The sequence below is a fragment of the Candidatus Clostridium helianthi genome (assembly GCF_045310795.1).
GTDB classification, from domain to species: Bacteria; Bacillota; Clostridia; order Clostridiales; family Clostridiaceae; genus Clostridium; species Clostridium helianthi.
The window spans coordinates 1-40421 of record NZ_JBJIAB010000048.1 but is presented as its reverse complement, the minus strand read 5'-3'; the positions used below and the strand labels follow the sequence as shown (position 1 = coordinate 40421).

Here is a 40421-nt window from a genome sequence, read left to right as displayed (position 1 = left end):
TCTATAAATATGGTTCCTACTCAGACAATAGACAGGCTATGCGTCCGAATGTAGAAACCAATTTGCAACATATATATATAAATTGATTAAGAAATACTAAAATCAAAGGAAGAATGGTGGTTATATTGAAAAAAATTATATTATTGTTATCTTTAACGTTATGTACAAGTTTTTTTGGTTGCTCAGCTCAACAATCTTCAAGTCAAAGTAACCAAAGTCAAAGTGGAAATACTACAAAGCAGATTACTGTAAATAATAGTTCTACTGTGGGAGGCAACACTGATTCTAGTTTAGATAATGAGGCTTTTAAGAAAGGGTATGCACCTTTTTCTTTAAAGGATTCAGCTATTTATACATCTTTATTTCAAATAAATGACAAGACATTAGTTTTTCCTAACTGGGATGACAATAATAATCTTTCTGTGGTTAAAGAACCATATCCTAAAAATATTATAAATACTTCGAATGTAAGTGATTTTTATAATTATCCTATTAATTCTTTAGTGGTCATGAATAATGTAGCATATTTTTCTGATGCCGATAATAACAGTAAATTATCAAAAGTAGATTTATCAAATAGGTCATATACACCTAATTTAGTCTCAGGAAAAGTTTCAAATATGATAGGTGTAAATAATGTTGTATATTTTATTGATCCTGATAATGGAAATAAACTTCATGCTTTTGATACAAGTAACAATACGGACACAATTATATCTTCTGATAACGTTGGAAATTATTTGGTGGATGAAGATACTATACTTTATGAAAATAAAAGTGATAAATCTACTTTATACTCAATGAAAGTAGATGGTACACAAAAACAAAAACTTTCTAATTTTTCAGTAAATAGCTTTGTACCTTATTCAGGACAAATATTGGCTTTTAATTCTTCAGATAATAATAATCTTTATTCAATTAATTTAAAAGACCTATCAACAAAAAGATTAGGGGTAATGAATGGAGAGGATATGAAGATTTTTAATGGAGCCATATATTTTATAAATGTAACTAATAATAGACATCTTTCAAAGATGACAGTAGATTTAGCAACTCCAAAGGTAAGTTTCAATGATTTTTCTGATTATGAGGTAAATGAATATTATCCAACTAGTAAAGGGATATTTGCACGAAAGGGTGTTAATGTTAATAATGGTTATATATTCATACCTGCATAAAAAAGTATATTTTTACCCCTATGCAAGAATTATAGAAAAAGCAATTCTTTAAAGTAATGAGCGAGATTAATATGAAATAATTATAAGAATTGGGGGTAGCTTAATGTTTTCGAAATTAAATGGATATAAATTAGGATCTAATGTGGTGTGGATTAATTAATATTCTAATGTTATTCTAATTATATTTTAATCTAATTTTAATGTTTTGATGTAATAATATTATTGTAAAGAGATTTACTATTCTAGCAATAAGGAAAAGTATTCTTTCATCATTAAATATTTTTTCCGGAATTTTGAAATTTCTGAAGGTCGTCGTCAGAAATTCATATGAAATCTTTTTTAAATTTTACTCATATTCATCAAGAGAGTTGTTTTTATAGCAACTCTTTTTATATTTAGATGAAATTATTATAAAACAATTCAGTTGGAGAAAATATTTAAGTATTTTTAGATAGTAAATTATTTAATACTTATAGAAGTAATAAGTATAGATGTATATAATATTTTTATTAAAGATAGTGAATTAATAAAAACTATGTAGTGTAAATTCTTTAACAAGGTAGAAGCAAAGCAGTAAATTAGGATATCAAAATATTAAAAAGTGTAAGTTTTGTTATTATATATAAATATTTTTCTATGCGATGCTGCAACTAGATTATGTAAGGAGGCTATAAAATTGAATGATTTTAGAATTCTTTTAGTGGAAGATGAAAAGCAAATGGCTATGTTTATTGAAATGGAACTTATTCATGAAGGATTTAAGGTTGATGTAGAGTACGATGGAAGAGAAGCTGTTAAAAAAGTAGAAAGTATAGAGTATAGTTTAATATTACTTGATATTATGATACCTAATTTAAATGGAATTGAGGTCTGCAAGAGAATTAGGAAATTCTCTAATGTGCCCATAATAATGCTGACAGCCAAGGGAGATGTATCAGATAAAGTTATAGGTCTTGATGCTGGAGCTAATGACTATTTAACTAAGCCATTTGCAATAGAGGAATTATTAGCAAGGATAAGAGTATATATGAGAGAAAAAGTGTCAAGAAATGAAACTGGTGTGATAAAGGTAAATAATATAACTATGGATGATAGAATACATCAAGTATGGAGAGAGGGAATAGAAATTGAACTTACTAAAAAAGAATATGATCTTTTAAGAATGTTATTAATAAATAAAAATATTGTGCTTACAAGAGATCAATTAATTGAGGAAGTATGGGGATATGAATATTCAGGAGATACTAATGTAGTAGATGTTTTTATAAGATACCTAAGAAGTAAAATTGATGATAATTTTGAGGAGAAAATCATAAGTACTGTAAGAGGGGTAGGATATGTTATTAAAGGAGAGTAAATATGTGAATTTTGGAATTCTTAGTAATGCAAGGATTTCAATAAAGCTAACTATAATTTACGCTTTTATGTTTTCATTAATTTTGATTTCGATAAATGCAGCAGTTTTATTTGGAATGGAACATTATTTATATCGTGAAGCAGATAATGATATAGAAGATACTAAGGGCATAATATCAAATATGCTTGACTCCTCAAATCAGCAGTTAGATTTATTGAACAAAGAAGTTTTAGCTAATATTTCTTCTACAGATAGTATATATGTAAGGATATTAAAAGAAGATGGGATATTAATAAATGCTTCAGAAGATTTCCCATTTGATGTTGATGAACTCAATAATAACATAAAATATTTAGGAGATAAAGTAAAACGTCTAGAAGATAAAGGTAGGCATTTAAGATATAAAACTGTTGAATATAACAGCCAAGAATATGGAATTATATATTTTCAAATAGTAAAAGACATGAAAAGTGAACATTATTTTATGAAAATGGTATTTGGACTTATGGCAATTGCAGATTCTATAGGTGTTATTGCCTCTATTATAGTTGGATACATAGTAAGTAAAAAAATGCTTAAACCAATTAATTACATAACTAAAACAGCTGAAAATATAAGTATTAATAATTTAAAAGAAAGAATAAATATAACAGGTCCAGACGATGAACTAAAAAGACTTGCATCTACCTTAAATAAAATGATAGATAGGCTTCAAGATTCTTTTAATAGACAAATACAATTTGTGTCAGACGCTTCTCATGAACTTAGAACCCCAATTGCGGTCATACAAGGATATGCTAATTTATTAGATAGATGGGGAAAAAATGATAAGGAAGCATTAGAAAAATCAATATACGCAATTAAGTTAGAAGCTAATAGCATGGCAAGTTTGGTTGAAAGCCTACTGTTTTTAGCAAAGGGTGATAGTGGAACACAAGTAATGGAGAAAAAGGAGATTTCGATTAATAAATTAATTAAAGAAGTAATTGATGAAAGTAATGTAATAGAAAAAGATCATGAGATATTAAGTGATAGGAATGATATTGGAGAAATTACTGCAGATTATGGAATGATAAAGCAGATGATCAGAATATTTGTTAGTAATAGTATTAAATTTACTCCAAAAGGTGGGAAAATAAAGATTGATTCAGAAGTACATAAAGAGTTTGTAAAAATAACTGTTAGCGATACTGGTATAGGAATACCTAAAGATGAAATTAACAATATTTTTGAGAGATTTTATATTGTAGATAAATCAAGGTCTAAAGAAAGTGCTGGCTCAGGGATAGGATTGTCCATAGCTAAACGGATTGTGGATATGCATAAAGGAACTATAAATGTAGAAAGTGAAGAGGGGACTGGTACAAGGGTAATTGTTACATTATATCGATAAAATTAATCTATATAGTAAATAAATAATAAGATGGAAGAAGTTTATTCTTTCATCTTATTATTTTTAAGAGGATTCTAAGAATTTTTTAATCTAATTTTAATCTCCTGGGTTCATAATGACAAAGCAATATAGTTAAGGGCATTTTCAAGATTATACTTATATGCACATTACCAAGCAGATGTATTAGTTGGTAATGATTTACGCTTAGTATGCAATAAAGAATCAATTGCTTTGTTAAAATATATTACAGGAAGGACAGATAAAAATGAATATGGAACTTTTTACAATGATAAACAATTTGGCAAATAAAAATACAATTTTAGATAAGATAATGATTTTCTTTTCAAAAGATGTCCCTTACATATTTATGGCAGTTGCTGCAATAGTATTTATCATAGGAATCATGAAAAAGAATTCTAATAGCAGAAAAGCTGTTTTTAGTGCTTTTGTTATTACAGTAATTAATTTAACTTTAAGTTTTATAATTGGGAATATATACTATGTGGACAGACCTTTTGTACACAATAAAGTAAATTTATTAGTACCACATGTTACAGATGCATCATTTCCTAGTGATCATGCTACAGGAACAATGAGTATAGCTTTGGGACTTGCAAAATATAATAAGATACTTAGTACAATTTTAACTATATTATCATTAATTGTTGGTTTTTCAAGAGTTTATGTTGGAAACCATTATCCTATGGATGTAGTAGGTGCGTATATAATTGTTTTTGCAGTAAATTATATTTATAACTTGAAATTAAGATGTAAGATTGACAATTTATATGAACTAGCTGAGAAGAAAATAACAGAAAGATTAGGAAAGTTACACGGTAAAATATTTCAACCTAAAAGTGCAAATTAAATCCTAATTTTAATAAAGGGAAGTATAAAATATTGACAGCATTTTAGCTGATGAAGATGAAATGTATCAATACTTTTTAGATAAAAAAGAATTAATAGAATTAGAATTATCTCAATTATCAATCTTCTTCGAAGGTCGTTTAGACGAAGTTTTGTTTTAAAAATACAGGAATTTAAATTACTCAATCTATACATATATAATGTAATAATATTGAATAAATATAAAATTAAGGTTGGAAGTTTCATTCTACCTCCAACCTTATAAAATAAACATATTACTTTTTGAAGTTTATACAAAAGTCTTGACAGACTCTAGCAATCGGAAAAACCTCCATTTTTATTAAAAGACTAAGCTACATCAAATTTAGTAACTTGTCTTTGAGTAACTTGAGCACCAGATTTCTTAACTAAATCACCAGAATTAGTCTTGAAAACATTCTTAGCAATTACAGTATCCATAAGTGCGTTGATCTCATCTTTTGTAAGAGTAGGTTTAACACCAGAAACACTTAAAGTACTTTTTTCACCGGCTACAGTTAAAAAAGTCATAGATAAAGAATATTCCATTTAATTTACCTCCAATCTTAAGTAGAGAACTCGAATCTATGATTTGATGGTGGCCGCTTACTATGTGAGCACTCAACGAATGAATGTGAATCGAGTTTTCTACAATATTTTTTTAGAATAAGATCCTAAGCATTTGCTAAGCTAGAAGATTCATTAATAAAGTAATCTCTAGTATTAGCTTCCATAACACCTTTGATTGCATCTGCAACTGCATAAACATTTTCAGGTGTAGCATCTGTTTTTATACCTGAAAAAGTCTTTTTTGTATAAATTGGATCGCCTGCTTTATCTAGAGCTTTTTGAACTTCAATACTGAGAGAAACAGAGTCAATAGTTTTAGTTACAGCCATAGTTTTAACCTCCTTTATTTTGTTTTCATAAAGGATATATGTATAAATTTTAGTCATTACATAAATAGATGAAAATTATTTGTTTTCTTATTTAAAAAAAGAACTAAAACAGGTTATAGGTATTGAAAGAATGAATATGAAAAGTGAATGTTTCAGTTTATAATTTTTCAACAATAATCAACCTTGCACTAGGTAGAGTAATAAATAAATTCTATTTTTGTTATTATTTTTGAAGGCTATAGCTTGAAATTATGGTTAATATATTTCTGTAAAGAAATATAGTCAAAAGGAGGAATAGTAATATGGCATCAAGTAGTAGTGGAAGAAATACAACTTTAGTACCAGAAGCAAAACAAGGATTACAAAGATTAAAAACTGAAGCAGCTTCAGAAATTGGATTAAGTGATTATGAAAACATTGATAAAGGGAACCTTTCTTCAAGAGACAATGGTAGAATTGGTGGAGAAATGGTGAAAAGAATGATAGAAAGCTACGAACAAGAGCTTTAAATAATAGTAAATGCACCAAATCTGTTTTTGGTGCATTTATAGCCTATGGCTAGATCTAGGTATATTTTATAGACTTTGTTTGTTAAATAATTCAAATAGATATACTAAATAAATATTAACATCATTATACATTTTAATTTTATCCTTTCTGAATAGAACTTAATATAACACCTATGATGACAATAACTCCTGCTAATATTTGTACGGTAGATACACTTTCATGTAAGATTAATATTGAAAATATCAAACCTAAGACAGGAACTAGATTCATAAGAGACACTGAAATACTAGCAGAGAGTTTTCTGAGTCCTAAATTATATAATAGAAATGCAACAATAGAGCAGCCTACACTTAGATAAATCAATGCGCTTGCTGAAGTCATGGTAGGCATTCTCCATGTTTTACCCTCGATAATGACAAATGGCAAAAAGAAGATGAAGCCTGCTAGCATTTGATAATATGTTAATGTCATTGCAGAATATTTATTTGTTAAATCTCTCGTAATAAAGTTGTAGAATGCCCATACAATTCCCGCTCCTATTAGAATTATATTTCCTAACATAGATTTAGAATTCCCATCTACATTAATTTGAGTTAGAACTGCAACACCGATGATAGCGAGTATAATTCCAAGTACCTTTTTTATATTTGGTTTTGAATGATAAATAAAAAATTCTAGTAGTGTTGTAACAGCAGGAAAAGAAGCTACTATCAAAGCTGAATTTGAAGAAGATGTCATACTAACCCCAATGTTTTCTATTGCAAAATAAAGTGTAATCCCCAAAAATCCACTTAATGCAATACGCATACGATCTTCCTTTTGTATTTGTTCATTATTTGCTGTGATTTTCCTCATGAACCAAAAGAGAATCACAGCAAAAAGAGTTCTAACTGCAGCGAGTTGAATAGGAGCAAAGGTTTCATAAGCTAATTTTGTTGCAATAAAAGATGCACTCCATAATACAACAGCCCCAGTACTAGCCAAGTAATAGTAAGATAAAGTTCCATTTTGTATATTTGTTTTTTGATTATCTAGCAATGATTTGGCCTTTAACATAGAAATATATATCCCCCTTTTAATTTAGTGACTACTATTGTAACTACTTGTGATTACAATATCAGTTTTAGTTGATTGTGTCAATAGATTTAGTTATAATATTAGTTACTAAAGTAGCGACTAATATTATTGGAGGATTTATGGAAGATAACATTTTAGAAGTATTAAAAAATTTAAATTTTACAGAATATGAAGCAAAAGCATACCTAACATTATTAGAAGAATCACCATTAACAGGCTATGCAGTAGCAAAAAATTCAGGTGTGCCACGTTCAAAAATATATGAGGTTTTAGATAGTCTTGCTATGCGTGGAGATATTTTAATTAGCCATGGAAATACACAACAGTATGTTCCAATTCCTGCAAAAGAACTTATTAAAAATCGTCGGATAAAAGCTGAAGAAAATTTTAAACTTGCAGAAACATCGTTAGAACAATATAATCAATCTTCGAAGAATCGTGAGAATATCTGGAATATAACTGGTCATGACGAAATACTTGATAAAGTAAAAGAATGCATCCTCTCAGCAAAACATAGAATTTTGCTTGAACTTTGGAAAGAGGAATTCAAGGAATTAGAATCTGAATTGAAAAAGGCAGCTGATAAAGGAGTTATGGTAACCATTATTGCTTATGGAGAAATAGTAACTGATTTTGCAAATGTTTACTTACATGATATGAGTACAGAAATTACCGATGAATACGGAGGGCGTTGGATTGTAGCTAGTGCCGATAATTCAGAAGTTGTAGCTGGTATTGTATCACTTGGTAAAGATAGCAGGGCAGCGTGGACAATGCATCAAGGATTGGTTATGCCTATAACAGAAGTCATGATTCATGATCTGTATATTATGGAAATCATGGAGAAGCATAGAGAATTATTAGAAGAAAGTTTTGGCAAAAATCTTATTGAACTTCGTAGGAAATTTTCTATATACCAAGATTTAAAAAAACACTATGTATAATTAATCTATGAAATTATAATAGTTTATTTTAAAAACTAGGTCGGAAAAATAGAAAAAACACTAACAATTTAAATACCTAAATGCTGGTGCTTTCTAAATTGATGACCCATAGGAGAATCGAACTCCTGAATGGTATTTTAATACTTTTGATACTATGCCAAGGGAGTTATATGGTGTTACAATGCTCTATGGGTGTGAAGCAAATATTCTTGATGAAAGCGGTAATATAGATTTGTCAATTGAAAAGCAAGAAAAGCTTGATATTATTATAGGAAGTCTACATGATCCAGTTGGAGAAATAGGAAAGAGTCTTGAAATTTATACAAAGATGTTTTTAAAAGCAATGGATAAGAATATATTAATAGAAATAATTAATAAATAATTTTCGGTAAAGAGAAAATGATGTGATGTGATTTGCAAAAAGATTGCATTGCTTTGCAAAGAATTAAGAAGAAAATGCTAATATAATTTTTTGACTATCTTGGTATTTTGTAAAAATTAATGATAGTAATGGAAAAAGTTTGGATTAGTAAAAATAAGTTTATGATATAATTAGGTAAATTTATAAAAAATCAAGATAATAGATGAAATATTTTAGCGAAAGTTATAAACTATAAATAAGCGTATAATTGTCGCTAATTTTTTGTTTAAATAAGTTATAAGGGGAATGATTTTAATGATAAAAGGGATAAAGCTAAAAGTATTGCTGCCATTAATATCAATAAGTTTGTTTTTTATAGTGTTTATGGCAATACAATTTAACTCTACAAGTAATAATTTAAAAAAGGTACGGGAAATGAATAATAAATATTTTTATACAAGCACTAAAGCCGATGAACTAAAATTAGATGTTGTACAAGTCCAGCAATTCCTTACAGATATTAGCGCGACAAGAGGCGCAAAAGGTTTTGATGATGGTTTTGATGAAGCAGAAAAATTTGCTAAGGATCTAGAAAGTGTTTTGAGTGATCTTAAAGAAAAAAATCCAGAAAGTGCAAGTGAATTAGATAATATACAAAAAAGTTTTGAACCTTATTATGAAACAGGAAAGAAAATGGCGCAAGCTTACATAGACGGTGGGCCTGAAAAAGGAAATTTATCTATGGAAGAATTTGATTCTACTTCAGAAAAGATTAATGAGGAAGTTGATAAATTTAACGAAGCAGCAGCAAAAAACATCGAAATATCTATAAGTAGTATAGAAAATGATATAAGAAATACAATAATTTTAATGGGAATATCTGTTCTAGCCTTAGTAATAATATTTGTTATAACTTGGAGATATATATCTAAAAATATTGTTACACCAATAACTACTATGCTTTCAAAACTCAATGAAATGTCTAATAATGGCGGAGATTTAACTCAAAGAATTGATTTTCATAGCAATGATGAGATTGGTGAAATGGCAAAAAGTTTTAATTTAATGCAGGAGTCTTTTAGGCAGATTATCAATGTCGTTATTAATGAATCAAGAAATGTTGAAAATAAAGTTGAAAAAACTAATGAAAATATAGGTAAGTTATCTGGATTAATCGAAAATGTTTATACTACAACAGAAGAATTATCAAGTGGTATGGAGGAGACAGCAGCGTCAACAGAAGAAATGGGGAATACTACATATTTAATTAACTCAGATATGATGGGAATTGCACAAAAGGCAAAAAGTGAAGCTGAGAATTCGAAGCTTATAAATGAGAGAGCTAATGAACTTAAAAATAAAGCTGTTAATTCTATGGAAAATGCTAAAAAGATTAATTTACAAACTCAAAGTAAATTATTAGAAGCTATTTTAGAAATTGCCTCTCAAACAAATTTATTAGCATTAAATGCATCAATAGAGGCTCAAAGAGCAGGTGAAGCAGGCAAAGGTTTTTCAGTAGTAGCAGAAGAAATTAGAAATCTTGCAGAAGATTCTAAAAAAACTGTATCAGAAATAAGTAATATTAGTAATATTGTTATGGGAATAGTAGACAACTTAGTTTCTACTTCTCAAGATATGATAAAATTTATTAATGTTGATGTGATAAATGATTATGAGATGATTGTTAAAACAGGAGAGCAGTACAGTAAGGATGCAGCTATGGTTTATGATATGACAACAGAATTTAGCAATAAATCTAACAGTATTATGGATTCTATGCTTAGAGTTGCGGATGCAGTAAAACAAATAAATGATTCAAATACTGAATTAGCTGATGGAACCAATAATATTGCAGAAAATATGAATACTATATCTGAAAGTTCAGGAAATGTTGTTGAATTAATTAAGGAAGTTAATGTAAGCACTAATAAGCTAGTTAATATGGTTAATAATTTTAAGGTATAGCTATGATTATTAAAAAGAAATAAGTGCATAAAGAAAAGATAAGCCTTCAAATAAGAATATTCTAAAAATTAAAGAACCTCGAAGAAAAATAAAAGTTTTAACTAATGAAGAAGCAAATGAATGAAAAATTGGATACTATTTTAGATAAACTAGAAGAAAACAATAAATGAATTTAGGCAGTTTTTAAAAATATTTCTTGGTAGTAAATTGTTGTGTCATAATTAAAGTTTTCAAGGATGAATATAAGAAGGAGGAAGAGCTATGTCAAATAACGTAAAACAGAGAAGAATAATTTTAGATTTAGCAACTACTTTAGATGGCTTTATTGAAGGGAAAAACGGAGAAGTTGATTGGTGCATTATGGACGCTGATATGGGATTCACTAATTTCTTAAATGAAATTGACACTGTTTTATATGGTAGAAAGAGTTACGATTTATGGGGACAATATATTCCACAAGATGAAGATTCAGATGATGAAAAAGAAGTTTGGAAATTAATTCATAGTAAAGAGAAATACGTGTTTTCCAGAACACAAATAGCTACTAATAATCAAGCAATATTTATAAATGAAAATATTCTTGAAGAAGTAAATAAATTGAAGAATAAGCCTGGTAAAGACATTTGGCTATATGGAGGAGCAAGTCTAATTACAACCTTTATAAATTTAGGGCTTGTTGATGAATTTAGATTATCTATTCACCCTGTTATTTTAGGAGAAGGAAAACCGTTGTTCAGTGATATAAAACAGAGATTGAATTTAAAAATGGTTAACGCCAGAACGTTTTCTTCTGGCGTTGTACAATTAATCTATCATCGGAATGGTAATTAATTTTTAACAGAACTCTCTGTATCAATAGCTACTTCAAGCTTAGCTGATATTATGGTATTTAATTTATTAATTGAACTTGATAAGCTAACAATTTGTTTCTCTAAACGAATTAGCAAATAGGCAGATACCGCTACTGGAAAGCCATTATTAACAATAAGGTTAATTAACTCATTTACTTCCATAAATCCATCACCTCCTATAAGGAATATATGATATAAAATGTATTATTTTACGTTAGAAAACAAATAGTACATAAAACTAAAATATATACATCGCATAAATAATTCTTCATGATAATTCTAAAAATATTGCAAGAATTTTAACTGTGATTGTGAAATTTGCATCGTGAACTGTACATTGTGAATTGAAGTATATATAGATAAAATAAATTATTGAGTGCTGCCTTCATTTACAATATAAGAATATTTATTCTTTATAACTTAAGAATATAAAAGGAAATACGACTCACATGTGTTCTCTGGATACTCACAGAGAAAGTTCTGCACCTATAAATTAAGCAGCTATGCTGCAATTAAGAATTTTTCACTTATAGCCAAATATAAAATGCTCATAGCGAAAGTTCTACTTAAGAATTTGCTTGTAAAATGCGGGTTAGGAGATTAGACATACAAATTCAATTATTATTTTAATGTTATGTTACAGCATAAAACATATATCCATAATAGCAGCTGCTAAATTTTAAGGCTGTAAATAAATTATTGGGGTGTGTTGTAAAAATGATTAGAGATGAAATTAAACTCAACTCAGAAGAAGGAAAGTGCTTTGATAAAAAGCAAATAGCTTTAGCAATTAGAAATTCTACTTTTAATGATGATTTAAAATGTTCTTTGCTTGAGGATGAGATATTAGATAAATGCCAGGGCTGCAGCCTAAAATGCATTTGCGATAGAATAGATCAAGTTATTGAAGATTATGTGGAGAAAACTACAGAGGTTGTAAATAATTTTAGTTTTGAATAAGGCATAATTTTAATCTCTAACACTAAGAAATTATAATAAATAAGAATCTGTAGACACGAGAATTTAAGATGTTTTAAGAAATTTAAATATAGTTCATAATTACAGTATAGACAATCTGTTAATTTGAATATGAGCGACAAAACAATAAGTTAAAAAATGATATTATAAAAGGAGGCTTTAATATATGCTATGGAATGAAGTAAGAAAGACTTATCCTAATAAATGGGTTGTGTTTGATGGCCTAAAACAATATGAGGAAGATAATAAATTAATTGTTGAAGATTTAGCAATAGTAGAAGTATTTTCAGATTTAAACACAGCTTATAAGTATTATTGCAATCTTCATAAACAGGATAAATCACGTAAATTAAATATTGGCGATACGCGTAAAGAAAATCTTGAATTTAAAATCGAAAGGATCGGATTAATGAGATGATAAATTTAAAGTATGCACAGATAAAAAAGCAGCTATGCTGCAAATAAGAACTTTTTATTAACCTTTTTAGTATGTTATGAATATCCGTGTGCATAAGTTATTATTTTGTTCCTTGGACTTGGATATTGATAAAAAGCCCTTGCATTTTGAAAATGTATTGATAGATACTGGTTCAGCTACTACCTTAATAAATAGTGATTATATTCATTTTGATGGTAATGAAGAGCTTATTAATGTACATGGAGTTGGTGGTTATGAATCAGTTTTAATGAAGCCTTTTAAAAATATAAGCATTAATAATGGCTATGCTTTACATGACGTTCTTTTATGTGTTGGTGAAATGGATTATGGGATTGACATTGATTTACTTATTGGACTAGATTTATTGAAAGCACTTAATGCTGATATTAGCATTAAAAATATGTGTCTAAAGTTTTCAAATTGTTAAATGTCAAAATAATATACAATTATTAAATAAATAGGATAAATGGAACAACATTTTTAATTAAATTGATTATATTAATATTAAAATTCTAACAGCTCTAAGGATTAACCTTAGAGCTGTTATCTTGATTAATAATATAATGAAATATTATTAAGGATTTTCATTAAAATGTTTTTCTTTTTTTGAATAGCAGTAGAGTAGCACATATTTTTAAAATAAGCATATTCCTTTACAGTGTAATTTTTATAGAATACAAAATCTATAAGTTCAACTTCATCTTTATTTAAATTCTTAAGGGCTAATTTTAAATCCTCATAGTCGCACATCTCACATAATGAAGTTTCAGTTGAGATTTCAAGTTCTGGAAAATCATTTTCTACATCATCATGTAAGCTTAATGCATAACTACCTTCAGTAGATCTTCTAGTTCTAGTTCGTTTTATTAGATCATTCATATTATTTTTAATAGCATTAGTAGCATAGGCAACGAATCTATGCTTTTCTAAATTATACTTGGAAACAGACTTGAAAAGTGAATGGTAACATTCCTGTATAATATCGTGGAAATTATACCTATCAATGAAAGTCCTTTTAGAAATATTATAAATCAAAGGCCTAAATTCATAAGCTAATTTTTCTTTTGCGTCTTCATCATTATTCTTACATCTGGTAACTAAAGTTTCAACATAATCAAAATCCATATAAACCTCCATCTTCAATATAAGAGTTATGAATAAAAGTAATTATTTTACACATGTTGTGTTTTATGTTAAATTTACCTCTATATATAGTATATATGGTTAAGTTACATATAACTTATATAAGAAAGTAATATTAAGAAAAAAATTTTTATAAGGAAACTTCGACTTATAATGATATATAACTTATGCTGAATTAGGGAGGCTATCATTATTTGCTTCTAGAATAGAGTAGAGTTATGAGAATATTAATAATCGTTATGACAGGTATTATAAATGTAAGAGTTATAGAATTTCATTAACCTAAATGATTTAAGTATTGATAGGAATTTGAAAGATAAGTGAAACTTCAATTATGTCTATAATGGGAAGTTGAAACGAATATGTAATGGTTCCATTTAAATACAGTTTTTAAACAAATCGTTGTATCACCAATAATTCATTAAGTGTAATTGAGCCAAAACTTTAATGTAATCGAGAACATATATTAATAAAAAAAGTTTTTTAATATTTAGAACAAATTTTGCTTACGAAAGCTAATGAAACATTGCTACAATTACGAAGCAAGTATTGCATTTGAAAAAATAAGTAATGTAAAAGGAGTGATTACAATTGATTCGTGAATTGAGATAAATAAGGAAAAATCCATGGCTGCGGTAATTTTTGCTATGACAGAAGGTCCTATTTTGATTAGTTAGGCTAAGAAAAATGAGGAATACCTAAGGCAAATTGGAGAACAAATTAAGCTAATATTAAATCAATAAGACTGAGTTGAATTTTACTACAATTAATATTATTAAATTTTTATGTAATCCATTATTTATTCGGTCTAATTTATGGAGGGAAACTATGAATAAAAAAAATAAGGTTGAAAATAATCAAGGAACAAATTTTATAAGTATTATTGCTATATTAGTAGCAAGTGCCTTTGTGGCAACTTTTAATGAAACTATACTTAATGTTGCATTATCTGCAATTATGAAAGACATGAATGTATCTGCTGGAACTGTTCAATGGCTTATTACAGCTTATATGACAGTAGCAGCAGTAATGGTACCTATCACTGCTTTTCTTATTCAATCATTTAAAACAAGAAAATTATTTTTGAGTGCAATAGCATTACTGCTTATTGGAACAATATGTGCGGCACTTTCAAATTCTTTTGCCATGTTATTAATTTCAAGAATGATACAATCAGCAGGTACAGGAATGATAATACCAATTATGATGAATACCATATTATTAGTAGCACCAAAAGAAAAACTAGGAATATCAATGGCAATTTGTGTACCAGCAATTTTATTAGGCCCTGCATTTGGTCCAACAGTATCAGGAATTGTATTACAATATTTTAGTTGGCATGCGTTATTTATAATGTTAATACCAATTGTATCTATAATTATGATTCTAGGTTCACTATTCGTAGTAAATGTAGGAGAATTAACTAAGCCTAAGATGGATTATTTATCTATTATTTTATCGACAATTGGAGTAGGTACAATAATATATGCTATAAGCAGTATAAGTGAAGGGAATATTAAGATAACCTTAATAAATTTTATAGTTGGGATTATTTGTTTGATAATATTTATAAAACGACAAAATACTTTAAAAGAACCAATGCTAAATTTATCTCCGTTTAAATATCCCAAATTTGTAATAGGAACAATTTTAGTAATGATAGCAATGATGGTTACTTTTACTATGAGTATAATGTTACCAATGTATATGGAAGGATCACTTGGAAAAACAAGTTCTGTAGCAGGGTTAGCATTATTACCAGCTGTAATTTGTGCTGGCTTAGCAGCACCTATAGGAGGGAAAATTTACGATAAATTTGGTGTGAAGTTTTTAATATCATTAGGAACAGGAATAGTAACTATATTTGTATTTCTAATATCTTTATCTAATTGCGATACATCTTTAGTGCATTTAATAATAATCTATATATGCATGAGCATAGGAGTTGGACTATTTATGTCTCCTTCTCAAACTCATGGGCTGAATCAATTGCCAAAAGAATATTATCCTCATGGAGTAGCAATAATGAATACATTCCAACAAATTTCTGCTGCTATAGGATCATCACTTTTTATTGGAATAATGTCAGCAGCTCAAATTAATGCATTAGAAGTGCACCATGCAACTAATGAAGTTGCAATAGCAACAGGATTTTCAACTGCAACATTGGTAGTTTGTGGATTTGCATTTGTTGCATTAATTTTATCTTTTTTCTTTGGGAAAAATAAATCAGAATTAGAAGCTAAAGAACAAGCAGGATGCACAACGAGATAAGCCTAAAAAACAGCTGCTAGTTGGTTTAATACTACATCAATACTATAATATGATAGTTGTTTATCCGTGCATATAGTAGTAAATAAAAAACCCAATATATGGTTATAGTATGTCATTTAAGTCACTTAGATGAAAGAAAGCGATATATGAATCGAAAAATGTATTGTCACTTGCTATTGACACGGACAATTATATCGTAAATAAAATATAATTTCTCATTATTAATATAATTTAGTATTAAGGGAGTGTCGCAAAATGATTAAAATTCAATCATTTTACGACACTCCCTTTTTTATGTATCTGATAGTTGAATTTTCTAATTATACATTATAGTGAAAATGTTTCAGTTTCACCGTTGAAAGAATAAATAGAAGCTGTTCCTTTAGTGAAGTATAAAACAGCAAAAATCCCGTCATCAAGACTGTACATGCGTTTTAAAGATGGATATGCTTCTAGTGCAAATTCTTTTACTTCGCGTCTATCATCATTTGCAACTTCTCCAGCAACACGAATCCATTGACCTTTTTTGTTCATAGTAGAGATTTCAACCTTTGGGTTTTGTAACATTTGCTTAAAACAATCTTTCTTGTTGTTAGTAACAATATATAATTTTTCTTCATATTCAAAAACAGCGCCAAATGGTCTTACTCTTGGTTGATCACCCTCAGTAGTAGCTAAGTAAAAAGTACCACTCTCTTTTAAAAATTCCAATGCTTTTTTCATAATGATTACTCCTCCTATATCTGTATGTTAAAATTCATTATGCAATAATGATAACATGTATAGTATAAATAACAAGTACGATTTTTATAGCGTGTAAGTATCAATTAGGATACTATGGAGAGATATGATGGAAGATACTAATGAGTTTTTTGGGAAATGTCCATATTTTACAGTTCAAAAAGTGTTTTCGGAGAAATGGTCAAAATTAATCATGCATCATTTGAATGATGAAACATTGCGTTATGGAGAATTAGAAAGAGGAATTGGGGAGATAAGTATATTGAGTATCTTAAAAGTAAATAGAACATAGTAAAGTTATAGCAATGTAGTGAGTGAATATAAAATAAATGTAAAAAAGGCAAGTACACTTTACTAAGATAAGTCGTTGTCCAGTAAATACCCAAGCTAAAATATTAAAGGTCATAAATTTTTATGATCTTTTTGTTTTTATAAAGATTTTAAAAGGGGAAGACTTTGATACCTATCTTAGAATTAATGGCATTTTGTGGAGAAGAGCATCATCCTGAAAATAGTTGAAATTATATAGAATACAATTATATTATTTATTTCGATGAGTTATACGCATAAGTCAAAGTTACAATTATGTTATCTATATGATAAATATATAAAAATAAAGGCTAATATACTAGCCTGTTATATAAAAATTCAGAACAAACTTCGGGTACAATCATTTATTTTGTATGGAAGTATTTTTCAGATTATAGATATAATAGTTACCTTTAGGTGCCTATGCCACTTTGAAGTGCTTACTTTACAGATTGTTTATATAACCGTATTATAAAAACATAGATAGATAATATCCAATTAATTACATCGAGGAGGCTTTCTCTATGAAAGAACTTACTATTAAAAATTTAAATGCCATTGAAGCAATTCAAAGAAAACAAAATGATAATGAATTCTACATTAAACCGGTAGTCGCTGGGGCTGATGCTAGCCAATGTACAGTATCATTTATTGAAGTAACACCTGGAAACCAAGCATTCGGTTACCATTATCACGAAAAAAATGAAGAGGTATTCTATATAATTAGTGGGGTTGGCTCAGTTAGAACACCTGACGGGATAAAATCAGTTAAGGCGGGCGATATTATAACTTTCCCAGCAGGTAAAGAAGGTGCACATGTAATTAGTAATGCTTCCGATACTGAAAATCTTGTTTATGTTGATTTTGACACACACAATGTACCTGAAGTTGTTAGCTTACCAGATAGTAACCAAGTAATGGTCTTTGGAAGTCATATACAAGGCACATTTAACATGGAAAAATAGGATTACTAGCTAAAATAGTACTAAGCTTTTGAAAGCTATGGTACTATTTTTATTGTATATTGAATTATAGATTAGCATTTATCCTCTCTTTATATTGCTTTCCCCATGCCAACATAGAATTTAGTACAGGCTTTAGGCTCATTCCATCTTCAGTAAGTGAATATTCGACTCTCGGCGGTACTTCAGCATATACAGTCCTTTCTACAAGCCCATCTTCTTCCATTTCTCTTAGCTGCTGTGTAAGCACCTTTTGACTTATAGAATTTATTGATTTCTTCAACTCTCCAAATCTTTTAGTTCCATTAATAAGGTCTCTTAATATTAATACTTTCCACTTCCCACCTATAAGTAATAATGTTGTTTCGACGGAACAAGAGGGTAATTCTTTTTTCATAAATTGCACATACTTTCCTTTTTATATTTTAAGATAAAGAGTAAATATTTGGTGATTTGCACTTTAGCGTCTATGTATTAAAATGCTAAAAAACTATTAGTTACTTTTTAAGTGTTATAATACTTTGGGGTACTTAATTATAATAGTATACTATTGAATTTATTATATAGCAACGCTCTTTGGAAATTTAATAATATTTATAATATAGCTATAATTAGAATGAAAGAGTTGTTAATTAGTACTTTATCTTTTGACATATCTTCGTTTTATCTTTAAGTTTATTATGTTGCAACATAAACCTAATTTTTTAAAATAGAACCACTTATAAACCTGTAACAAAGTGACCAGAAGAAGAGCCACCACTTATTAAAATGATGACTCGTCCTGTGACTTATTTATTTAGGTTGTTTTGGGCTGCATAGCAGTTGCTTTCCTTGAATGTGCCCGCTAAACTTCAATCTGTTGACAGAAGCTACATTCTCACTTTAGTGCTTACACAACTGTAAGCACGATCTTGCCTTGGATGTGCCCGCGTGCAGCCCTCTCGTGCGCCTTGAGAGCATCAGCAAGCGGGAACGTGCTGTCGATGGCAACGCGCACTGCCCCTGAATCAAGTAATAGTCCCAATTCCGCGAGTTGTGAACCGTTCGAGCGAACTTGGAGCATTGAGACTGTTACACTAAGCTTTGCAACCTCCTCGGCATCAGCGGAACCAAAGAAAATCGGAAACAAAGCGCCGCCCTGCTTGAGTGTGCGCAAGAAACGACCGGTTGTTGGACCACCAATGGTGTCTATAACGAGATCAGCGTCATGCACGACATCCTCAGGAAGGTTCTTGGTGTAGTCGATGAATTCGTCTGCACCAAGTTCGCGAAGGAATGTCTCATGCGCACCTGATGCCACCGCGATGACATGAGCCCCCTTCCATTTGGCCAGCTGTACGGTGAAATGTCCCACTCCGCCTCCAGCACCATTTATAAGCACAGTCTTGCCGCTAAGCGGCACTGGGCGATGCGGCGTCGGTTGAAGCGGGTTTGGTTCATTATGCCCAAGGTCAATCAAGTACTGCCACGCAGTGAGCCCTGACATCGGCGCCGCTGCTGCATGCACGTGATCGATGCCAGCAGGCTTGAGTGCTAGGTCCGATGCAGGAGCAGCAACATACTCTGCATAAGCATTACTCCCATGTTTAGGAAAACGAACCATGCCGAAAACGTCGTCGCCTATGGAAAAGTCCTTCACATCCGCAGCTACAGCCTCGACAACTCCGGATATATCTGTCCCAGGAATGTAAGGTAAGGGTATAGTCGGCCTCATCTCGGGAGGAAGGATCTTCATCCCTTCACGCACGTACCAGTCGGGTGGATTGATGCCGATTGCGTGAACGCGAACGAGCACCTCGCCTGGCTTCAGTTCAGGACGCGGCACCTCCTCGTAACGTAGCACATCAGGACCACCGAACTCATGAAACCGAATTGCCTTCATAGTGTTTGCCGAAATATCTTTCTCATTTTGAATTGTAGTAATCATCAAATTTCCTCCTATTTTCTTAATTTTTGAGTAATATATAATTTACATATAGTTTGCTTTTGATGTATAGTGATATTATAGTTTCATAGGTAACATAATAACAAGTACGCACAATTTTGTGCCTTAAAATCGGAGGTATTACTAATGACAGATCAACAAGGAAACAAGATAATTTATTACAAAGACGAATGTCACATTATTGACGCTCTTGAAATCATTGGAGGAAAGTGGAGACTGCCTATTTTGTTCGTTATATACCGTACAAAAAGCATTAGATATAATGAACTTAAGCGAAATCTACCTGGAATAACTAATATTATGCTAACCCGTTCCTTGCAGTCTTTGGAAGAACATGGTCTTGTGAAAAGAAAGGAATTTAATAAAATTCCTCCTCATGTGGAGTATTCTTTGACGGATATTTGTAAATATTTAGAGCCTGCTTATGAAGTTTTAAATGAGCTGGGTAAAAAATTATCAGAGCAACATCCTGATAAGATATAGATAATCGTTCAAGGGAAGGTTTTGGGGCATTCTAAAATCTGAAATATACTATCCAAAAAAATTTAATACATTTGATGATCTTAAAAAAGCTATTGATGAATATATAGAATTTTATAAGACAAGAAGGCTACAAAATAAGCTAAAAGGTATGGCTCTACTAGAATATCAAAATTATACCTTAGTAGCATAATTTTTATTATTTCCCTTGTATACTTGACAGGGATCAGTTCACTCACCCTGTACAATATTTATTTTATATGGAGCTTAAGTATTTGCTCCAAAAACAACAGAGGATTGTCCAATAATTTCGGTAATTCATTCTGTAATTTGTGCTACATTAAATAGAAATAAAATAAACCTGGAGAAGATCTCTTCAGGGTTATTTTATTTCGAGCTCAAGCTGTATTGGTCTTGTATCAAGGTAATGTTCATATTCTATTTTATAGTATATGATTAGTTTTCTTCTTCCTTCATATGGTAGTGTATTTACAAGTGAATCAAATTGAGCTTTTGATACAAAGCCTTTTTCTTTTATAAGCCATGTTGTAAATGTCATTAGATCTAATCCTTTCATATAGAGATTTTTAATGAGGGGTAGAGATGCGTATTTATCTAATCCCATTCAGTCTGTAGGTAATTTATAAAGTATTGATATTTTTCGTGATAATATAAATCAGTTCTTTTAGATTCTTCTTTTGATAAGATAGAAAGCCAATCTTTATAGTGTCCGTAAGAATTAAAAGCTTCTTTAGTAGTAAGCCATTTTGTAAATGTGAAATTTCTCATATTTTTTCAAATCCTCTCTTAACCTTATATTATAATTATTGCCAATTATGCGAACAAATATTCGCAGACGCGTGTACTTATTTGTATATATTTTTAGCCATTTAAGTATAAAGTATTTAATTGTTGGCTAGACTATTTTACAGAGAAGGAGTGGAATAATAATGGAAAATAGAAATAAAATAAAAAAAGTAAAACTACCAACAAAGCAACTTCATGTGGAATGTGAAATTAAGTTATATGAAGACTTTGAAGCATATTGTCACAGGAATGGAAAAGATGTTAGTAAGGCGATAAGAGGATATATGAAACTATGCGTTGGAGAATAAAATATAAATAATTAAAGTACCTAAAAGGTGCTTTTTTTGTACATAAATAATGTCTAAAAAGTTTTAAAGTAGGAATAATAAAAATAGGGGGTATGGTGTGGTAGAGAATAATATAAGGTGGTTTTAAAAGTGGATAAAAGAAAATATGAGACAAAGACATTAATAGCAGAATATCGTGACTTAAGCAAACTTAAAGAATGTAGGTTTTCAGAAAATGCATATGAATTAAAAGATGGCTCAAAAATTATTGAGTATGATGGAGCTGGATTAAGTATTTATGGTACATATATAGCCTTTGGCAAGAATATTGGAAGGAAAGGAGTTTATAGCATTACTAATAATGAATATAAAATCTGGAAAGCAATAAGAAAAGAAAATAAAGAAGGCTACTTTATAGATTGGGAAGAAGAAGCAAATGAGCAGTTAGAAAAATCATGGCAGAATCAATTCAATGAGTTAGTAAGAAAAGAGCATGAAAATATATTAGAGAGTATAACTTGTGATGAATTACCGTTTTGATACATATGGGGCTTTAAGCCCCAAAATACAATATATAAAAAAGCCTAACTAAAGAATAAAATAAATTATAAGATATAATCTATGGTTTCTGTACAATAAAAAACAGTGGCTTTATAAGGGGGCGTTATTGTACTTGCATGGCTTGTTTGCATAATGAGTTCTACAAAGCCAGATACGAGTGAGGAAAGTCTAATAAATTAAAATTATTATTTTAATTTATTAGACTTTATAAGTGAGTGAATCTGGCGTAGGACTCTTTTATGCAGACAGCGGCCTTGCTAGTACAATATGGAACTGCAATCTTGAGTGCAAGTCCAAGCCCCCCAAGCCACTAACCGGCTACACGTAGTGGGAAATATTGAATAAAATATAAATATATCTATTCCACAGTTGAAAGAAACATTTCTCTAAAGTTGTAGAGAAAAACATGCACCCCACCGGGAACCCAAATAATGGACTAGTCTAATGCATAGAGATTATTAGTGAATAAAAGGCTTGAGCTAGTCGAAAGACTTTTAGGCACATAGAAGCTCTAGCTAATGACCTGTTCATTTTTGGGTGGTGGATTAGGTGCCCAAATAATTTACTATAAAAGTACCTTGTCTATAGAATATACGTATATAGGCATAACTACTATAAATACATAAATTATAATTATCTTAGTGTAAGCATATATAAGGATAAAAATAAAATGAATTTGTAAAAACATAGATGGAAAGCAATAAAAGAGCAGCTGTGCTGCTATTATATAAGATAAGTGACTTGGACAAAAGATTGTCCAAGTTTTCCTTTGTTTGAGCGTAAGCGAGTTATAATTTTTGTAATAGGCAAGCTTAATGAGGAATATAGCTAGGCTTTAAAATACCTAGATAACATATATTAAATAAAATATAATTAAGTATAAATTCAGCTTGTCTATTACTTCCTTCTTAGGAACGAAGTGACGTTATTGAAGCACAAAAGATGGACTGAATAAAGTGAATATAAAGTTGTAAATTATAGAGTATACTATAAAAAGCTTTATTAAGTCCATCTTAACTCCGATAATATTAATATAGAATTAAATATAATAAATTATATTAGAATTAAAGGTATTGAGGAGGAAAAATAAATGACTTTAGATGAATATAAAAAGCATGCTGAAGAACAGGAAGATTGGGCACCAGGGTGGGATGCCATTGATGAAGTTTTTGACAAACTTTATCCTAATCAGAAACCTGCACATTATGGCACAGAATTGCATAAACGAGCTATTTTTGGTGGAGATCAATATTTGGATGGGTATAGTATTTATCAATCTAATAATGGTTATAAGCATTTGTTAACTTATGGGATGACGGAGCTTTACACAAATGAAGAAGCTTTTGGTGGTGAATGGAGTGGCTGGGGCTATGAAATGACTATAAAATTGAAAGAGGATTCAAATGAAGAGTGCATGTGGGCAATTGATATGCTATCTAACCTTGCTAGATATACATATACACAGAAGAGATTTTTTGAGCCATTACAATTTATAGCTGGAAAAGGAACTTCTCTCCATATAGGCGTTGAATCAGCAATTACAGCATTATTAATTATAAATGATACTGAAGCTAATGAAATTGATACTGTTCATGGAAAGGTTGATTTTATTCAATTGGTTGGAATAACTGAGAAAGAATTAGAAGTATTGAAAAAGGATCGTACACAAGCTGTTGTACTTGTTGAAAATATGAAGAAAGATAATCCCTTTTTGATTACTGATATGAAAAGAACAAAATCTTATTTATAAGAAAATATGAATAAATTAAAATGCTATAAACAATTTGAAATGTTTATAGCATTTTTATCAATCCACTTTATTAGAATCATCATTATCTATAACAACTCCAAGCTTAGTTGATATTATGGTATTTAATTTATTAATTGAACTAGATAAGTTATTAATTTGTTTTTCTAAGCGTATTAGCAAATATGCTGCAACAGCTATAGCAAATCCATTATTAACTATCAAGTTAATTAATTTATTAATTTCCATAATTTAATCACCTTCATAAAAGATATATGGATAGATGTTGGTTATTGTATGGAATTAGATAAATATAACACAGCAAGTAAATAGGTAAATAGTCATACCTTTTTAATTAAAAAATGTCAAAGAAAATATTATTTGAATTGTTAACGTGTATTTTTAATTTAATTTATTTTAACTAGGTTTTAAAATGCCAAGGTAACATACATTAAATAAAATATACAATAAAGCCTATAATTAGCTTGCCTATTATTCCATTTTTTATATTAACGACAAATTATATAAATAAAAGAGTTTAAAATATAAATTCTTGTATTTTTAAAGTAATAGATTGCAAGTAAAAGGCATAGATATAAATATAAATGTGGAGGAAAGGAGAGAATATCTATGAAATGTTTATTTAAAATAATAAAAAAGATCTTGCTCAAAACCATTACAGAAGAGAAGAAAATAGTTATCATCATAGTTATGCTATAAATTTATTAATGAGCTATTTTACAAGTAAAGATAAAACTTCAATGAAGAAAACATGAGAAAGGTGTTGTTGAGATATTTTCGTATGATTTATTTCTCAACAACACGATTACCAAATATATGGTAAACAAAATATAAAAATAAACATGTTTTTTGCTAGAGATTTTATCAGTAAAAATAAAATATAAAAAAATAGTGCGATAAAATCAAAAGGCTATAAACATTTTGGAATTCAATGTTTATAGCCTTTTTTCAAGCCACTTTATTAGAATCATCATTATCTATAACAACTCCAAGCTTAGTTGATATTATGGTATTTAATTTATTAATTGAACTAGATAAGTTATTAATTTGTTTTTCTAAGCGTATTAGCAAATATGCTGCAACAGCTATTGCAAATCCATTATTAACAATAAGATTCATTAATTCAGTTATATCCATAATTTCATCACCTCCATAAGGGATATATGAAATAAAATATATCAGTTCATGTTAGAGAACAAATAATTATTTGAAATTAAAATATATAAAATAAATTAAATTATTGAGTGCCAGCTTCATTTACAATATGGTTATGATAATAATTTATAGCAATATCAACTATGGTACTGACACATACATTAATATCTGGATGGATGCTCTTTAATTCATTTATTTTTCTTATGGTAGAATTTCTAAGGGTATAGCTCCTTTTAATATTTGGAGTCTCACCATCAATGGCAGGAGTAGCACCATTAGGTAGTGGAGTTCTCCTATTATCAAAAATATCTTTTGTAGAGTTTAAAGTATTTTTTATTTCTATGGAATTATTTATATTATCTTGAAAATTATTGTTACTGGTTGAAGTAGTAATATTATTTTTAGGTTCTTCTAGATCTGCAGTATTATTAGATTTACTATCAGAGCTAGTTTGAATAATATTAGTATCAGAATCATCAAAAGAGAAGGAAGATATGCAGTCACCAGTTATAGGAGTTTCGCTAGTAAATCCATATACTTCACCTTCATCATATTCAAAATCATTTTTAGGAACGTTTGATGTTTTTCTTCTAGCCATAAATTATATACCCTCCTTAGTAGCATTTTTATGTATTCTCTTAAAGGATATATGGCTGTTTATTAGAGATTCTAAAGTTTTAAAGAATTTAGGAATATATATTTTTTAGAATTAAAGAATTTAAGATTTTAAGAATATATATTCTTTAGAATTTAAGAACTTAAGAATTTGCTTGTAAAATGCGGGTTAGGAGATTATAACTACAAATTTAATCATGATTTTAATGTTATGTTACAGTATAAAACATATATCCATAATAGCAGCTGCTAAATTTTAAAGCTGCAAATAAATTATTGGAGTGTGTTGTAAAAATGATTAGAGATGAAATTAAAATTAATACAGAAGAAGGAGAAGTTTTTGATAAAAAGCAGATTGCTTTAGCAATTAGAAATTCTACTTTTAATGATGAACTTCAATGTTCTTTAATTACGGAAGGAATACTTAATAAATGTGAAGGATGTTCTCTTAAATATATTTGTGATAGCATTGATCAAGTAGCTCAAAACTATATTGATAAAACTACAGATGTTATTAATAATTTTAATTTTGAATAAGTGGATATAGATTGATATAATTATATAAAAATAAAAACTCCTAGGTTAGACTTGGAGTTTTTATGCTTTGATGTCTTCATAATAATGAGATATATTGTTTAGTATTTTCTTTAGAATAGTGTTCTTTTTTAGGATAGCAGTAGAGTAGCACATATTTTTAAAATAAGCATATTCTTTTACAGTGTAATTTTTATAGAATACAAAATCTATAAGTTCAAGCTCATCTTCATTTAAATTCTTAAGGGCTAATTTTAAATCTTCATAATCACACATTTCACATAATGAAGTTTCAGTTGAGATTTCAAAGTCAGGAAAACCATTTTCAACATCATCATGTAGACTTAATGCATCATAACCCTCAGTAGATCTTCTAGTTTTAATTCTTTTGATTAAATCACTCATATTATTTTTAATGGCATTAGTAGCATAGGCAACGAATCTATGCTTTTCTAAATTGTACATGTAAACAGATTTAAAAAGTGATTGGTAACATTCCTGCATAATATCATGTGCGTTATATCCATCAATGAAAGTTCTTTTAGAAATATTATATATTAAAGTCCTAAATTCTTCAGCTAATTTTTCTTTTGCTTCTTCATCATTATTTTTGCACTTGGTAACTAAAACTTCAATATAATTAAAATCCATATAAGCCTCCTTCTTCAACTAAGAGTTATGAATTAAATAATTTACATATATTGTGTTTAATGTTAAATTTGCATCTACATATAGTATATATGGTTAAAAACCATATAACGTATATAGAAATATAAAATTAGTTGAGCTTCTGTTGTTTTAGAATATTTTTTTAAGTTTCTAATTGCAGCATAGCTGCTCTTTTTATATGTGTATAACGTATAGGAGTAATTAAAAAAATTAAGAATTATAGGGAGAGATGTAAAATGAGCAATTTTATAATAGCAGTAGGTCATACTGCTGGTGGTAATATTGGATGTGGGGTTATTGATAGGCTTGATGAGAGCAATTGTACAAGAGAAATTGGAGCTTTAGTTGCAGAGTATTTGCCGCAGATAGGTTATGGAGTCAACTTACTTAGAATTGATAAGAGCAATAGCTATAACTGTGAAGATTGTTATGAAAGAGCAAATCAAGCGAATGAAATAGCAAAGACAAAATATATAAAACTTTATGTTGAGATTCATATTAATGCAGGAGGAGGTAGTGGACCTGAAGCATTAGTATTTGGAAAGTCAGAAGTAGCTAATCAATATGCTTCTAAAGTATGCAATGAATTATCAAGCACTCTGAATTTACCTAATAGAGGAGTAAAAACAAGAAACTTAATTGTTCTTAACAAAACTATTATGCCTGCAATTTTAGTTGAATGTTTATTTGCTGATAGTGATGATGCTGATGTTTACAATGCAGAAGTAATTGCTAGAGCTATAGTTAATGGATTGGTTGGAGCAGATGGTTCTAGTAATGGACAATGGAAACTTGGGTGGAATTGTAATGATGTTGGTTGGTGGTATTGCACGGATATAGATAATAAATACTATTATACATCGCAAAATGGCTGGCAGGAGATTGAGGGGGAGTGGTATATATTTGATGATAGGGGCTATGCTTTGCAGAATCGCTGGTACAATGATAAAAACAAGAATGTCTGGTATTACTTAGATGAAAACTGCAAAATGGTTATGGGAAGTAAAGAAAAGCCTTTGTGGAAGTGGATTAATGGGAATTGTTATGCTTTTGGAGAGGATGGGAAGATGTATTGTGATTGTGTTACACCTGATGGGTGGAAGGTTAATGCCGATAGTGCTTGGATAAATTAGAAATTTATATTTAGAAGCTGATAGACAGAGTAATTTTTATGTTTGTCAGCTATTTTTAGTTTAGTTTTGGTAGAATGTTAGCTTATTAAGCGATAAAAAAAGGTTAGTTTATTGTAATAATTATATGTAGTATCAAAGTATTATAATAATGAATTTGTTAAAAAGGAGCTAATAATGAGATTTAAAAAATTTAATTTTTAAAAGTAAGGCAGTTAAAGAGATAGAAAGAGGATCTAAAGACGTACCAAAATTATCTGCGAAAGATAACTTTGATAGTATCATTAATTTTGCAAAAGAAATATTAGAGTCTAACGTCAGTAAAGATGCAAAACAACATCCGATATTTGATGTAATAAGGATTTTGGGCAGAGGATTGCAAACTGATTATATGAAATACTTATTATATATAGATGGGGATGAGGATAATAGTGTTCCTAATTTAAGCTGGAGTAGTGTAGGTTTTGAGGAAAGGTCTTATATATCTAATAATCAGAGCAAATATCTTAAGATACATGATTTAAAAAAAGAGGTAAAATGCAAAAAGAAAATAAATCTAAGTACTGATTTAATATTACCATGGCCATGGCACAAGGATAGGCTAATTAGAGCACTTATAGATATAGGTGAAGGTCGAAAGAAAAAGAAATGGAAACAAGATTTTAATAATCACTTTGTTGAAGTATGGCTTCCAATGGGAATAGCTTGGGTTAATGGAGGAAATCACTCTATTACTATGGGGATAGTACAAGGTGGCGAATTGGAACCAAAATATTATTATGATATCAGTGAGGTATATAAATATGTATACTGTGATGGAGAAAATTTTATTAGGACTGAAGACAATAAAGTTATAGCCAAAGTTACTAATGTTGAGTTTGCTGCTATTTTTGAAATAGGAAGGCTGCTAGTAGAAAAAGGATTGTCTTTTATTGATTAGGATGTAACGACGATATGTCATTCTCTTACTTAGAAAGCTAAGGCTCAATGAAATGAATTATTTGCTATAATATGTGATTTGTTAATTTATAGAGATTAATAGAAAAACGCTGGATAAAAATAGGTAAAAATATAAATTTTTGTAGTATAATAAGTATAGATTATCTTTTTCTAAATTAGGTAATCTATACTTATTATTTTTTAAAGTAAAAAATAAATTATAGATTTGAGGCTCACATAATGTCTATAATGCGAACTTTAAATAAGGAAGGCTGTTAATTGAATACTATAGAAAATGTAAGATTAATTTGTAGAGGTGAGATATGTTGAATAATAGAAAGAAATTTGTAATTATTATTGAATGCACTTTTAAAGCAGCATTTAACTTGGATGATTTAAATTTTGAATTAGATAATATAGTTTTTAATTTCAAATTTGAGAGAGAGGAATTTCATTTATCCTTTCAAATTTATACTGATATTAATTCTTATGAAGAACTTTCAAAAGGAGATAGTTCTTGTATGAGTAATATAAGAGGATGGATAAATAGGGTGTTACCATATATTAATAATAAGGTGTATGAATTAAAATACCTAGATGGTCATATTCTTATAGATACATTTTCGATGCTAGATATCAGAAAAATAGAGATTAGAAGAAATAGAGCTGAAAAAGGAATTGTTATTGAAAAACCATTTTCAATTCCGAGTTTTCCACCAACAAAAGCATTAGCTAAAGAAAATGATAACATTTTCATAAGAGATTATATAGATTCTATGACATGTTATTATAAATATAATTTAGATGAATGTATTAGAAAAATTATTACTTCTCTTGAAAACTACTACTCTTTAAATAAAATAAAGGGTGAAAATAGTAAAATTAATAAAAAAGGTACTTTCTTAGCTAAGACTGAAGAGCTTTTGTCAAATAAGGATAACTTTATATTACCTGAAAATATACTAAAAATTGCATATAATAATATTTGGATTTTATATAAAATAAGAAATAAAATTGTGCATGATCATTATAGACTTGATTATGATGATAGATGGGTGTGTAGTAGAGGTATAAATACATTATATAACGTATTTAATAATAAGATTAACAAAGAGGAAATGTCAAGATATATCATGACTCTTAATATGCAATTTGGGTTACTTGATAGTGTATTAAGTAATAACGAGTTCCTAAATAATTATAGTATGGAATTTACAACTGATGAAATTAAAAAAATTTCGCTAAAATTTAAATTAAATGTTAGCGACTTAAACTTAAGGTAGGCAAAAAGTATAATACATTTTATAGTGATAAAATTGTAGGTTTATTACAGTTATGCATTGAAAGATTATAAATAGAGCTTCTATTTTTCATATTCTTATAAGGCTAATACTACGTAGCTGTGATTGGGGCAGTAAATAAAACTTGTTCTTTGAGAAGTGATAAGTATGGCATTTTGAAAATGTGTTGAATTGAAAGATAAATTATAATTTGTTTATATTAGAATTTAAAGGAGAAATGATTTGAATAAAGTACAGAAAACTGCTTATGAATTAATACAAGCAGACGCAAGGTTTTTATATACATTAACTGACATTTCACAAAATGCTCAAAATATTAATAGCAATTATATTTGTATGAGCCTACCTTATATCGGACTTTTTGCAGAAGGTACAGAGCAGTGGTGCAAAAAAGTTAGATTAAACGCCCCTCACTTTAATCCAACTGAGAAAGCATTTTATACTCAATTAAGACAGGGACACAAGCTTTTTAAAAAAAGTTATGAAGAGTATGCTACTCTACTTTTTGAAAAGTTTACAGAAAGCGAAAATTACTTTTATAGCATACGTAGTTTACGTGAAAAGATATTCGGGTATTACAATGTAGGTACTGATTTGTGCAATGGTAAGTTTTGTGGTAATACAATTTTATGTTCAATGTATTATACTCCTATAAACCCATTGGGGAACGAGGGCGTGGGAGAGTGGATAAGAGATATGAGCATAGTTGCTGGAAAGTTAGCAGCTTCTTTGGGGGGGAAGGAGTTTCCGATATATAGGTATAATGATAATATTATTGTTCAATACAAGGATTATCATTTTTATAAAAATTCACCACTGAAGATGAGTAACGATTTTGGCTTTCTACTTTTCTCTATACTTTGTAGTATTAATTATGCAATAGAATTTATTGAAAATTATTTTATAGATGAGATTCCTCAAAAATTTAAATTTGCATATTTACAGTATTACTATCTTTGTGATTTCCTTAAAGAGGTGAACGCTCAAAAGAATACTGATTTTTATATAGATGACTGTTTATGCGATAGGAATTTTCGTAACTGTCTCGCTCATTATGGTTTGGGGCAGTACATAAGTGAGACTGAAATCATTTCAGACGATATACTAAAAGGATTAACAAATAAAGCCTTTGGAAAAGACTATCTAACTACAAAAGTAGAATTATATGAAATTCTTGGAAGTTTAACTAAGCAAATAAGACAAATGATTTTGATGTAATCTGTAAGGATATCTGTTATTAATCCATAGTTTAAATGTTATAATCAAATAAACAAATTTCAATTTTTAGAATTATTATAGCTGCTGAAGCGGAGAACAAGCATTAATAGAATTGAAATTCCCATTATTCATATTAAGTTAGAAATTAATTTGCGCTTAGATTTTATTTAAATATTAGTTGATAATAAGTAGTACTATTAATTACTGAGATTATCAAGAGTGTATAAGGTTGAGTGATAGCAGAAAAGTTGAACTATTAGAGGTGAAATTTTATGGACGAAAAAGAACTTTTAATCAAATATATTGAAAGTGAGAATGAATGTGAATGGATCGATTTTAAAGAAAAATTCTATGTTATAAAACATAAGAAAGATGATTTTATAAAAGACATCGTTTCGTTTGCAAATAATCTCAAAGCAAAAGATAAATATATAATATTTGGTGTTGAAGACGAGAATCACGGTATTTGTGGAATTTCCACAGATACTATACCAGATATTTCAATATTGGAAAATTTGTTGGTTGAAAAGGTTGAACCTCAAATAACAATCTCTTTAGGGTCATTTTTTATATATAACAAATTAATTGCTTTTATAAAGATACCTTACAACAATGAAAATCGCCCATATATAATTAAGAATGAGTGTGGAGCTGTAAAGCAAGGTGATATATATATCAGAAAAGGGATCCATCAATGTCAAAGCAACTAGAAGGGATTTGGATGATATATATACTAGTCGACATCAGCAGTATATCGTCCCATATGATAATTCAATAATTATTGAACCAATTTATATAAAAGATTCATTTTTAGAAAATCCTACATATGGAAGGCTAGATATAGAAATAAAAAATACTTCTAACTTGCCTTTATTGATAAACAGTGGTTGTATTGAATTTGAAAATGTGTTTGGGAAAATTAAACGTAGTATTTATGATATTCTACCTAATAGAAACATTCAGGAGCATCCTTTTGAAGTAGCACCAACTTCTAATTCTGTGAAAACAGCATTATTTGGATTTACAAGTACTGATTGTATTACGTTGCATTTTGATGAGGATGGGCACCTTGTTGCAAAAACTTATGTTAAGACCTCTTTTCAAGACATTAGTGGTAAAGTTTTTGAAAGTGAGCCTAAAGAATTTTTTATAATAGCTAAAGGAGAAATTTTGCATAAAATTAAGCTTAAATACAAAGAGTTTCGTCAATATTTAAAAAAGAAAAGAAAAAATATTTTGAGGACAATAGAATTGAATCAAGATGCTGATCTTAAACAACTAATAAATGTGCCATTCATCGATTTCAGCTTAATATTACCTAATTATGTTTTAGATCATCCTGAGTTCCCTGAATATAATATTTGTGCTGATATGATTCAAACTTCAATTAATGTGAAAAATGAATATGCTATAAAACTAATGCAGGATCAAGGATTGTCGCAAGATTTTGTAGAATTCGCACGTGGACTTCAATAAGGCTCGTAAAATTCATGTTCTTTGGATTGAGATTTTATGTTTCAACAGTATACATATGTTGCTGCTTGGTCAATCTATACTAAAAGATGAACTTCAAAGTGTTAGGAAATTGAAGTAAGGAATATAAAGATAGCTAAAGTTAGTTAATTTGAAGCTATCATTGTCCAAATAAATGAATGTAATATAGTAATTAGAATTAGGCAAATAATACGAAGCGGGGATTGAAGACGGCAAATAAAACTTGTTCTTTGATAATTTAGCAGTATAGTATTTTGAAAATATGCTGTGATGATTAATTTGATATAAGGAGTTTTTTAAATTTTGACAAGAAACATTTGCAAAATCCAAGTTGTGAAAATGAAGAAAATTTCCAATTTAGTTTGATATAGCACCTCTAAATTTTAGCAGGCTATATTATTTTATTATTAAACTTTTCCCTTGCATTTTCTCTTAACGCTAAAATACTAATTATGCTTAAAGGCTGATTATATCTAGCATAAAGATAGAATAAAATATGGAAAAATACGTTAAAATATCGCCTGAATTCAAGTTATGATTAGGATTAGATAGGATTTCTTAGTATAGGAATAATTATGGTTGTATGGCGAAATGAAGTTAAAGGATTTACAGCAGCAACTAGACTTTGGACATGCATATTAATATAAAGAAATATATGAAGAAAATTTTAGGTACTCTTAAGACATAAAAGTATTTATTTTTAATTTTTTAAGAGAGTTTATAGGATTATTAGTTTCACACACAAATTTTATCAATACCTATATTATATTTACTGCTAAATTTATCATATAAATTATTAAAAATTCGGAGAATAGATAGCTAAATAAATATCAAAAACTATGGTGTAAAAATGGTGTAAAACAATAAAAACATCAAGATTTTAAATACTTAAAACCTTGATGTTTTCTAACTTGGTGACCCATAGGAGAATCGAACTCCTGAGTCTAGAAATTACCAATTACATATCATTATATTTAATTATAAATATCTGTAGAATAGCTTAAATACTAGGTTGTAGCAATATGGATAATTATAACATATCATATTAATTTAGAACTCAGTCGGGAAAAAGTCGGGAATAATCGGGAAAGTCTTATGGCGTAAATCGTTGATTATTGAAGGCGTCCTACATAATAACTTGAAAATTCTATTCTATTTTAAAATAGAATAGAGATGAAAGGAATATGAACAAATATGATTTTTAGCATATTAACATTAACAATTATATGTTTTATATATAAATAATCATGATTAATTTATTTTGAATTTCTAGAAAGGAGGAAATCCTCCTCTCCTAGATAAAAAATAAATTATGAAATAAAATATAGAATGTATAATCATATTCATGTTCTTATCAAAGATTTAGAATGAGGAGCTAATATAGTGTATTGTGCTCCTCATTTGATTTTTAACATGCCAATATATAGAGAGTTGGAAATTATTGAAAGAAACAATGATAACAATTTATTAAAGTGGCAATAATTAAATCTATATAATAGATATAGCTAAATAAGTATTATTAATTAGGCAGTATAAATTATATAAAGAAATAAAATATACAAAGAATTGTTTAATGTTAGAGATATGAGTGCTTTGCGTTTATATAATAAAGGATAGACTTTTGTATAAGTCATATGTCGATTATAATATTGATAGGAGATTGAATAAAAATATAGCATAGTGGTGTTATGATATTTAGAAATTTGCTTATATATGTTAAAATTAAATTAATAAATTTAAATTATATAAGTAAGGTTTTATTAGAGGAATAGATTATTATAAAAATATTTTTACATGAGGGGGTGCATTGGTGAAACAAATAAATTATGAAGATATGATAATGAAAAGAGCAATGGATATATTTGCAGAAGAAGGTTTGAAATTTTTTGGTATAGATAAAAAAGTAAAAGATACTGGATCTACTGAAATTGTTGTCCTTGAGATAAAGAATATGCTAATGGATTACACTTTCCTAATGGAAGATGATACTTATATTCATTTTGAATTTCAAACTACTAACAAGGGAATTGAAGATTTAAGAAGGTTTAGAACCTATGAATCTCTCCTTAATTTTCAAACTGGTAAAGATGTTGTGACATACGTTGTTTATTCAGGAGATATAAAAGATCCTATAAGTGAATACAATAGTGGAATAAATTCTTATAAAGTCAATGCAATATCAATGGCTAATAAGGATGGAGATGCAATCTTTAATGATATAATAAATAAAATAAATGATAAAGAAGAACTAAGCAAGCAGGATATTATATCTTTAACATTTACACCAATAATGGGTGGGAAGCTTAGTAAAAGTGATAAGATAATAAATGCAATTAGAGTAGTTAAAGATATAGATAAAGATTACAGATATGATGTAGAGTCAATCCTATATGCTTTTGCAAGTAAATTTTTAGAAGGTAAAGATTTAGAAAAAGTAAGGGAGGAGATAAAAATGACTGAATTAGGTAGAAGTTTGATAAAAGAGGGAAAATTGGAAGGAAAGCAAGAAAATTCAATAGAAATTGCAAAAAGAGCTATTAAGGAAGGAATAAGTGATGAACTTATTAGCAAACTCACAGAATTAACAATTGAACAAATTAAAATAATAAGAAAAACTATTGAAACTAATTAGTATTGCAAGGGAAAGTATATGACTGAATTAAGTACTATGTTAAGGGAAGATGGTTATAGACAAGGATTCGAGCAAGGTGAATTAAAAAAATCAATAGAGGTTGCTAAGAGAGCCATAAGTCAAGGTATGAGTGACGAATTGATTAGTGAATTGGTTGGGCTATCTATAAGAGAAATTCAGATAATAAGAATGGCTATTGAAACTAATAAAACAAAATAAATAGAATTATAAAAAGGAAGATATTAATATACTTTAAGCAATAGATAATGTACGAATATAGAAAATCTAAACCAAGTTTTCAAGATTCGCATACATTGTGTTCAGCTTAAAGTAATTAATATCTTTTTATTTTAACTGGGTAAGGCTCGGACAAATGGTAAAAAGTACAACAAGTGGAAAAACGTATTCTGATCTGATTTACTTTAGATGAACCAGAAGCAGCATTGTTACCTTAAAACTAATGGTTATGCTTAGCTATTATTAATGATGAGGTTATTTTCTATAAAGGAATAGCATAAATATTAAGAAAAAAGGAGGATTAGCAATGAAAAAAATCATTCAGATAATTATGAGTTTCATTACAAAAAATATTGGTGGAGGTAAAAAAGCAAATAAAGATATAGATATTCGTTTTATATTTCATTTAAGAATAAAATCTTAATGGAAAAAACAAAATTAGTATTGAAGAGGAATTTCGTATTAGAAATGGACTTTTCACTTACTTAGCAATATGATATAGATAAAATATATTGCAATAGATTTGTTTTTTGCTAAAGATTTTATTAGAAGAAAGATAAAATAAATTAATATCAATAGCATGAATAAAGAAAGACGATAAACACTTAAAAATCAAATGTTTATTGTCTTTCTTTATGATAGGCCTCATTAGATTGATTTGTATTTATAATAACTCTAAACTTAATTGATATTCTTGTAATTAATTTGTTAATTAAAAAAGATATACTATTAATTTGTTTCGCTAAGTTAATAAGCAAGTATAATGTCACCTGGCAACATACCCATTATTGATTATAAGGTTAATTAAATATGCCGCTTTCATAATAAATTAATATACTCATAATAGATATACGTTTATATAAATATTAAGATAAATATACTAAGTTTTCATAGAAAAGTATGACATAGATAATACATTGCCTATAGAGGATGCAATAGAAGAATATGGCCAATGCTCCAAGGAGTAATGCTGAGACCTAATTTGATAGTTAATAAAATAAATTATAAAGAACTAATCAGGTTTAAAGTTATACAAGCCTAATTAATATGCAGTAAGATAAAATATAACTAGGAATCCTGTATAAAATAAATATGATAGACAAGAAATAGGATTGGCTATAGTTCTAATTATATTGGATATTAGAGAAGATAAGTTGTAAATAAATTATAAATAATTAGAAAGAATAAATTATAAAACAAATTTGAATTTTACCTATAATCTATGAGTAGCGTAGAACAAATAAAAGAAAGTTTATTCAAGTAAAATAGCAGGAAGTCTAAAAATCATACCCAGATAAATTCGTTAAATTTCAAATTGTAGAATCCCATGAAGATAATAAGTTCAAATATCTTGATGAAGTTGGGATAACAACGGTAATAAAATATAGAAGAGAAGCTATGCTAGAATTTACAAAATATAAAAATGATCAGTAAGTTGAAGTAATGAAAATAAAAGTATGGAAATAGAAAAAGTCTAATATATTGGTATTAGCAGGAGGATGTAATTAAAAATAACTTGAAATTAAAATATAGATTGAAGCAAGAAATGAAAGTGCTGTATTATTCTAGAGTGAATTATACAGCATTATTAATTATACATGAAAATTAATAATTAAAAGCTTATATACCAGTGATAGAGCTATTTGTACAATTAATTAGAAGTGCTGTAATTTAATTTCGGTATTTAATTTTAATTTGTTTTTATTAAATAACTTCCCATTATAGACAAGAAATTAAAAGCTTTTATCCTGATTATTAAGTTGTGAACAACGATTAAATTCCATTTCTAATACTGTGTTTACCGTATGTTTACCTAGATTATCTAAAGAATTATATTTTTTTAATAAACATTCTAATTCTTCTGATAGTTGTAAAGATGTTTTTATTTTGTTTTCATCCCATCCCATTAAAATAGATGGAGTTGTTTCTAATATTGCTGCAAGTTTTTCGATTTTGTCAGAAGGTATATTAGAGATTACACCACTTTCATATCTTTGAAGTGTTGGCTTACTAATAGATAATCTTTTAGAAACATCTTCTAATGTGAGACTCAATTCTAATCGTCTATTTTTGATATTTTCTTTCAAACCCATTTTATGTTTCCTCCTTATAGCATATTAAAAGTAAGTAAATTATCCAATATTTATTAATTTAATTTATTGAATTGCAGTAAATTAATTAAAATTATTCTGATAAAGTATAATATCTGCCTATATAATTTACAGATTAAAAACAGTAAACTAAATAAATGATAGTGTACTTTGACATTAATTGTAATTAACTAATCTTAGATTTTAATAGATTATATTGATTATGTATATATTTTATCTGCTATTGTTAATAAATAAAATATATAATAATATTCATTTACCATTTAATTTGTATCAGTATAGTAAATAAATTAAATTATCATTTTTAATTTATTATAACATCTGTTTCCGGATATGCAACAATTATTTTCCATTATATAGAAAAAATTACGTGAGAGGTATTGACAATAATAGCCATAATATATAAAATATTACTTAACAAGTAACGAAAGGGGAGCATTTATGATATTAATTAATGAGTTAAAAGGAAAGATGAGAGCAAAGGGATATACTCAGGAAAAGCTGGCAAGGGAATTAGGAATGTCTCCAAAAACTTTAGGTAATAAACTTAATAAAGGCATATTTGGTTCTAATGAAATCGATAAGATGATAAAACTATTAGATATAAAGAATCCAATAGAGATATTTTTTTATGAATAAATTACTTAAAAAGTAAATTGTAATAACTTTATATATATTGTTTAGAAATCTAAAATTAATTATTCTAATTTAAAAGTATTATGTTACGCTAATAGTTATTGTTACGGGAGGACAAGCTATGGAGGAATTATTAAAAGAAATTTTAGTTGAATTAAGAAAAAATAGTGAAAAAGAGAATGCTGGAGATAAACTTACTTATACCCTTAAAGAGTGTTCTTATATATCAGGTATTGGTCTCAATACGTTACAAGAAGAGATTTCAAAGCAGAATTCAGATTTTCCATTCTTTAAAATAGGAAAGAAGGTGATGGTAGATAAAAAACTATTTCATCAATGGCTTGAAAATATTTCTATGGTTCACCAAGAATTAAGAAAATAGTAATCTTAAATTAAAAACATAAATGTAAAATTATTTTCATACACCTTGATTTAGAATGTATGGGGATTCAACTTTTAATAAAAATGTATAAAAAGAAAGTGAGGACTTACAAATGAATTTTAGGATTTTTAAATGTTATATACATGTTTGTAAGTTAATTGAGTTAAATCCATCCTGGGATGGACTTGAAAGGTTTAGAAAATTTTATTTATGGGAGCGTGAAAAATAATGGCAGATATTAAATGGATTAAATTAGCTACTTGTATGCCTGATGATGAAAAAATGAAATTAATAGATGCAATGAAAGAAAGGGATACAATCCATTATGTGTGGATAAGAATACTTTTACTAGGTGGAAAGCTTAATGCTAATGGTGAAATATTTTTATCAGAAAGAAAGCCACTTACTAGTAAGATGCTAGCCATATTATTTTCACGACCATTAGAAGCCATTAAACTTGCATTAAGAGTTCTATCTAAATTTGGAATGATTGAAATAGCTCCTGATAAAGTAATCAGAATTGTAAACTGGGACAAGTATCAAAATATAGAAGGAATGGAAAAAGTTCGTGAACAAAATAGAAAAAGAGCTGAGACTCATAGAGAAAAGAAAAAATGGGAGAAGAAGGCTGGTAAAAGTGATGCTCAAGAAAATTATGAAAGCGAAGTTTTAGAAGAAAGCATAACTTTGAATGAAAATGAGCAATTAGAAAAAAACAATAATTTAGAACAAGAGAAAAATTCATCAGAGAGGAATTATGCTCCAGAAGAAAATAAAGCTCTTGATAAAAATACACCATTAGAGAATTTAGAAACGAGTGAAGAAGCTTCTGTTAGTACTGATACCGATGAAGCAGCTAGTGATATCAGTTCGGAAATTGCTAATAATAAAGATATCAGTAATAACATTATAGAAAGTACTGATAATAATAGTACTGTTACTAAAAATACTCGTAACGTTACGCAAAATAAAAGTAACGTTACAGTAACGCAACAGAATAAGAAAGAGATAGAGAATAAGATTAAGAAGGAGAAAAAAGAAATAGATAAAGATAAAAATATAAAGAGTACAAAAAGGATTTTTGATTTAAATAATAAAAGCTTAACTTATGACATGAATAATAAAAACTTAGATTGTGATGAAGCAGTAAGTCAACCTAATCTCTTTGATAATAATAATAATAATGGGTCGGTAGAAGAGGTGGATATAAATTCTAAGGCAATGGAGCTTATGAAGTATCATGAAAAAATA

Annotated in this window: 47 protein-coding genes; 32 read left to right on the top strand and 15 right to left on the bottom strand. The window is 28.4% G+C overall.

Annotated elements, in window-relative coordinates:
• The first annotated feature begins 125 nt into the window (after nucleotides 1–125).
• The 4 genes from ACJDTP_RS24195 to ACJDTP_RS24180 all read left to right on the top strand — a co-directional run bounded on the left by ACJDTP_RS24195 (nucleotide 126) and on the right by ACJDTP_RS24180 (nucleotide 4796).
• Entirely contained in the window at nucleotides 126–1178 is a 1053-nt protein-coding gene (locus tag ACJDTP_RS24195) for a DUF5050 domain-containing protein (RefSeq protein ID WP_406762695.1), read from the top strand.
• A gap of 676 nt (nucleotides 1179–1854) precedes the next feature.
• The gene (locus ACJDTP_RS24190; RefSeq protein WP_406762694.1) at nucleotides 1855–2535 is read left to right on the top strand and encodes a response regulator transcription factor; all 681 of its coding nucleotides are present in this window, start codon (nucleotides 1855–1857) and stop codon (nucleotides 2533–2535) included.
• 4 nt (nucleotides 2536–2539) lie between these two features.
• Nucleotides 2540–3928: a sensor histidine kinase gene (locus ACJDTP_RS24185; RefSeq protein ID WP_406762693.1), complete on the top strand. Its 1389-nt coding sequence runs from the start codon at nucleotides 2540–2542 to the stop codon at nucleotides 3926–3928.
• A 265-nt stretch (nucleotides 3929–4193) separates the two neighbouring features.
• A complete protein-coding gene (locus tag ACJDTP_RS24180; RefSeq protein WP_406762692.1) occupies nucleotides 4194–4796 on the top strand; it encodes an undecaprenyl-diphosphatase in 603 nt (200 codons plus the stop codon).
• A 347-nt stretch (nucleotides 4797–5143) separates the two neighbouring features.
• Here ACJDTP_RS24180 and ACJDTP_RS24175 read toward each other — a convergent pair whose 3' ends face one another.
• Both ACJDTP_RS24175 and ACJDTP_RS24170 read right to left on the bottom strand, forming a co-directional pair.
• Nucleotides 5144–5362, bottom strand: coding sequence for a DUF2922 domain-containing protein (locus ACJDTP_RS24175; RefSeq protein ID WP_077840650.1), 219 nt, complete (start codon nucleotides 5360–5362; stop codon nucleotides 5144–5146).
• 125 nt (nucleotides 5363–5487) lie between these two features.
• Entirely contained in the window at nucleotides 5488–5712 is a 225-nt protein-coding gene (locus ACJDTP_RS24170) for a DUF1659 domain-containing protein (protein WP_012058448.1), read from the bottom strand.
• Nucleotides 5713–6014: 302 nt separating this feature from the next.
• Between ACJDTP_RS24170 and ACJDTP_RS24165 the strand changes: the two genes are divergently transcribed.
• On the top strand, nucleotides 6015–6221 hold the full coding sequence (locus ACJDTP_RS24165) for an alpha/beta-type small acid-soluble spore protein (RefSeq protein ID WP_012058449.1): 207 nt from the start codon (nucleotides 6015–6017) through the stop codon (nucleotides 6219–6221).
• Between the two features lie 139 nt (nucleotides 6222–6360).
• Here ACJDTP_RS24165 and ACJDTP_RS24160 read toward each other — a convergent pair whose 3' ends face one another.
• Nucleotides 6361–7278, bottom strand: coding sequence for a DMT family transporter (locus ACJDTP_RS24160; protein WP_406762691.1), 918 nt, complete (start codon nucleotides 7276–7278; stop codon nucleotides 6361–6363).
• Between the two features lie 140 nt (nucleotides 7279–7418).
• Between ACJDTP_RS24160 and ACJDTP_RS24155 the strand changes: the two genes are divergently transcribed.
• The 4 genes from ACJDTP_RS24155 (at nucleotide 7419) to ACJDTP_RS24140 (ending at nucleotide 11403) form a co-directional block, all read left to right on the top strand.
• The gene (locus ACJDTP_RS24155; protein WP_406762690.1) at nucleotides 7419–8243 is read left to right on the top strand and encodes a TrmB family transcriptional regulator; all 825 of its coding nucleotides are present in this window, start codon (nucleotides 7419–7421) and stop codon (nucleotides 8241–8243) included.
• A 181-nt stretch (nucleotides 8244–8424) separates the two neighbouring features.
• Nucleotides 8425–8625, top strand: a complete 201-nt coding sequence (locus ACJDTP_RS24150; RefSeq protein ID WP_406762689.1) for a PHP domain-containing protein — start codon at nucleotides 8425–8427, stop codon at nucleotides 8623–8625.
• Nucleotides 8626–8919: 294 nt separating this feature from the next.
• Nucleotides 8920–10572, top strand: coding sequence for a methyl-accepting chemotaxis protein (locus ACJDTP_RS24145; protein WP_406762688.1), 1653 nt, complete (start codon nucleotides 8920–8922; stop codon nucleotides 10570–10572).
• Nucleotides 10573–10833: 261 nt separating this feature from the next.
• Nucleotides 10834–11403: a dihydrofolate reductase family protein gene (locus tag ACJDTP_RS24140; RefSeq protein ID WP_406762687.1), complete on the top strand. Its 570-nt coding sequence runs from the start codon at nucleotides 10834–10836 to the stop codon at nucleotides 11401–11403.
• Here the strand turns inward: ACJDTP_RS24140 and ACJDTP_RS24135 are convergent.
• On the bottom strand, nucleotides 11400–11585 hold the full coding sequence (locus tag ACJDTP_RS24135) for a YvrJ family protein (protein WP_406762686.1): 186 nt from the start codon (nucleotides 11583–11585) through the stop codon (nucleotides 11400–11402). The genes ACJDTP_RS24140 and ACJDTP_RS24135 overlap by 4 nt on opposite strands.
• Nucleotides 11586–12140: 555 nt before the next feature.
• Here ACJDTP_RS24135 and ACJDTP_RS24130 point away from each other — a divergent pair.
• The 3 genes from ACJDTP_RS24130 (at nucleotide 12141) to ACJDTP_RS24120 (ending at nucleotide 13267) form a co-directional block, all read left to right on the top strand.
• Nucleotides 12141–12383 (top strand): hypothetical protein, encoded by a 243-nt coding sequence (locus ACJDTP_RS24130; RefSeq protein WP_406762685.1) that lies wholly within the window; start codon nucleotides 12141–12143, stop codon nucleotides 12381–12383.
• A gap of 184 nt (nucleotides 12384–12567) precedes the next feature.
• Nucleotides 12568–12819 carry a hypothetical protein gene (locus ACJDTP_RS24125; RefSeq protein ID WP_009168836.1) on the top strand — a complete coding sequence of 84 codons (252 nt, stop codon included), beginning with the start codon at nucleotides 12568–12570 and terminating at the stop codon, nucleotides 12817–12819.
• Between the two features lie 139 nt (nucleotides 12820–12958).
• Nucleotides 12959–13267, top strand: a complete 309-nt coding sequence (locus ACJDTP_RS24120; RefSeq protein WP_406762684.1) for a pepsin/retropepsin-like aspartic protease family protein — start codon at nucleotides 12959–12961, stop codon at nucleotides 13265–13267.
• Between the two features lie 125 nt (nucleotides 13268–13392).
• Here ACJDTP_RS24120 and ACJDTP_RS24115 read toward each other — a convergent pair whose 3' ends face one another.
• A complete protein-coding gene (locus ACJDTP_RS24115) occupies nucleotides 13393–13965 on the bottom strand; it encodes a sigma-70 family RNA polymerase sigma factor (RefSeq protein ID WP_406762683.1) in 573 nt (190 codons plus the stop codon).
• Between the two features lie 846 nt (nucleotides 13966–14811).
• Between ACJDTP_RS24115 and ACJDTP_RS24110 the strand changes: the two genes are divergently transcribed.
• Nucleotides 14812–16257 (top strand): MDR family MFS transporter, encoded by a 1446-nt coding sequence (locus tag ACJDTP_RS24110; RefSeq protein WP_406762682.1) that lies wholly within the window; start codon nucleotides 14812–14814, stop codon nucleotides 16255–16257.
• Between the two features lie 327 nt (nucleotides 16258–16584).
• On the opposite strand, the gene ACJDTP_RS24105 is transcribed toward ACJDTP_RS24110, so the two are convergent.
• Complete coding sequence (locus tag ACJDTP_RS24105) at nucleotides 16585–16980, bottom strand: pyridoxamine 5'-phosphate oxidase family protein (RefSeq protein WP_041897291.1); 396 nt, start codon at nucleotides 16978–16980, stop codon at nucleotides 16585–16587.
• A gap of 127 nt (nucleotides 16981–17107) precedes the next feature.
• Here ACJDTP_RS24105 and ACJDTP_RS24100 point away from each other — a divergent pair, with 127 nt between their 5' ends.
• Both ACJDTP_RS24100 and ACJDTP_RS24095 read left to right on the top strand, forming a co-directional pair.
• Entirely contained in the window at nucleotides 17108–17290 is a 183-nt protein-coding gene (locus ACJDTP_RS24100; protein ID WP_406762681.1) for a winged helix-turn-helix transcriptional regulator, read from the top strand.
• A 541-nt stretch (nucleotides 17291–17831) separates the two neighbouring features.
• Entirely contained in the window at nucleotides 17832–18272 is a 441-nt protein-coding gene (locus ACJDTP_RS24095) for a cupin domain-containing protein (RefSeq protein ID WP_406762680.1), read from the top strand.
• A gap of 64 nt (nucleotides 18273–18336) precedes the next feature.
• Here ACJDTP_RS24095 and ACJDTP_RS24090 read toward each other — a convergent pair whose 3' ends face one another.
• Nucleotides 18337–18666 carry a winged helix-turn-helix transcriptional regulator gene (locus ACJDTP_RS24090; protein WP_077306565.1) on the bottom strand — a complete coding sequence of 110 codons (330 nt, stop codon included), beginning with the start codon at nucleotides 18664–18666 and terminating at the stop codon, nucleotides 18337–18339.
• Between the two features lie 492 nt (nucleotides 18667–19158).
• Nucleotides 19159–20196 carry an NADP-dependent oxidoreductase gene (locus ACJDTP_RS24085; protein WP_406762679.1) on the bottom strand — a complete coding sequence of 346 codons (1038 nt, stop codon included), beginning with the start codon at nucleotides 20194–20196 and terminating at the stop codon, nucleotides 19159–19161.
• Between the two features lie 144 nt (nucleotides 20197–20340).
• Here ACJDTP_RS24085 and ACJDTP_RS24080 point away from each other — a divergent pair, with 144 nt between their 5' ends.
• Together ACJDTP_RS24080 and ACJDTP_RS24075 are read left to right on the top strand one after the other, a co-directional pair.
• Nucleotides 20341–20697, top strand: coding sequence for a winged helix-turn-helix transcriptional regulator (locus ACJDTP_RS24080; RefSeq protein WP_077839096.1), 357 nt, complete (start codon nucleotides 20341–20343; stop codon nucleotides 20695–20697).
• 28 nt (nucleotides 20698–20725) lie between these two features.
• Nucleotides 20726–20887, top strand: coding sequence for an IS3 family transposase (locus tag ACJDTP_RS24075; protein WP_406762697.1), 162 nt, complete (start codon nucleotides 20726–20728; stop codon nucleotides 20885–20887).
• 189 nt (nucleotides 20888–21076) lie between these two features.
• Here the strand turns inward: ACJDTP_RS24075 and ACJDTP_RS24070 are convergent, their stop codons facing one another.
• Both ACJDTP_RS24070 and ACJDTP_RS24065 read right to left on the bottom strand, forming a co-directional pair.
• Entirely contained in the window at nucleotides 21077–21253 is a 177-nt protein-coding gene (locus ACJDTP_RS24070) for a hypothetical protein (protein ID WP_406762678.1), read from the bottom strand.
• A gap of 56 nt (nucleotides 21254–21309) precedes the next feature.
• The gene (locus tag ACJDTP_RS24065) at nucleotides 21310–21483 is read right to left on the bottom strand and encodes a hypothetical protein (protein ID WP_017212202.1); all 174 of its coding nucleotides are present in this window, start codon (nucleotides 21481–21483) and stop codon (nucleotides 21310–21312) included.
• A gap of 161 nt (nucleotides 21484–21644) precedes the next feature.
• Between ACJDTP_RS24065 and ACJDTP_RS24060 the strand changes: the two genes are divergently transcribed.
• The 3 genes from ACJDTP_RS24060 to ACJDTP_RS24050 all read left to right on the top strand — a co-directional run bounded on the left by ACJDTP_RS24060 (nucleotide 21645) and on the right by ACJDTP_RS24050 (nucleotide 24099).
• Complete coding sequence (locus ACJDTP_RS24060; RefSeq protein ID WP_171983632.1) at nucleotides 21645–21809, top strand: hypothetical protein; 165 nt, start codon at nucleotides 21645–21647, stop codon at nucleotides 21807–21809.
• Nucleotides 21810–21938: 129 nt separating this feature from the next.
• Entirely contained in the window at nucleotides 21939–22328 is a 390-nt protein-coding gene (locus ACJDTP_RS24055; protein ID WP_406762677.1) for a hypothetical protein, read from the top strand.
• A gap of 1111 nt (nucleotides 22329–23439) precedes the next feature.
• Nucleotides 23440–24099 (top strand): suppressor of fused domain protein, encoded by a 660-nt coding sequence (locus tag ACJDTP_RS24050; RefSeq protein ID WP_406762676.1) that lies wholly within the window; start codon nucleotides 23440–23442, stop codon nucleotides 24097–24099.
• 57 nt (nucleotides 24100–24156) lie between these two features.
• Here ACJDTP_RS24050 and ACJDTP_RS24045 read toward each other — a convergent pair whose 3' ends face one another.
• The 3 genes from ACJDTP_RS24045 to ACJDTP_RS24035 all read right to left on the bottom strand — a co-directional run bounded on the left by ACJDTP_RS24045 (nucleotide 24157) and on the right by ACJDTP_RS24035 (nucleotide 25870).
• Nucleotides 24157–24345, bottom strand: coding sequence for a YvrJ family protein (locus ACJDTP_RS24045; protein ID WP_406762675.1), 189 nt, complete (start codon nucleotides 24343–24345; stop codon nucleotides 24157–24159).
• A 720-nt stretch (nucleotides 24346–25065) separates the two neighbouring features.
• Nucleotides 25066–25254 (bottom strand): YvrJ family protein, encoded by a 189-nt coding sequence (locus ACJDTP_RS24040; protein WP_406762674.1) that lies wholly within the window; start codon nucleotides 25252–25254, stop codon nucleotides 25066–25068.
• A gap of 100 nt (nucleotides 25255–25354) precedes the next feature.
• Entirely contained in the window at nucleotides 25355–25870 is a 516-nt protein-coding gene (locus ACJDTP_RS24035) for a hypothetical protein (protein ID WP_406762673.1), read from the bottom strand.
• Nucleotides 25871–26181: 311 nt separating this feature from the next.
• Here ACJDTP_RS24035 and ACJDTP_RS24030 point away from each other — a divergent pair, with 311 nt between their 5' ends.
• Nucleotides 26182–26424, top strand: a complete 243-nt coding sequence (locus ACJDTP_RS24030; protein WP_406762672.1) for a hypothetical protein — start codon at nucleotides 26182–26184, stop codon at nucleotides 26422–26424.
• 60 nt (nucleotides 26425–26484) lie between these two features.
• On the opposite strand, the gene ACJDTP_RS24025 is transcribed toward ACJDTP_RS24030, so the two are convergent.
• A complete protein-coding gene (locus tag ACJDTP_RS24025) occupies nucleotides 26485–27072 on the bottom strand; it encodes a sigma-70 family RNA polymerase sigma factor (protein ID WP_406762671.1) in 588 nt (195 codons plus the stop codon).
• A 254-nt stretch (nucleotides 27073–27326) separates the two neighbouring features.
• Between ACJDTP_RS24025 and ACJDTP_RS24020 the strand changes: the two genes are divergently transcribed.
• The 8 genes from ACJDTP_RS24020 (at nucleotide 27327) to ACJDTP_RS23985 (ending at nucleotide 36023) form a co-directional block, all read left to right on the top strand.
• Entirely contained in the window at nucleotides 27327–28223 is an 897-nt protein-coding gene (locus ACJDTP_RS24020) for an N-acetylmuramoyl-L-alanine amidase (protein WP_406762670.1), read from the top strand.
• Nucleotides 28224–28416: 193 nt separating this feature from the next.
• Nucleotides 28417–29160, top strand: a complete 744-nt coding sequence (locus ACJDTP_RS24015) for a DUF6710 family protein (RefSeq protein ID WP_406762696.1) — start codon at nucleotides 28417–28419, stop codon at nucleotides 29158–29160.
• Between the two features lie 322 nt (nucleotides 29161–29482).
• Nucleotides 29483–30442 carry a hypothetical protein gene (locus ACJDTP_RS24010; protein ID WP_406762669.1) on the top strand — a complete coding sequence of 320 codons (960 nt, stop codon included), beginning with the start codon at nucleotides 29483–29485 and terminating at the stop codon, nucleotides 30440–30442.
• A gap of 240 nt (nucleotides 30443–30682) precedes the next feature.
• Nucleotides 30683–31678, top strand: a complete 996-nt coding sequence (locus ACJDTP_RS24005) for a hypothetical protein (RefSeq protein ID WP_406762668.1) — start codon at nucleotides 30683–30685, stop codon at nucleotides 31676–31678.
• Nucleotides 31679–31950: 272 nt separating this feature from the next.
• Nucleotides 31951–32388: an ATP-binding protein gene (locus tag ACJDTP_RS24000; RefSeq protein ID WP_406762667.1), complete on the top strand. Its 438-nt coding sequence runs from the start codon at nucleotides 31951–31953 to the stop codon at nucleotides 32386–32388.
• Nucleotides 32342–33154 (top strand): hypothetical protein, encoded by an 813-nt coding sequence (locus tag ACJDTP_RS23995; protein WP_406762666.1) that lies wholly within the window; start codon nucleotides 32342–32344, stop codon nucleotides 33152–33154. The genes ACJDTP_RS24000 and ACJDTP_RS23995 overlap by 47 nt, the downstream gene beginning before the upstream one ends.
• A 1828-nt stretch (nucleotides 33155–34982) precedes the next feature.
• Entirely contained in the window at nucleotides 34983–35804 is an 822-nt protein-coding gene (locus ACJDTP_RS23990; protein ID WP_065416405.1) for an RpnC/YadD family protein, read from the top strand.
• Nucleotides 35805–35822: 18 nt separating this feature from the next.
• Nucleotides 35823–36023 (top strand): hypothetical protein, encoded by a 201-nt coding sequence (locus tag ACJDTP_RS23985; RefSeq protein WP_406762665.1) that lies wholly within the window; start codon nucleotides 35823–35825, stop codon nucleotides 36021–36023.
• 1751 nt (nucleotides 36024–37774) lie between these two features.
• Here the strand turns inward: ACJDTP_RS23985 and ACJDTP_RS23980 are convergent.
• Nucleotides 37775–38134: a helix-turn-helix domain-containing protein gene (locus ACJDTP_RS23980; protein WP_173715132.1), complete on the bottom strand. Its 360-nt coding sequence runs from the start codon at nucleotides 38132–38134 to the stop codon at nucleotides 37775–37777.
• A 459-nt stretch (nucleotides 38135–38593) separates the two neighbouring features.
• Between ACJDTP_RS23980 and ACJDTP_RS23975 the strand changes: the two genes are divergently transcribed.
• The 3 genes from ACJDTP_RS23975 to ACJDTP_RS23965 form a co-directional block, all read left to right on the top strand.
• Nucleotides 38594–38791, top strand: coding sequence for a DUF739 family protein (locus tag ACJDTP_RS23975; RefSeq protein ID WP_012058486.1), 198 nt, complete (start codon nucleotides 38594–38596; stop codon nucleotides 38789–38791).
• Between the two features lie 118 nt (nucleotides 38792–38909).
• Nucleotides 38910–39170 carry an excisionase gene (locus tag ACJDTP_RS23970; protein ID WP_012058487.1) on the top strand — a complete coding sequence of 87 codons (261 nt, stop codon included), beginning with the start codon at nucleotides 38910–38912 and terminating at the stop codon, nucleotides 39168–39170.
• A 228-nt stretch (nucleotides 39171–39398) separates the two neighbouring features.
• Nucleotides 39399–40421 (top strand): phage replisome organizer N-terminal domain-containing protein (locus tag ACJDTP_RS23965; RefSeq protein ID WP_406762664.1); only part of this gene is annotated, 1023 nt, incomplete at its 3' end.

Excerpts from the sequence above, each read along its gene's own strand:
- ACJDTP_RS24180 (WP_406762692.1), top strand. The coding sequence starts at position 4,194 with ATGAATATGGAACTTTTTACAATGATAAACAATTTGGCAAATAAAAAT.
- ACJDTP_RS24175 (WP_077840650.1), bottom strand. The coding sequence starts at position 5,362 with ATGGAATATTCTTTATCTATGACTTTTTTAACTGTAGCCGGTGAAAAA.
- ACJDTP_RS24170 (WP_012058448.1), bottom strand. The coding sequence starts at position 5,712 with ATGGCTGTAACTAAAACTATTGACTCTGTTTCTCTCAGTATTGAAGTT.
- ACJDTP_RS24165 (WP_012058449.1), top strand. The coding sequence starts at position 6,015 with ATGGCATCAAGTAGTAGTGGAAGAAATACAACTTTAGTACCAGAAGCA.
- ACJDTP_RS24160 (WP_406762691.1), bottom strand. The coding sequence starts at position 7,278 with ATGTTAAAGGCCAAATCATTGCTAGATAATCAAAAAACAAATATACAA.
- ACJDTP_RS24155 (WP_406762690.1), top strand. The coding sequence starts at position 7,419 with ATGGAAGATAACATTTTAGAAGTATTAAAAAATTTAAATTTTACAGAA.
- ACJDTP_RS24150 (WP_406762689.1), top strand. The coding sequence starts at position 8,425 with ATGCTCTATGGGTGTGAAGCAAATATTCTTGATGAAAGCGGTAATATA.
- ACJDTP_RS24145 (WP_406762688.1), top strand. The coding sequence starts at position 8,920 with ATGATAAAAGGGATAAAGCTAAAAGTATTGCTGCCATTAATATCAATA.
- ACJDTP_RS24140 (WP_406762687.1), top strand. The coding sequence starts at position 10,834 with ATGTCAAATAACGTAAAACAGAGAAGAATAATTTTAGATTTAGCAACT.
- ACJDTP_RS24135 (WP_406762686.1), bottom strand. The coding sequence starts at position 11,585 with ATGGAAGTAAATGAGTTAATTAACCTTATTGTTAATAATGGCTTTCCA.
- ACJDTP_RS24130 (WP_406762685.1), top strand. The coding sequence starts at position 12,141 with ATGATTAGAGATGAAATTAAACTCAACTCAGAAGAAGGAAAGTGCTTT.
- ACJDTP_RS24125 (WP_009168836.1), top strand. The coding sequence starts at position 12,568 with ATGCTATGGAATGAAGTAAGAAAGACTTATCCTAATAAATGGGTTGTG.
- ACJDTP_RS24115 (WP_406762683.1), bottom strand. The coding sequence starts at position 13,965 with ATGGATTTTGATTATGTTGAAACTTTAGTTACCAGATGTAAGAATAAT.
- ACJDTP_RS24110 (WP_406762682.1), top strand. The coding sequence starts at position 14,812 with ATGAATAAAAAAAATAAGGTTGAAAATAATCAAGGAACAAATTTTATA.
- ACJDTP_RS24105 (WP_041897291.1), bottom strand. The coding sequence starts at position 16,980 with ATGAAAAAAGCATTGGAATTTTTAAAAGAGAGTGGTACTTTTTACTTA.
- ACJDTP_RS24100 (WP_406762681.1), top strand. The coding sequence starts at position 17,108 with ATGGAAGATACTAATGAGTTTTTTGGGAAATGTCCATATTTTACAGTT.
- ACJDTP_RS24095 (WP_406762680.1), top strand. The coding sequence starts at position 17,832 with ATGAAAGAACTTACTATTAAAAATTTAAATGCCATTGAAGCAATTCAA.
- ACJDTP_RS24090 (WP_077306565.1), bottom strand. The coding sequence starts at position 18,666 with ATGAAAAAAGAATTACCCTCTTGTTCCGTCGAAACAACATTATTACTT.
- ACJDTP_RS24085 (WP_406762679.1), bottom strand. The coding sequence starts at position 20,196 with ATGATTACTACAATTCAAAATGAGAAAGATATTTCGGCAAACACTATG.
- ACJDTP_RS24080 (WP_077839096.1), top strand. The coding sequence starts at position 20,341 with ATGACAGATCAACAAGGAAACAAGATAATTTATTACAAAGACGAATGT.
- ACJDTP_RS24070 (WP_406762678.1), bottom strand. The coding sequence starts at position 21,253 with ATGACATTTACAACATGGCTTATAAAAGAAAAAGGCTTTGTATCAAAA.
- ACJDTP_RS24065 (WP_017212202.1), bottom strand. The coding sequence starts at position 21,483 with ATGAGAAATTTCACATTTACAAAATGGCTTACTACTAAAGAAGCTTTT.
- ACJDTP_RS24060 (WP_171983632.1), top strand. The coding sequence starts at position 21,645 with ATGGAAAATAGAAATAAAATAAAAAAAGTAAAACTACCAACAAAGCAA.
- ACJDTP_RS24050 (WP_406762676.1), top strand. The coding sequence starts at position 23,440 with ATGACTTTAGATGAATATAAAAAGCATGCTGAAGAACAGGAAGATTGG.
- ACJDTP_RS24045 (WP_406762675.1), bottom strand. The coding sequence starts at position 24,345 with ATGGAAATTAATAAATTAATTAACTTGATAGTTAATAATGGATTTGCT.
- ACJDTP_RS24040 (WP_406762674.1), bottom strand. The coding sequence starts at position 25,254 with ATGGATATAACTGAATTAATGAATCTTATTGTTAATAATGGATTTGCA.
- ACJDTP_RS24035 (WP_406762673.1), bottom strand. The coding sequence starts at position 25,870 with ATGGCTAGAAGAAAAACATCAAACGTTCCTAAAAATGATTTTGAATAT.
- ACJDTP_RS24030 (WP_406762672.1), top strand. The coding sequence starts at position 26,182 with ATGATTAGAGATGAAATTAAAATTAATACAGAAGAAGGAGAAGTTTTT.
- ACJDTP_RS24025 (WP_406762671.1), bottom strand. The coding sequence starts at position 27,072 with ATGGATTTTAATTATATTGAAGTTTTAGTTACCAAGTGCAAAAATAAT.
- ACJDTP_RS24020 (WP_406762670.1), top strand. The coding sequence starts at position 27,327 with ATGAGCAATTTTATAATAGCAGTAGGTCATACTGCTGGTGGTAATATT.
- ACJDTP_RS24010 (WP_406762669.1), top strand. The coding sequence starts at position 29,483 with ATGTTGAATAATAGAAAGAAATTTGTAATTATTATTGAATGCACTTTT.
- ACJDTP_RS24000 (WP_406762667.1), top strand. The coding sequence starts at position 31,951 with ATGGACGAAAAAGAACTTTTAATCAAATATATTGAAAGTGAGAATGAA.
- ACJDTP_RS23985 (WP_406762665.1), top strand. The coding sequence starts at position 35,823 with ATGACTGAATTAAGTACTATGTTAAGGGAAGATGGTTATAGACAAGGA.
- ACJDTP_RS23980 (WP_173715132.1), bottom strand. The coding sequence starts at position 38,134 with ATGGGTTTGAAAGAAAATATCAAAAATAGACGATTAGAATTGAGTCTC.
- ACJDTP_RS23975 (WP_012058486.1), top strand. The coding sequence starts at position 38,594 with ATGATATTAATTAATGAGTTAAAAGGAAAGATGAGAGCAAAGGGATAT.
- ACJDTP_RS23970 (WP_012058487.1), top strand. The coding sequence starts at position 38,910 with ATGGAGGAATTATTAAAAGAAATTTTAGTTGAATTAAGAAAAAATAGT.